The organism is Rhodopila sp. (genome assembly GCF_965277825.1).
GTDB lineage: Bacteria > Pseudomonadota > Alphaproteobacteria > Acetobacterales > Acetobacteraceae > Rhodopila.
Window position 1 is genome coordinate 1,522,963 of record NZ_OZ255846.1, and the last position, 54,832, is coordinate 1,577,794.

The following is a 54,832-nucleotide window of genomic DNA, read 5'->3' on the forward strand; positions in this document are numbered from 1 at the left end:
TCAGGCGGCGCAGCGATGCCCCCATCGGCGGGGTGTCGAGCACGCCGACCACCGACTTCAGCTTGTGCTCCGGAACCGCCTGGTCGGTGGTTGCGTCCCACACTACGCCGACCTCTTCGCGGTTGTTCAGCGGCACCAGCACGACGTCGCCCGGTCGAGGCCGCAGGCCGGGCGGAACCCGATAGTCGAACGGGCCGGGAAACGGATACGGCAGCAGCACCGGGACGCGGTGCGGCGATGCCGGGCCAGGAATTTGGCCAGGATCTGGGCTGGGCATTGGATGGGCGGAGGGCAACCTATATAACCAGCCTGATTCGCGACAAATCGACATCCTGGCTTAACCGCAAAACGGAGCGTTGGCATGAAATTCTTCATCGATACCGCCGATCTGACAGAGATCCGGTCGCTTGCCAGCAGTGGTCTGCTGGACGGCGTGACCACCAATCCGACCCTGATCTCGAAGAACGGCGGCAAGTTCGCCGAGGTGATCGCGCAGATCTGCGATGTCATCCCCGGGCCGGTCAGCGCCGAGGTGGCCGGCACCGAGTACGACCAGATCATGGCCGAAGCCCGCGTTTTGCGGAAGATCGCCGACAACGTGTGCGTCAAGGTGCCGCTGACCCCGGACGGCTTGCGCGCCTGCCGCCACCTGCGCAACGACGGCACGATGGTCAACGTCACGCTGTGCTTTTCGGCGGCGCAGGCGATCCTGGCGGCCAAGTGTGGCGCCAGCTTCATCAGCCCGTTCATCGGCCGGGTGGACGACATCGGCTGGGACGGCATGCAACTGATCTCCGACATCGTCGAGATCTACGACCACTACGATTTCGAGACCGAGGTGCTGGTGGCCTCGGTGCGCGGCCCGAACCACGTGATCGAGGCGGCGAAGATGGGCGCCCATGTCGCCACCCTGCCGCCGGCGGTGCTGCGGTCGCTGTTCAATCATCCGCTGACCGAGAAGGGGCTGGCGACGTTCCTGGCCGACTGGGCGAAGACTGGACAGAAGATCGTCTGATTTCGCCGGTCCACTCGGCGCGCTGATCGGGTGGCGTGCCGAGGCGACGCCGCCTCGGATCAGGTGACCAGCTTGCGATACAACGGGATGGACACCGTGTTGCCGCCGCGGACGATCGGCAGCAGGCGTCCGTTGCGGGTGAGTGCCGAGTTGATGCCTGATTGCCAGGTCAGGTTGGACGTGGGCACCCATTCCTGCGCCTGGGCCATGCCGGGCCCGCGGGCCCGATGGCTCAGCAACAGGTCGTTGTCGGGGACAAAGGGCGTCACCGCGTTCAGCAGGTCGCGGACCGAGTAGGGTTTCGCCAGCACGAGGTTGGCGCCGGCCTTGTCGGCCGCCGCCTTCATCCGAGCGGTGGGGTCGTTCGCGGTCATTACGATCGGGCGGCCGGCGTAGCCGGAACGGCGGCGAATACGCACGCAGGCATCGTAGGCCTGCAGGTGCAGCTTGGTGTCGAGCACGATCAGATGGGCGACGGCGTGGGCGGCATAGTCCTCGGCTTCCCGACCCGAGGCGGCGAGGAACACGGCGAAATCGAGGTGGGTGAACTCCACGCGCAGGGCGCTGCTGATCATCGGATCCGGTTCAGCGATGATGACGATCGGGGGCGTGGTCATGGCGGCGATCTTGGCCGCGAAAAGCTTGATGAAGGGTTAATCGTTACATTTGAGCCCAGTCGGTGCCGAGCTTGGCGGGGTCGCGGCAGGTGGGCCCGCTCTCGCGCCGCCGGCGCGGCCGGGTCTTATCGTGCCATCGGCGCGGGCGAGTCTTACCGCGTCGCCGGCGCGGGCGGGTCTTATCGCGCCGCCAGCGTGGCCCGGACTTATCGCGCCGCGCCCAGCACCCAGGCCAGGACGCCCTTTTGTGCGTGCAGGCGGTTCTCGGCCTCGTCGAACACCACGGATTGGGGACCGTCGATCACGTCGGCATCCACTTCCTCGCCGCGATGGGCCGGCAGGCAGTGCATGAACAGCGCGTCCGGGGCGGCCTTCGCCATCATCCGGCTGGTCACCCGGTATGGGGCCAGCAGGTTGTGGCGGCTCTCGTTCGGGTCGTCGGACATCGACACCCAGGTGTCGGCGGCCACGCAAGCGGCGCCAGCGACGGCGGCGTCGGGGTCGTCGGTCAGTTCGATTCTGCCGCCTTGGGCGCGGGCCCAGGCCAGCAGGTCGGCCGGCGGGCGCAGTCCGTCGGGGGTGGCGACGCGCAGGGTAAAGCCGAAGCGCACGGCGGCCTCGATCCAGCTTCGGGCGACGTTGTTGCCGTCGCCGCACCAGGCGACGACCTGACCGGCGATCGGGCCGCGATGCTCTTCAAAGGTGAGCACGTCGGCCATCAACTGGCAGGGGTGGGAGGCCTCGGTCAGGCCGTTGATCACCGGGACGGTGGCGTATTCGGCCATTTCGTGCAGTTTTGCGGCATTGTCGGTGCGCAGCATGATGGCATCGACATAGCGCGACAGCACGCGGGCGGTGTCGGCGACGGTCTCGCCGCGGCCGAGCTGGGTTTCCTTGCCGGTGAGGACGATGACCTCGCCGCCGAGTTGGCGCATGCCGACCTCGAACGACACGCGGGTGCGGGTCGAGGGTTTCTCGAAGATCAGCGCCAGGGTCTTGCCGGCGAGCGGTCGCGACGACACGCCGGCGGCGCGTTTGAAGCCGGATGCGACGTCGAGCATCTGGCGCAGCGTCGGGGTGTCGAAGTCGCGCAAATCGAGGAAATGCCGCGGCCCAGAGGTTTCCTCGGTGGACTGGCCGGGCGGGTTCTGACGGCGGCGTGCCGCGCCGCTCATTGTGCCGCGGCCTTGCCGATGGGTGCGGCGGCCTTGTCGATGGGTGCCGCGGCCTTGCCGATGGGTGCGGTGGCATTGCCGATGGTTGCCGCGACCTTGGTGGCGGCGGCTCGCAGCATGCCGATCGCCTGGTCGATGTCGGCGTCGGTCACCACCAAGGGTGGTGCCAGGCGCAGCACGTTGTCACCGGCGGTGATCGCCATCAGGCCCTGCTCGATGCAGGCGGCCTGGACCTGGGCGACGGGGATCGCCGCCTTCATGCCGAGCAGCAGGCCGAGACCGCGGGCGTCGACGAAGACGGTGGGGAATTCGGCGGCGATCTTGTTCAGTTCGGCTCGCAGCTTGCGGCCCTTGCGTTCGACGTCTTCGAGGAAGCCGGGCGCCAGCACCACGTCGAGCACGGCGTTGCCGGCGGCGCAGGCCAGCGGGTTGCCGCCGAAGGTGGTGCCGTGGGTGCCGGGTTTCAGCGCCTTGGCGTAGGCCTCCTTGGCGAGCACGGCGCCGAGCGGGAAGCCGCCGCCGATGCCCTTGGCGGAGGAGATGATGTCAGGCGTGATGCCGGACCATTCATGCGCGAACAGCTTGCCGGTGCGGCCGATGCCGGACTGGACTTCGTCCATGCCGAGGATGATGCCGTATTCGTCGCATACCGCGCGCAGGTCGCGCAGGAACTGCATGTCGGCGGGGCGGACGCCGCCTTCGCCCTGCACCGGTTCGACGATGATGCCGCAGGTGGCGGGGCCGATGGCGTTGCGCACCGCGTTCATGTTGTTGAATGGGACATGGTCGAACCCATCGACCGGTGGGCCGAAGCCTTGCATGTAGTGCGGGTTGCCGGTGGCGGCGAGGGTGGCCAGGGTGCGGCCGTGGAATGCGCCCTCGAAGCAGATGATGCGGAACTGTTCCGGCTTGCCGGCGTCGGACATGGCGCGGCGCATCATCTTGATCATGCCCTCGTTCGCCTCGGCGCCCGAGTTGCAGAAGAATGCGCTGTCGGCGAAGCTGGCATCGACCAGTCGCTGCGCCAGTCGCTCGGCTTGCGGGATGCGATAGAGGTTGGAGGTGTGGATCACCTTGGCGGCCTGCTCGGCGATCGCCTTGACCAGATGCGGGTGGCCGTGGCCCAGGCTGGCGGTGGCGATGCCGGAGCCGAAGTCGAGGAATCGTCGCCCGTCGACCGTCCACAGCCAGGCGCCCTCGCCCCGCTCGAAAGCGAGGTCGGCGCGTGCGTAGTTCGGCAGCAGGGCGGGGATCATCAGGAGGGCGAGCCTTCGTTCGTTTCTGCGACGGATTAGCCGCCCGCGACCGTTTCGGGGCAGGTCCGAGACAAGCGGCGATCATTGGCGATGGCGTGGGCGCTGTCAAACACCGGTTGTGCCAGCCCGGGCGGCGGCGCATCGCTGCCTTGGGGCGTGAAATCTCTTGCATCGAGGCGGGTGGCGGGCATGGTTGGCGGATGTCGAGCGACGCCGCCTCTCCGCCGCCTGACGCGGGCAGCCTGTATCAGGCGGCGCTGGCGCATCTGGCGCGCTATGCGACGACCGAGGCGGGGCTGCGGCGGGTGCTGCGACGGCGGCTGGATCGCTGGGGTCGGCAGCAGGCTGACCCGGAGGCCGCGGCGCCGGTGCTGGCCGCCGCGCGGGCGGCGATCGAGGCGGTTATCCAGCGTCTGGTGCAGGCTGGGGCGGTCAGCGATGCCGCGTTCGCCGCGAGCCGGGCGCGCGGCCTGCTGCGGGCTGGACAGTCGGGGCGTGCGATTGCGATGCGGCTGGTGGCCAAGGGGGTGGCGCCGGATGTGGCCAGGGCGGCGTCGGTAAGCGATGCGGAGAGCGAATTGGCGGCGGCCCTGGTGCTGACGCGCAAGCGCCGGATCGGTGCGTATCGGGCGAGCGAGGCGGTGGATGCGGCGGGCCGGCTCAAGGAGATGGGGCAATTGGCTCGGGCTGGATTTTCCCGCGAGGTGGCGGAGCGGGCGCTGGACATCGGGCGGGAGGACGCCGAGGGGCGGATTTTCGAACTGCGGCGATAGCTTGGGAGCCTCGGCGGGGTGGGCTGACATGGTCGTCGCCCAGGGGTTTCAGGGCGAGGGCTTTGGGGATGAACCGGGCGGCAGAGCGGGTGGTGTTGGGCAGATGGAAGGTCGCGACCGTGGAGGGCCGTTGCTGAAGCAGTTTTGGGGGTGGGAGTGCGTATGGGGCCGCTGCATTTCAACGCAGATGCACGCTTGGCCGCGGATTAGCGCAGGTGTTCAAACCATTCGCGATGTCGCCGATAGATCAGGGGTTGGTGGTGTCGATCGGTAGGGTAGGTGTTGGGGTCGTTACCTATGGATCTCGCGCTGGCGCTGTTGATGGGTGGGGCTTTAACACGAAGACACAATGACACTGAGGTTTTTGACACTGAGGTTTTTAGTGTTTTTGGCCGAAGGGGTCGGGCTTTGGTTACCGGTGACTAGCGTAGGTTCTGGCTAACGCTGAGCACTTGGCTTGGCACGGGATGCCTCGTGGCGCGGTGACGATTTGTTTGGCGCGTGATTGATGCGCTTGGTTGTTCGCCCGCGGTCATGCTTTGGGCCGATGGGCTAGACGGTGGGCCAGGATCATCGACCAGGTGGCTGAAGAACGACCCGCTGGTGCTTGGGTCATTGTGTTTTCGGGTGGAATCGAACGGGTCGGCCGCGCTGGTCACGGAGAACGCGCACATTGGCGACGTCACCGGGCGAAACCCTGCGGAACCACGGGTGTCGGGTCGCGGCGACGGCGTGGGGTGCACGCTTGGTGATGTCAGGCGGCCGGTGAGGCGCCTGGAGGGATCGCGGCGCTGGGCGGGATCGCGGCGCTGGGCGGGTGGGCGGCGCGGGCGGCGATGAGGGATTCGCGGACCCACGCCGGGGGTTCGTCGGCCGCCTGTTGCGAGGGATACAGGCGGCGGGCGGCCTCGGGGTCGGTTTCAGCCAGGCGCTGACGCGAGGCTTCGACCATCGCCTTGACCTGGCGCACCTGTTCGATGATCTCGGCGTCCTCGGCCGCGGCTTCGGCTGGGTCTTCCTCGATTGGCGTGGGGTAGGCGGGGAGGTGGTGGGTCTGGCGTTTGTCCAGGGTTTGCTGGGCCTGGTTGGCGTGGCGATTGACGTTGTTGGCGCAGGCGCGGAAGCGCAGCCGCATGGCGGGCGACAGATCGGCGCCCTCGGCTTCGGCCATCGCGCTGAGCGCGGTCATGGTGCAGGCGATGAGCTTGGCGGCGGCGAACAGTTCGGCGCGGTTGCGCGGGCCGTAGGAGGCCAGGGTTTCGAGGATTTCGTCGCGGGTGGCGGCGAAGTCGGGGCAGTCGATGGAGAAATACGGCATCAGGAAGCGGACCACGGTTTGCAACGTTCGGCTGGCCAGCAGGGCGGCGGGGAGCGCGATGAGGGAGGGAGCTGACGTGGACATGAGGGTGGCGGGTCCCGGGTTTGAATGGGGGATCTGGATGCGGGGTTTGGCTGGGTGTGTCGTTGCTGTGCGTTGTTTGCTTTTTGTTCTTATCGTTTTTTGAGAGATAAAGCAAGAACAAAGTGTGGTCGGTGGATCTGGCGGGAGGTTCCTCTTGTAATCGCTGCGCGGGGCATCGCTGCACGGGGGGCGTCGCTACGCTGGGCATCGCTAAGCCGGACACGCAGGACATTGCCGCGCGCAGCGCTTCACTGGGCAGCGCATCACTGGGCAGCGCATCACTGGGCAGCGCATCGGGCTTGAATGACGCGATATCATTGCGCAGCGCGGCATTAACTCGCTGTTGTGCTGGTTCGAAGCGTTTGGCGGGGGCCTTTTTCCAAGGCCACATCTGATGGTAACGGCGCTGGGCGAACCCGGACCATCAGCGTGCATCCGCGTTTTATTTGCGGTTAGTCAGTCATTGGGCTTCCCAGATCAAGGTGCGTTCGGGGCTATCCGGCTGCGCTTGCCGCGGCGGGTTGTCACGGGGTGTCGCGGCAGGCTTCGAGCGCCTGGTTGGCCTGATCCAGCGCGAAGGCGAGACGGTTGCAGGCTCGGGTCGCGGCGCCGGCCAGGAACCTCGCCTGGTCGGAGTTGGGCGGCGCGGCGGCTAGCTGGCGCACCACGTTGAGCACGGGATAGGGGGGCTGCGGGAGCGCCGGGTCGTGATCGAAGCGGTCGCCGGTGGTGTAGTCCATCGGGACCATGGCTCGGGAGACTGCGACGAGCGCCTGATTGAACCGGTGGGCCGCTGACGCGTCGGTAATTGCCGCGGCGGCGGCGCTGACGGCGGCGGCCTGTTGGCGCAGCCGGGCTACTCGCTTGGTCAATCCGGACAGCTCGAACCGGCCGTCGAGTTGCTGGCGCAGGGCGGACAGTTGGGCATCCAGCGCCGCGGCGCTTGCGGCATAGTCGAGCGGCAACACGGAATCAGTGAGCAGGCGCCAGATAGCGTGGACGTAGACTTTCGTGTCGCGCGCCAGCAGGTCGGGGTCCATCTTGTCCAACGTGTCGTCGGGGGTGTGCCACCACCAGCCGAAGCCGGCGCCCTTGCGGGCGCCGCCGCCGAACACTGCACCCATGACGTTGTCGGCTGACCCGGCCGGCTGCTCGCCCATGCCCATGAACAGCGAGGGTATGCCGATGCCCCAGAACGACTGGTCGCCGGCGCGGCTCATGCGGTGGCCGTCGAGTTGCTGGCCGCCCTGCATGCGCACCGCGTCGGCGGCGAGGTGGGAAAGTTCGGCGCAGGCGAGGGCGTCGGCCATCACCGTGTTGCCGCGGGCTCCGGTGCTGTCGACATTGACGTGGGCGATGCAGCGGCGGCCCAGCTCGTGCCAGTTGGTATCGGCATACCAGGTGGAGCCGGAGTAGCGGCCGTGCGAATGGCCGGACCAGAAGCACAGGCGAAGGCCGCGGCGCCAGGCGGCTTGTTCGGGGGCGAACAGGCGGGCGATTTCCAGCATGGTGGCGTTGGCGCCACCGTTGTCCATCACGCCGTAGTGCCAAGTGTCATGATGGCCGCTGAACAGCACGAATGGGTCGTCATCGTTCGGGCCGTCTGCTTTACCGCTGGCATCCTTGCGGCTGGCATCCTTGCGGCTGGCATCCTTGAGGCTGGCATCCTTGAGGCTGGCATCCTTGAGGCTGGGCAGTTCGGCGACCAGCAGAGGTGTCTTGCGCCAGCCGGTGTCGACCTCGGCGTGCAGCACGGCCTCGACCGGTTCGTTGCGTTGCACGCGCTGTTTCAGGGCGTCGCCATCGGCCTTGCGCAGGCTGAGCACGACGGTGGTGGGCAGATCGCCGATGGTGTTGCTGGTCGGGCTGCCCCAGACCGGGGAGACGCACATCTCATGCAGGTGTTGGTGTGGGCTGATGTGGATCTGGCCGATGGCGCCGGCCAGCGAGGCGCGGTGGGTAGCGCCAGGGTTGGCGATCGATTCCAGCAGCACGATCTTGCCGCTGGCGTCGAGCGCGGCGAAGTCCTCGGCTCGGCCGTGTCCGGCGTAGACCACGGTTCCGCGCAGGCCGCCGGGAGGCGACGGGCGGGAGAACGAGTGGGTGATGCAGTTGGGCGCGGCGCTGTCGGGCGCGGCGGAGTCGGGTGCGGTGATGTCGGGCGCGGCTGTGTCGGGCGCGGCGGTGTCGGGTGCGGCGGTGTCGATCTCGATCCGGGCGCGGCCGGGCAGGCTGATATAGGCGTCGTGGCGGATCAGTTCGGTGCGGTAGCCGTAGCTGTCGAGGGTGGTTTGCAGGTAGCGGAAGCTTTCCAGTTCAGGCGCGGTGCCGGACAGCTTGATGCGGCGGGCGAATTCCTCGAGGTGACGCATCATGATGGCGGGATCGACCGCGGCGGCGAGGCGGGCAACGTCTTGGTCCATCATCAGGCGGGTTTCTCCTGCAATGAGGGCTCGAGGGCGGCGATGTCGTCCGGCAGCGGCAGGCCGGCGCGCTCGCGGACGAAAATCGTGGCGACGAAGCTGAGGATTCCGGCCGCGACCAGATAATACGCCGGCGCCACCGGATCGCCAGTCAGCCGCACCAGCGCGGTCGCGATCAGCGGTGCGAAACCGCCGAAGATTGCCACCGCGAAGCCGTAGCTGATGGACAGCGCGGTGTAGCGTATGTTGGTTGGGAACTGTTCGGCCAGCACGGCGCAGATCGGGCCGGCGTAGAGGCTCAGGATCACGCCGGCGACCGATTGGGCCAGTAACAGGCCGGACAGCGAGTGCATCGTCACCATGACGTGGAACAGCGGATAGGCGAGCAGAGAAGAGGCGGCCGAGGCGGCGAAGAACAGCGGCCGGCGGCCGATCCGGTCGGATAGCCGGCCGATGAGCGGGGTCAGCAATAGACAGATCACGCCGGCTATCAGCGTGGACAGGAAGGTGGAGGCGGCCGGGATGTGCAGTTGCGATTGGGCGAAGCTGGGGACGTAGATGACGAAGACGTAGTTCACCACGCAGCCGATGATGCTGAGGCCGAAGGCGGCCAGCATGGTGGCGGGATAGAGCGTCAGCGACTGGCGCAGCGGTGAGCGGCTGACGTCGTGGTGCTGGCGGGTGCGCTCGAACGCCGGGGTTTCCTCCACCTTGGTGCGCAGATAGTAGCCGACCGGGCCGAGGATGAAGCCGATCAGGAATGGCAGGCGCCAGCCCCAGGCGAGGAAGGCGGTGTTGTCGATCGCGGCGCTCAGGATGAACGCAAACAGGGTGGCGGCGATCAGCCCGAGCGAGGTGGCGGCCTGCTGATAGCTGCTGATGGCGCCGCGCCGGTTTGGCGGTGCGTATTCCACCAAGAACGCGGCCGCGCCGCCCCATTCGCCGCCGGTGGAGAAGCCCTGGGCCATGCGGCATAGCACCAGGATGATGGGTGCGAAGACCCCGAGCGTGGCGTAGGATGGGATCAGCCCGATCAGGCCGGTGGCCATCGCCATCAGACCGATGGTGACGACCAGTGCCGCGCGGCGGCCGTGCCGGTCGCCATAGGCGCCGATGACCACGGCGCCGATCGGGCGGATGACGAAGCCGACGGCGAAGGTCGCGAATGTGCCGAGCAGTCCGGCGATCGGGTCGGTTGATGGGAAGAAGGCGCGGGCCAGTGCGCCGGCCATCAGTCCGTAGATGACGAAGTCGTAGATCTCGAAGATCTGGCCGATGCCGCAGGCGACGATGGCCCGGTTGATGGCGGCTTCGTCGGGTGGATTAATGGCGGCTTCGCCGAGTAGATGGATGGCGGCTTTGCCGGGTGGATGGACGGCGGCTTCGCCGGTTGGGGCATGGACCGGGGTTGGCGTGCTGACGGCCATGATGGGCGTCCTTTAAATTGGCGGTGGCGTGCGGGTTGGCAGCCTGCTGCACCCCGTTCAGACCCGCTTGACGCCCCAGAACAGCATGACGCCTGCCTTGACGAACCCGGTCAGGTTGTCGCGGTGCCCGGTCGGGGTGAACCATTGTCCGGTGGGAAAGAACGGCAGGTCCTGAAACGCCAAACGCTGCATGTCTCGACACACCGCCTGCTGGCCTGGAATGTCGGGGGCATCGAACCATTTGTCGCGCAGGGCTTCCATCTTGGCGTCGGTCGGCCAGCCGAACCAGCCGCCGTTACCGTTGCCTCGGAGCGGGAAGTTGCTGCCGGGATTGGATACGGCGAGGCCGCCCCAGGTAGTGCAGAAGCTATTCCAGCCGCCCTTGTCCGATGGCGCGTGGCTGGCTCGGCGCGACACCAGCGTGCCCCAGTCCATACTGGTGTATTTCGAGTTGAGGCCGATCGATTTGTAGAACGCGTCGGTGACCTGGGCCATGGCGCTGAGTTGCGGCTGGTCGGACGGCGACATCAGCACGATCGGCTCGCCCTTGTAGCCGCTTTCAGCGACCATCTTCTTGGCCAGCGGAAGGTTACGTTTGCCGGTGATCTTGTCCATGTCGACATTGCTCGCCATCGGCGAACCGTCGATGAAGAAGCCGGCGGTTTGGCCGAGGCTCTGCTGGTCGCCGAGCACCGCATCCATGTAGTCTTGCTGATTGACGGCGACCAGGATGGCCTGCAGCAACTTGGGATTGTCGAACGGCGGCTGGGTATGGTTGACCCCGATCACGCCGAGTGCGCCGAGCGGGTCGAGCACCTCGAGCGTGACCCCGGGGGCGGTCTTCAGCATCGGCAGCAGATCGAACAGCGGGTTTTCCCACCAGTCCACTTCGCCGCTCTGCAGGGCCTCGGCGGCGGTGGCGGGGTCGGGCATGATTTTCCACTCGACGCGATCGAAATTGACCACCTTGCCGCCGGACCAGTAGCTGGGCGGTTCTTGGCGGGGCTGGTATTTTTCGTTCTTGGCATAGGCGGCGGAGGCGCCGGAGACCCATTCGTCCTTGAGGAACTTGAACGGTCCGCTGCCGACATATTCCGAGATCTGGGTGAAGGCGTCGGTCTTGGCGAGGCGTTCGGGCATGATGAAGCAGCCGTTGGCGCCGAGCGCGTAGGCCATCTGCGGGAAGGGGCGGGTCAGGCGGATCTGGAAGCTCTTGTCGTCGATGACCTTCATCTCGGCGGTGAGGCTCATGAGGCGCTGGCCGAAGCCGTCGCGCTTGCCCCAGCGCTGGATCGAGGGGATGCAATCCTTTGCCAGCACGGGTTCGTTGTCGTGCCACAGCAGGCCGTCGCGCAGGGTCATTTTCCAGGTCAGGCCGTCGGCGGAGGTTTCGCTGCCGGCCAGCATCTGCGGGCGGGCGACGAGGCCTTGGTCGATGCCGAACAGGGTATCCCAGACCATGTATCCGTGCAGGGTGGCGATGGTGGCGGTGGTCCAGATCGGATCGGGGTTGGCGAGGTTGGCCTGCGGCACGTAGCGCAGCACCCTGGGATTGGCCGCCAAAGCGGGGCTGGCGAGGCTGGCCGCGGCAGCCGCGCCGCCGGTCAGGACGCTGCGTCGGTTGATCATCGGGGACTCCGTTGCTTGGGTCGCGTGGCTGGTCGGTGCGGGCGGATGACTGGCCGGGTTCACGGCGATGGACGACTTGTTGGAGGTTGCCCGATTTTGATCGTGCATGCTTCGTGCCAGATCCGCCTGATGCGGGTTTGCGTGCCGGCGGTCAGTGCCAGGGCGCGTGCTTGACGATGTCGCCGCCCTTGACGATGAGCGGCATGTGCGCGCCTTGCCTAGTCAGCAGGGACAGATCGCGCAACGGGTCGCCATCGACGACGATCAGGTCGGCAAACGCGCCTGGCGCGACGGTCCCGATCGCTTGCTCCATGCGGCACAGTTTTGCCGCGATCCGGGTGGCGGATTCGATCACCATCTGTGCCGGCAGCACTTGGCCGCGGATCACGAATTCCTCGGATTGATGGCGGTGCATTGGCCCGAGCAGGTCGGTGCCGAAGGCCATCGGCAGGCCGGCTGCCTGCATTATCTCGAGCGAGCCGATGCCGGCCAGGCGCACGCTGTCGATCTTGGCGACCGATTCGGCGCCGAGGCCGAGTGCCTCGCCCTCTTCGGCGAGCTTGTCGTAGGTGACCAGGGTGGGGATCGCGAAGGCGCCTCGTCTGGCGGCGAATTGGGCGGTGGCGGGCTCGATCAGGTTGCAGTGTTCCAGGGAGTGGACACCGCATTCCACGGCGCGGCGAATCGCTGGGTCGGTGTAGAGATGGGCGGCGACGTAGGTGCCGGCGGCCTCGGCCTCTTGCACCGCGGCGGTGATTTCTTCTTGCGAGAAGCCGCGGAAGTGGATCGGGTCGGTGGGCGAGGCGACGCCGCCGTTGGCCATGATCTTGATGAACTGGGCGCCGGCCTTGATTTCCTCGCGGGCGGCGCGGCGGATTTCGGGCACGCCGTCGCACAGCCGGCCGAGCGAGCCGAGGCGGGTTTCGAAGTGGTTGGGGCCGGCGTTGAAGCGGCCGCGGAAGTCGCAGTGGCCGCCGGATTGGCTGAGCGCCTTGCCGGCGATGATCAGGCGGGGTCCGAGCACGGAGCCTTCGTTGGAGGCCACAACCTGGCCGTGGTCGGCGCCGCCGACGTCGCGCACGGTGGTGAACCCGCGCATCAGCATGTCGTGCTGTAAGCGGATCGAGCGGGCCATGACCAGGGAGTCGGGCAGGGTGGCGTTCTGTCCGAGGCTGGCGAGGACGGCGACGATGTGGACGTGGCAGTCGATCAGGCCGGGCATCAGCACGCGGTTTTTCAGGTCGATGATTTGGGCGGAGCCGGGCGGTCCGCACGTTGGGGAGACCTGCCTGATGCGATCGCCTTCGATGATGACCGTCATCGGGAGGGTTGGTTCGGGGGCGGTGCCGTCGACGATGCGGGCGTTGGTCAGATGGGTGAGTTGCATGGTGGGTATCCTTTGGTCGGGCCGGGTTGCGACGGTATGGCATGATCGGGCGGGGCGGGAGGCGTTGGAGCGGTTGCCGGATTGTCGGGGCGACAGTCAAATGCTTGGGCCAATTTCGCTTTGTCGCAAGATTTCGCGCAGCCGGGCCGTTTCGCTCAGCGCGATCGTGTTTAGGAGATCAACATGCCCCGCCCTGCCCGTGCCGTTGCCGCCTGCTCCGCGATGATCGTTGCGCCGCAACCGGAGGCGGTGGAGGCTGGGCAAAGCATCCTGGCGGCGGGTGGCAGCGCGGTGGACGCGGTGCTGGGCTGTGCCTTTGCTCAAGGCGTGGTCGATCCGTTGATGTGCGGCATCGGCGGCCTGGGCAGCATGCAGGTGTTCGATCCATTGAGCGGCCAGCACGTCGTGCTCGACGGCCTATCGACCTGTCCGGCGGCCTGCACGCCTTCGATGTGGCGGGCGGTGTTCGAGCGGGAGTGTACTGACGGTTACGGCTATGTGCTGGCCGGTGCGGTCAATGAGCTGGGCCATTCGGCGGTGACGACTCCGGGGATCCTGCGCCTGTTCGAGGCGGCGCATGACCGGTTCGGCCGGCTGCGCTGGGCCAAGCTGCTGGGGCCGGCGATCGAATACGCTCGGTCCGGGTGGGCGGTGCGCCCGCACGTTGCCGGCGTGTTCGCAACCAACGAGGCCGCGTATGGACGTCTGCCATACAGTGCCAAGCTGGCGGCCACGGCTGACGGTCGGGCGCTGTACTTGCGTCCCGACGGCAGTCCCAAACGGGTCGGCGACCTGGTGCGAAACGCGGATCTGGCCGCGACCTTGAGCGCTATCGCCGAGGCCGGGGTGGAGGACTTTTACGGCGGCCGGATCGCCGAACGAATAGTTGCCGATATGGCGGCCCATGGCGGTCTGCTATCGGCGGAAGACCTGGCAGGATTCCGTGCCCGCGTGCATGCTCCGCTGGAGGTCAATTACCGCGGGCGGCGGGTTAGCACGCCGCCGCCGCCGGCCGGCGGTATCGTGGTGGCCGAGATGCTGCGCATCCTGGAACGCTTCGACCTGACGGCGCTGGGCCACAACACGGCGGCGTATATTCGCGTCGTCGCCGAGGCGATGAAGATTGCCGGCGGCGACAAGGAAACCCATATCGGCGATCCCGATTTCGTGGCCCCGCCATTGGCTATGCTGTTGTCGGACGATTATGCCGAGGCGTGCGCGGCGCGGATCCGGAGTGGGCGGAAAACCGCGCTGTCGCGCGTCGGCGGTGACAGCCGCCATACCACCACGGTGTCCTGTGTCGATGCCTCGGGCATGGTGGTTTCGCTGACCCATACGCTGGGTGTGCCGTCCGGGGTTATCCCGCCCGGCACCGGGTTCATGTTGAATGGGGCGATGAACTGGTACGACCCGCGGCCCGGTCGTGCGGGGTCGATTGCGGGCGGCAAGCGCCGGTTTTCCTCGATGTGTCCGACGCTGGTGTTCGAGGGCGATACGCCGGTCATGACACTGGGGGCGCCGGGCGGGGCGTGGATCGGGGTGGCGATCCTGCAGGCGCTGTTGAATGTGCTGGATTGGGGGATGACGATGCAGGAGGCGGTCTCGGCGCCTCGGTTCTCGGCGACCACCGACGTCATTGATATATCGAATCGGATTCCGCGGAGCGTGCAGGTTGGGCTGGAGGCGTTGGGCTACGAGGTACGGCGATCGGCGCTGTCCTATCCGTTTGCCGCGCCGCACGGGATCACGCTGTGGGATCGACTTCTGGAGGGCGGCGCGGATCCGCAGCGCGACGGCTACGCGGCCGGTGTAAGCGGCTGATCGGGATGGTGCGCGACCCGATCGGGTCGGTGTCCGATCGGGATGGTGGGCGACCCGATCGGGTCGGTGCCCGGTCAGGAACGGCGTGCCTCGTGACTCAGGCGCCAGAGGCCGACATCGATGGCGCCGCAGCGGAAGCCGGCCTCACAGTAGCTCAGGTAGTATTCCCACATCAGCTTGAAGCGGGCGGAAAAGCCGGTCGCGGCGATTTCCGGCCAGGCGGCCTGGAAGCGGTCCTGCCAGAGTTTCAGGGTCTGCGCATAGCTTGCGCCGAACATTTCGACGCTGTGGACGGCGAGGCCGGCGCGGGCGATCTGTGCGCGCAGCGCGGCGGGTGACGGCAGCATGCCGCCGGGGAAGATATAGCGCTGGATGAAATCGCTACTTCGCCGATATGAAACAAACCGTTCGTCGGCGATGGTGATGGTCTGCAGCACGATTACGCCACCGGCGCGCAGCCGGTCGCGCAGCATGCAGAAGAAGATCGGCCACCAGCTTTCGCCGACCGCCTCGAGCATTTCGATCGAAACGATACGATCGAACTGGCCCTCGACCTGGCGGTAATCCTGCAGCCGCAGATCGACCCGATCGGCCAGTCCGGCGGCGCTGAGGCGGCGCTGGGCGTAGCCGAGCTGGGCGGGGGAAAGTGTCAGGCCGGTGAGGGTGGCACCGCTGGATGCGAGGCGTTCGGCGAGGCCGCCCCAGCCGAAGCCGACCTCTAGAATGTGGTGGCCGGGACGCGGATCGAGCAGCGACATGATGCGATCCTGCTTGGCGGTCTGCGCGGCTTCCAGCGTTGCCTCGGGATCGCGGAACAATGCCGACGAGTAGTTCATGCCGGAGTCGAACCAACTGGCGTAGAAGTCGTTGCCGAGGTCGTAGTGCTGCACGATGTTGCGCCGGCTGCCGGACAGGGTATTGGGCCGCGCCAGATGACGCAGCCGCTGGATCAGCCGCGCGATTGGTGTTCCGCCGTTGGCGCCGGGGATCGAAGCCTGATGGCGGGCCGCCAGTTCGATCAGCGCGGTGAGGTCGGGGCTGGACCAGTCGCGATCCATGTAGGCCTCGGCGAAACCGATGTCGCCGGCCAGCAGCAGCCTGCGCAGCACGCGCCAGCGATGGATATGCAACACGGCGTCGGGACCGGCGGCGCGGGTGTCGTGGGTGAAGCGCCGCCCGTCGGGCAGGATCACGGTCAGCGAGCCGCAGCGCAGGCGGGTGAACAATCGGTGCAGCAGACCGGCGGCGAGATCGCGACGCGGCGGGCGGGTGATATCGACCGTCGGGTTGACCGTGGTGCCCATCACGCCTGCCTTAGTGACATCACGACACTGACCGGGTCGGCTGGGGGTGCCGGGCGCGGGCGGAACCGCATGCCCTTGCGCCAGAGCTTCAGCGCCTCCCAATGGATGCCGCCGAGCACCCCTGCAGCGAGCAGCGGATGGCGCAACAGGGTGCGCAGCAGGTTGGCGTCGGTCAGTTCGCAGCGCTGGCCGGCGAAGCAGGCGGACAGCATCGGGCCGGCGGGGTCGTGCGCCTCGATCGCGATTGCCACGCGGTGGCGCGGCGGGGTGAGCCGGAAATGATAGTGCAGTGCCATGTCCATGAATGGTGACACATAGAATTGCTTGGCACAGCTTTGGCGATGAATCGCGGCCCGCGGGTCGGCCACCGGAATGAGATAGCTGTGGCGCTGGCCGAACGTGTTGTTGACCTCATACAGTACGGCGCGCAGAGCGCCATCGGCGGCGTGGCAGAAGAACACGCTGAGTGGATTGAACACGCCGCCGAGCACGCGGGGCATGCACAGCAGACGGATGGGTCCGCCGTCGGGAGGCAGGCCGGCGCGTTCGAGTTGCTGCTCGACCTGGGTGCGCAGCGGGATGGCGTTTGGCGCCAGATGATCGCGGGCGCGGAAGCCAAACAGGTTGAATCGTTCAGCCGAGAACACCGACAGCGCGCGCGACAGGCGGGGCAGTTCGTCAAGATCGAGCAGCAGCATCGGCATGCGGTAGCGCAACCGGTGGTGCACTGGGCGCAGGCGGGTATGGACGACGCTGCCTTGGTAGATCGCCGAGTTGAACGGGGCCGGGATGGTCACAGCGCCATGGTCCGGGTCTGGGGGGCGGGCGCCGGCAGATGGATGCGGCTGGATTGATCAGGCAGATCCCAGGGCCGGCGGACGCCGCCGAGCGCCTCGGCCACGGCCAGGCCGGCCTGCAGGCCGTCTTCATGGAAGCCGGCGCCGAAATAGGCGCCGCAATACCAGGTGCGCCGCTGGCCCTGCAGCGACCAGAGGTTGCGTTGCGCCTTGAGCGCGGCGGCGTCGAACTGCGGATGGTCGAAGGTTTCCTGATGGATCACCGACCGCGGGTCTGGGGCGCGATGCGGGTTCAGGGTGACGAAGACCGGGTCGATAGCTGGGAGAGACTGCAACTGATTCATCCAATAGGACGCGCACATCGCGTCCTGTCCCTGGGCATTTACCCCGATATAGTTCCAACTGCACCAGGCCCGGCGCCGGCGCGGCATCAGCGTGGCATCGCGATGCATCACCGCATCATTCGGGCGATAATTGATGGCGCCGAGCAGATCTGTTTCCGCGTCGGTGGGGTCGGCCAGTATGTGGAGCGCCTGATCGGCATGGGCGGCGACGACCACATGGTCGTACCAAGCCTCCAGCCCCTGGGTATCGATCAGTCGAACCCGGTTTGGCTGGCGCCAGATCTGGCGGATGCCGCGGCCTAGGCGGATGCGGGCGGCGAACGGCGAGGTGAGGCGTTGCACGTAGGCTCGGCTTCCGCCGGTGACGGTGCGCCATTGCGGCCGGCGGCGGATGCGCAGCAGGCCGTGATTGTCGCAGAATTGAAGGAAAGCGGAGGCCGGGTAGTCGGTCATGCGGTCCGGAGGTGTCGACCAGATGGCGGCCGCCATGGGCAGCAGGTGATCACGAATGAAAGCTTTGTTGTAGCCGTGGGCGGCGAGATAGTCACCGAGCGACTGATGGTCGGTGGCGCAGCGGTGGACGTCGCGCGGTGCCTGGCGATAGAACCGCAGCAGGTCGCGCAACATCGACCAGAAGCGCGGATTGAACAGATTGCGCCGTTGCGCGAACAAGCCATTGAGGTCGGTTCCGGCGTATTCCAAGGCGCCCCCGCGTATTGAGACCGCGAACGACATGTCGGAGGCGTGGGTGGGCACATCGAGATGGCGGAACAGTGCCACCAGATTTGGATAGGTTGCCGGATTATAGACGATGAAGCCCATATCGACCGGGGTGGTGCCGTTTGCGTTTGCGACATCGATGGTATTGCTGTGGCCGCCGGGCCGTGCGGCTTGTTCGTACACGGTAACGTGGTGTGCCTGGTTCAACAGCCAGGCGGCCGACATGCCGGCGATGCCGGTACCGATGACGGCGATGTTGAGTCGGCCATTGCTGAGTTGGCCGTTGCTGAGTTGGCCATTGCTAGGTCGGGCATTGCTAGGTCGGGCATTCTGGCGGTGCATGATATCTGAGCTCTGCCGTTTCGGCTATTCAGCCATTTTACGGGCGAACCGCGGGTCTGGATCACGATCACAAGTTGTGATCCGTTATCTAATGCGTTTCGTATTGGGGGTATGGATGTTTTGTATCAGGTGCAGCGAGCAGACGCCAAGACCGGGCTGCCGCCGTGGCTTTTTGTGCGTGGTGGGATGAGTCCTGACCCGGAAACCGACAACCATGCCGCGCTGATTCTGGCGGTTGCGCGGTGCAAGGATGCCGGGGCGTTCGCTGGGCTATTCGATTATTTCGCGCCTCGGGTCAAAGCCTATCTGCGTCGTCTTGGCGCGGACCCGGCGGTCGCTGAAGAAATGGCACAGGATGTATTGCTGACTGTGTGGCGCAAGGCTGAGCTCTATGACCCTGAGCGGGCCTCGGCGGGGGCGTGGATTTTTGCCATTGCCCGCAACCTGCGGATCGACTCGCTGCGCCGCACCCGCCCGGTGGTGCAGACTTCGGATCCGTCGGACGAACCGGCGCCGACCCCGCTGGCCGATGCGGTCATAGCGGCGGATGAGCGCGCGACGCAGGTGCGCGCCGCGCTGGAGGGGCTGCCGGTGGAACAATTGACCATGCTGCAAATGGCGTTCTTCGACGAACGCACGCACAGCCAGATCGAAGTTGAACTCGGGGTGCCGCTTGGAACGGTGAAATCACGGTTGCGGCTTGCCATGTCGAAGTTGCGCGCCGTGCTGAAAGACGAAGAATGATCGGGCACCATCCCTCCGAGCCGACCCTGCTGGCCTATGCGGCGGGCACGCTGGCCGAGCCGCATCCGCGGGTCGTGGCGGTGCATGTGGCGCGTTGCGCGGCGTGCAGGGCGGTGCTGCGCCGGGCCGAGGAGGCCGGCGGGGCGGTGCTCGATTCGCTGGCGCCGGCTGCATTGGCGCCCGACGCGCTGGCGCGGACGCTGGCCAGGCTGGATGAGCCGGTGACGATCGCCGAACCCGAACCGGTGGCGGTGACGCTGAATGGGCTGGCAACGGGGCGATGGCGCTGGCTGGGGCCGAATATCGCGATGATGCCGCTGATTCCGCGCCGCCTGAATGACAGCCGGCTGGACCTGATCCGGGCGGCGCCGGGGACCGGGTTGCTGGAGCATAGCCATAGCGGGTTCGAAACAACTTGCGTATTGCAAGGCGCTTTCGACGATGTAACGGGTGAGTATCATGTGGGTGATTTCGCCGAGGCCGACGGCGGTGTGGCGCATCGGCCGACGGCGCTGCCGGGGGAAGAATGCATTTGCCTGATCGCCACCGGCGGCCGGTTGCGCGCGCTTGGGCTGATGGGTCGGTTGGTACGGCCGTTGATCGGCATGTGATCGGATGCCTCGCGTCGCGGTGCAGTTGGTGGCGCTGATGCTGCTGAGCGCCTGCTCGCCGGCCTTGCTGCTTAATCTGACGGCGCCGCGGGCCGGGGTGACCTGGTCGAGCGATATCGCCTACGCGCCCGGCCCCGATCACACGCTGGATATCTATGCGCCATCACACCGATGCGCCAACGCACCGGTGGTGGTGTTCTTCTATGGCGGCGGCTGGGAGAGCGGCAGTCGTAGCAGCTACCGTTTCGTCGGCGCCAGTTTGGCCGCGCGCGGCGTGGTCACGGTGATTCCGGACTACCGGCTGTATCCCACGGTGCGGTTTCCGGCGTTCATGCAGGATGCGGCCGAGGCGGTGGCGTGGACCCGCGCGCATGTTGAGGAGTATGGCGGCGATCCGAACCGGCTGTTCCTGATGGGTCATTCGGCGGGCGGCCAGATTGCCACGCTGTTGGCGTTGGACGGGAGCTACCTGCGGGCCGACGGGGTCGATCCGCGCCAGATCCGGGGGGTGATCGGCCTTGCCGGGCCGTATGACTTCCTGCCGCTGCGCAGTCGCACGCTGAAGGCGATTTTTGGTCCGGAAACCGAGTGGCCACGCTCGCAACCGATCAACTACGTGACGTCGGGGGCGCCGCCGATGATGCTGGCGGCGGGTACTGCCGATGATACCGTGGACCCTGGGAACACCACGCGGCTGGCGGTTCGGCTGCGGCAGGATGGGGTGGCGGTGGACGAGCATCTGTATCCCGGCCTGGGGCACAAGCTGCTGATCGGGGCGTTCGCCTCGGGGTTGACGTCGTTTGCCCCGGTTCGGCGCGATACGCTGCGGTTTATCGCCGCGCATGGCGATGCGGGCGCCGGTTGTGGCGAGGCAACGCGATGACGATCGTGCTGATCCTGGGCGTCAGCCTGATGCTATCGATGCTGATGATGCTGGCCTGGGCGGTGCAGCGGCGATTGGGCAACGCCGGCTGGGTGGATGTGGTCTGGAGCTTTGCGCTTGGTCTGGCCGGGGTGATCTATGCCCTGGTGCCGGCGCCGGCCATTGCCTGGCCGGGGCCGCGGCAGATCCTGGTCGCCGCGCTGGTTGCGATCTGGTCAATGCGGCTGGGTTTTCACCTGCTGGCGCGCACGCGCAACGGGCCGGAGGATGTGCGCTACGCCGCGTTCCGCCAGCAATGGGGTGCGGGTTTCGAGCGCCGGCTGTTCTGGTTCCTGCAGATCCAGGCTGCCGCGGCGGCGTTGCTGGCGATCTCCATGCTGCTGGCGGTGCGCAATCCGCGCCCACTTGGGGTGATGGACGCGGTCGCCCTGGCGGTGCTTGGTGTGGCGATCGTGGGCGAGGCGGTGGCCGACAGGCAGATGCGCCGGTTCCGCGCCGAGGCGGCCAATCATGGCAAGGTGTGCGACACCGGGTTGTGGCGGCTGTCACGTCATCCGAACTACTTCTTCGAATGGTTGGGCTGGGTTTCCTATCCGCTGTTCGCGATCGGGTCCGGCGGTGCGGTCGGCTGGCTGGCGTTTTCCGGGCCTGCCTTCATGTACTGGCTGTTGGTCCATGTGTCCGGCATTCCGCCGCTGGAAGAGCGGATGCTGCATTCCCGTGGCGAGGCCTATCGCGCCTATCAGGCGCGCACGCGGGCGTTTCTGCCATTGCCTGTTTCGTCTTTGCCCGATTCGCGATCGCCTGATTCGCCACCGCCTGATTCGAGAGAGCCATGAACCTGGTTGCAGCCGCTGCCGGTGCAGTGGAACGCCTGCCGTTGCCAGACTCGGTGACGCGGGCCGGAATTGCCCTGCTGGTGGACCGCACCGGTCGCCGGCTCGGTCTGGCCGATCCGAGTACGGAACGGAATTTCGCGGCGGGCATGGCGTCCTATCCGATCGCGGAACGTCCGGACGCGGCCAATGCACAGCACTATGAGCTGCCGCCGGACTTCTTCGCGCTGATCCTTGGGCCGGCGCGGAAATACTCGTGCTGTCTGTATGATGATGGGACGGAGACGCTGGCGGCCGCCGAGCAGCGTGCGCTGGCGGAAACCGCGGTGCATGCCGCCCTGGCCGATGGACAGCGGATCCTGGAACTCGGTTGCGGCTGGGGGTCGTTGTCGCTGTGGATGGCGGAGCGTTATCCGAGCAGCGATATCGTTGCCGTTTCGAATTCGGCAGCGCAGCGCGGCTTCATCGAGGCCGAGGCGGCGCGGCGCGGGCTGTCGCGTCTGCGGGTGGTTACGGCGGATATGAACGACTTCGATCCGGGCCGGCGGTTCGATCGGATCGTTTCGGTGGAGATGTGGGAGCACATGTCGAACTGGCAGGCGCTGCTGCGGCGGGTGCGCGGCTGGGTGGAGGCCGATGGCCGGCTGTTCCTGCATGTGTTCAGCCATCGCAGCATGCCCTATCGTTTCGATCATGCCGATGCATCGGACTGGATCGCGCAGCACTTCTTCACCGGTGGGATCATGCCGAGCCACGGGCTGATCCGTCATTTGGACAGTGAGTTCAGGGTGGAGGCGGAATGGCGCTGGAGCGGGGTCAACTACCGGCGTACCGCCGATGACTGGCTGGCCAACTACGACGCCAATACGGTAGCGATCGAGCGGATCCTGCGCGACGTTTATGGCCGCGAAGCGATGCTGTGGAAGCGGCGCTGGCGGCTGTTCTTCTTGGCGACGGCTGGGTTGTTCGGGGCGAGGGATGGCGCCGAGTGGGGCGTCAGCCATTATCGGCTTAGGCCTCATCCTGCGCTCGGGTCCAATCCTCCGCTCGGGCCCAATCCTCCGCTCGGGCCCCATCCTCCGCTCGGGCCCCATTCTCCGCTCGGGCCAGGGTGAACGCCCCCGGATCGGTTTGGGCATAATGGGCGCGCGAAGATCCAGCGGCGGAAGCGTGCGATTTCGTCGCCCTGGTGGTCGGCTGGAACGGTCGGTTCTATCCGTTATACCTGGTCGCGCCGGCCGGGCGCGTGGGATGGCGCGGCGGTGCTGCCGACGATGCAATTCGATGGTTTGCTGCGTGGGCTGGCGGTGAGAGAGGGATCAGCGCGGAACGGAATGACTTTGAAGCTGCGCCTGGGATTCCTGATTCATCGGCAGGCTGTTCCAACTAACGATGGCCTTGATTGCAAAAATCGTCAGCAGCACGAGTGCCACCAAAAACGCCTTGGAATAACCGGAAAGATGCAACATCCGATTATCCTGTTCGGCGCACCAGCGTTGGCAAAATTCCCTGGTCGGGTAAGGCGCCTCGTAAACCACGTCGAGAACGACGTCGTCCGGGGCACCGGCTCGGGTTTTGAGTTCGGCCATGATGCGGTCGCGGCCCTTGGCCTGCAGGGCTTGTCGCCACGCTGTCTCTGGACCCATCGTCAGTTCCCGTGATCTGATCTCGGCGTGATAGCGGGTGTCGCGCGGAAATTCCAGGATTCAACGTGGCATGGCGTTTCAAGACGGCCCGTGACGTGGCGGCGCAAGCCTGTCAACCTGTTCCCGATCAACCACGCGAGGCAATCATGTCGCTTAAGAATACACCCGATCCGGCCGTGCGCGAGGCCGTTGTCAGGCAAGACCTTGGCAACGTGCTGCATCCGATCGTTCAGCATAAGGTGCTGGAATCGAAGCAGATGGTGGTGACCGGGGGGCAGAGCGCGACGGTGTTCGACGCCGACGGCACGCCCTATCTGGATGCGATGGCGGGACTATGGTGCGTGAACATCGGCTATGGCCGCACCGAACTGGCCGAGGTGGCGGCCGAACAGATGCGGCAACTGTCGTATTTTCCGCATACCGCGATGAACCTGCCGGCGGCGGCCCTGGCCGAGAAGATCAATGGATTGGCGGGTGGCGGGTATCGCAGCTACTTCGTCAACTCCGGTTCGGAAGCAAACGAGGCCGGCTTCAAGATCGCTCGGCAGTATATGAAGCACGAACATCCTGGGGAAAACCGGTTCAAGACCATCAGCCGATATTTCGCCTATCACGGCACCACGCTGGCCACTCTGGATGCCGGCGGGATGGGTGAACGGAAAGCCAAGTTCGAGCCGTTTTCGGGCGATTTCGTGCATGTCGCGCAGCCGTACTGCTATCGCTGTCCGTTCGGCCTGAGCTATCCAAGCTGCGGCCTGGCGTGCGTCAAGAACATGGAGAACACCATCCTTGGCGAGGGGCCGGAATCGGTCGCCGAAGTGATCGTGGAGCCGGTGATGAGCGGAGTGGGGGTCGCGGTGCCTCCGGACGAGTATTTGCCGGAGGTGGAAAGCCTGTGCCGCAAGTACGGAATCCTGCTGCACGTCGATGAGGTGATCAACGGCTTCGGCCGCACCGGCAAGATGTTCGGCTATCAGCATTACGGCGTGTCACCCGACATCGTCGCCATCGCCAAGGGCATATCGAGTGCCTATTTGCCGATCGCGGCGACGATGGTGAAGAACAGCGTGTTCGACAGTTTCTATGGCGATGCGGCGGAGAACCGCCAGGTCGGGCAGGTCAACACCTATGGCGGCCATCCGGTCGCCGCGGCCGTGGCGCTGCGCAACATTGAAATCCTGCAGCAAGAGCAACTGGTGGATCGGTCCGCGGAGGTCGGGGACTATCTGCTCGACGGGCTACGGACGTTGCTGCGGCATCGGATCGTCGGCGACGTCCGCGGCAAGGGGCTGCTGTTGGGTGTGGAACTGGTTAGGGATCGCACCAGCAAGGAGCCGCTGGGCCCGGCGCAGATCAGCGCCATCGTCGATTTCTGCCGTGACGATGGGCTGCTGGTTGGCCGCGGCGGCGGTGGCAGGCGCTATGGCAACACCATTACGATGTCGCCTCCGCTGGTGATCACCCGCGCCGAATGCGACCGGATCGTGGATACGCTGGATCGGGCGCTGGGGACGCTTGATCTCGGTGGATAACGTGGGCGGGCTGGTGGACAGCGTGGGGCGGGCTACAGGTTGTCGGTGAGTTTGAGCTGCGCCGGCTTTTTGGAGCGGGCGCGTGCCGGCTTTGCCGCGGGTTTGGCGGCGCTGCGCACCTCGCCGATCAGCGGGATCTCCAGTTGCGGGTCGGGCGGCGCGGCGGTGGGCTTGCGCTGGGCCTCGGCCTGCTGCTGATGTTCGATGATCCGGCGGCGGTGATCCCGCGCCGCTTGCGAGATTGCGGCCACTGCGACCTCCTGCAGCATTGCTCTACCGAGGGACGATACTCAGGAAGCGCGCTTGCGTGAAGGTCTCTGCGGCGCGGCGGCGGGCTTTTCGGGCTTGGCCTTGGCGGTGGTTTTCGCGGCCGGTTTGGCTGCGGCCTTTGCTGCCGCGGCATCGTCGCCCAGACTGCGTTTCAGCGCGGCCATCAGATCGATGACGTTGGTTTCCGCCGGTTCCGGCGTTGCCTCATCCTCGATGCCTTCGCCCTTCAGTTTGGCGTCGATCATTTCACGCAGGCGGGTTTCGTAGCGATCCTCGAGATCGGCGGGGTCGTAGCGACCGGTCTGACGATCGATCAGTTGGGTTGCCAGCTTCACCATCTCGGGGTCGGTCTTGGTCGCCGCGGCATCGTCGAACATGGTTTTCGCATCGTTGATGTCGCGTTGCTCGAACAGCGTATGGGCGACCAGGCCGCCCTGCATCGGCCGCAGTGCGACGGTTCGCTCGCGTTGGCCGATGACCAGCCTGGACAAGGCGACGCGGCCGGTTTTCTCGATCGCTTCCAGCAGGACGGCGTAAACGTCGCGGCCGGTCTGGCCGTCCGGGACGACATAGTAGCTGGCGTCGTAATAGATCGCGTCGATCGACTCGGCTTCGACGAATTTTTCCACCGTCATGGTGTCGGAACTGTCGACCTTGACGCTGTTGAAATCGTCGTCGTTCAGCAACAGGTAGGTGTTCTTCTTGAATTCGTAACCCTTCACCAGGTCGCGGCGCGACAGCGGTTTCTCGGTTTCGGAATCCTGGGTGACCATCTGGATGCGGTTGCCGGTATCCGGGTTGATCAGATGGAAGCGGATCGCGGCACGATCGTGCTTGGCGTTATACAGCGCAACCGGACAAGAGACCAAGGCGAGGCGGAGTTGACCACGCCAGATCGGGCGCTGTGCCATCAGACCAGCCCACCCGGTGGCAGCCAGGCCTGCCGCCTGGTCTTGGCTTCACCGCTGAACTCGGCGTCGGCAGCATTGTCGTCCACCGCATTCTCGATCCGGCTGAGGTCGACACCGAGGTCATCCTCGATATCGGCGAGCGCGCCTTCCAGCCGCCAGTTGTTGGTGGCGCGCTGGGCTAGCCGCACCTGACGCCGAGCGAGCTTCAGGGCATCGACTGCGCGTGCGACCGGGTCGCCGGTGCGGGTGGATGTCTCCATGACAGAAGAATTCATGCAGAGTCTGGGCGGTGGCAAGGCGGCGTTTGAACCGGATCGGCGATTCGGCTTGGATGATTGATCCGGCAATCAAGATATCGATTTAACTTCAGCGGCCAAGTAACTCGGCGCGCGTGCAATTCCGGTAACGAGGAGGCGTTTCAGAGACATACACAAGTTGGCGAGCCGATGGGCTGACCGCGCGCTTGGACACGTCTTGTTCTTGCCTACCGTGCCGCTGATGGAAGCTGGTGCCAGATGTTGGCCGGGTCAGATGTTGGCTGGGTCAGATGTTGACCGTGTAGAATGTTGGGCCGTGTCAGATGTTGGGCCGGGTCAGATGTTGGCTGGGTCAGATGTTGGCTGGGTCAGATGTTGGCTGGGTCAGATGTTGGCCTTGTCAGATGTTGGCTGGTGTCAACGGGCGGGACTTGGGTGGGCCGGATTGGGTGATGGGTCCGGCGCTGGCTGCGCCAGGCGCCTGGCGGCGTAATCCTCGGGGAATAGCCGGTCGCCGAAGCGCTTGGATGCCGGAGCGGTTTGCCGCAGCAACGTGTCGATGGCCTGATAGTCGGCGGTGTGCACCCAGGGACGCCGCGGTTGTTCGCGGTCGTTGAGCCAGAACAGGCTCCAATCGGTTGTCGTCCGGATGATTTCCTTGGCGAAGTCGGAGCCGTAGATCAGGCTGCCGCGCAGCACGAGGTCGATATAGGTCTGCAACATCGGAAACTGGGCCGAGGCTTGTGGCAGGTCGACGCCGGGTTCGGCGCCGGGGCCGATCGGCACGTAGACCCAGATCTGGCCGTCGCGGGGAAGTTCCTGCCAAGAAACGGCCTCTATCATGCGGCGCGGCAGCGGGACGCGGCGGTAATCGCCCTCTCGCCGATCGAACGCCGGCAGATTCGATGCGTTTACCGCGTAGAGCACGCCGTTGATGGTCATGGCTGGTTCGCCGGGATGGGGCTTGCGCAAACCAAGCGCGGTGAAGCCGCAGGAACAGCGGTCGACCCAGGCTCGCAGGTAGCCGAACTCGGCCGAGACCCGCACAGGGATGGCGGGAACCTGGGCGCCGGCGGTGCGGTCGCGCGAGTCGGCGTCGATCAGGGTGCCGTAGCCGAACACGAAGTCTGTCGGCAGGCCGGGCAATTTGTGACCCCAGTCGCCGGCGGCGGCGGCACGCGGGGTGAGCAGCAGCCCGACGATCAGCAGGAGCCGGAAGCAGCGCGGGCCTGGGCGGGTGCCGGGGTGGCGGCGCACGGGGCCGCCGATGAGTTGGGTCAACGCATTGCCGGTCGGCCGGGGGGTGGGCGCGAAAGCATGGTGCGGCGAGAGTGCCATCTTGCCGGAGGCGGTGGAACGGGTCGCGCGCGTTTTACAGCCTGACCGGGGAAAATCGCACGGCGGCGTCGAGGACCGCATCGGCGCGCCGAATAGGATTGCCCCAAATGGCCGGCCGGAAGCCGATCCGGCGGAGACGGCACCTTGCGGCCGTACCGGGCGGAGGGTTCGATCGTAAAGAGCGCCAGCATAGCGGTCAAAACGGTCTCGATATGATGAACTGGCCGGTGGATCAACTGGCTCCTTGTCCGACCTGTCGTCGTCTTACGCGGTACGCCACAAAAGCGTGAGCCTTGTTACCGGTTGCGCCAGTGGGATGGTCGATTTGTCGGCCGAGCGGGACACCGTCGAGCTGATCCATGAAGGGCGGTGCTTTCGTCGAACAGCAGAACGTCGCGCCGCGAACGACGTGGACCATGTTTCTGTCGCATTCAGCCGCTATCGGGGCCGTGCTGGTGACCTCGAGCCGGTCGAGTCACAGCCTCGGCGGCCAGGCTTGGTCCTCAGGCTTGGTCCGCGATGGCCAGGCTTGGTTCGCGCTGGGCAGAAGAAGTCGTTGTTCAGCGTGGCCGCCCCGATTATGGAAGCAGATGTCCGGGCGGCTGCCCCCAACCGAGAAAATTGCCGCCAACGCAAGGAGTGTCCATGCTCGATGTCCCTGCCTTGATGCCGCTGGACCGCCCGCAGCAGGATCTGCGGCGCGTAGGCATTCACCCGGCCCACTGGTATCCGGTTGCCTGGTCTACAGAGCTCAAGCCGGGCAAGACCTATGCCACGCAGTTCGCCGGGCAGCCGATCGTGCTGGCGCGTCCGAAGGCGGCGGCGGTGTTCGCGCTGGAGGATCGCTGCGCGCATCGTCAGGTGCCGCTATCCAAGGGTGTGGTGGACGGCTGCGCGCTGCGTTGCTGCTATCACGGTTGGACCTATGACGGCGCCGGGCGGTGCATCGACGTGCCCTATCTGGGCAAGGGCCGGCTGCCGAATGGCGTGCGGTCCTATCCGTGCCGGGAGCAGGACGGGATGATCTTCATCTGGCCGGGTGATCCGGCGGCGGCGGGGCCGCTGCCGCCGTTGGGTTCGGCGGCCGACCGGGCGTTCAAGACGCGGCGATTTGGCCGCCGGGTCGCCTGTCACTACACGTTCATGCACGAGAACCTGATGGACATGAACCATCAGTTCCTGCATCGGCGACAAATGGGGCAGATTGCGCCGCGATACCTGGATCGGCGCAAAGGTCCGGGATGGCTGGAGTGCGACTACAGCTTTGCTCGGACCAGCGGCCGGCAGCCATTGGGCGAGGCCGCGATCGTCGGCATGCGGCGCGGCGGTTCCAAGGAGCAGCGCGACCTGATGACGATCCGCACGCAGTATCCGTATCAGACGCTGAAGATCTGGACCAGCGGCGATGATCCGGTGATGGATCTGTGGATCGTCTATGTTCCGATCGACGAAGCCCAGCGCAGCAACCGCACGTTCGGATTGCTGTCGGTGCGGCGCCCGAAGATCCCCGGCTTGCTGGACATGGCTTGGCCGCTGCTGATCTGGTTCACCGAACGGATCTTTGCCGAGGACCGCGCCATCGTCGAGATGGAGCAGGCCGCGCACGACCGGCAGGGCGCGGACTGGAACCAGGAGGTGTTTCCGCTGATCCGCGACTTGCGGGAGACGCTGGCCGAGAATGGCCGAGCATTGCCGTAGCGCCGCGGCGGGATGCCTGCGCCGTGAACGTCCCGCTCGAACCGCGATCATGCGTTAGCTGGAGCTTGCGAGACACCATGATGCTGGTTCTGTGAGCGCCGGTTGGTCATTGGCGAGCGATGCGACGCTGCTTGCCACCGCCCGCGCCACGGCGGCCGAAGTGCCAAGCGGCACCGTTTTCATCACTGGCGGGTCCTCGGGCATCGGCCGCTGCACCGCGGTGCTGTTCGCGCGCCACGGGTGGCGGGTGGGCTTGATCGCGCGCGGCGAGGCCGGTTTGGCCGCCGCCGCCGCCGACGTTCGGGGCGCCGGGGCGCGCGCCGCCGTGGCGGTGGCCGACGTGACGGTCAGCGCGGCGCTGCGGGCGGCGGCCGAGGCGATCGTGGTCGAACTGGGGCCGCCGGATGTCTGGATCAACTGTGCCGGGAATGGCGTGTATGGCCGGTTCACCAGCGTGCCTGAGGCGCAGTTCGACCAGGTGACCGCGGTGACCTATGGCGGTTCGGTGAATGGCTGCCGCGTGGCGTTGGCGCTGATGACACCGCTGGGCCGCGGCACGATCGTCAACGTCTGCTCGGCGGTGGCTTTTCATGGTCTGCCGCTGATGACGTCCTATGCCGGAGCGAAGGCGGCGGTGCGCGGGTTCGCTCAGGCGCTGCGGGCCGAGCTGCGGATCGAGCGCAGCCCGATCCGGGTCTGCACGATCTTTCCCCCGGCGGTGAACACGCCGTTCTTTTCCCATGCGGTGTCCTACATGGGCTGGCCGGCTCGTCCGGTGCCGCCGGTGTATCAACCCGAGATCGTGGCCGCCGGCATCCATCTGGCGATCAGCCTCGGGCGCGCCGAGATGGTGATCAGCGGCACCGCGGCGGCGTTCTGCCTGGCGGCCAGGGTTTCGCCGCCGCTGGTGGCGTATCTGATGACCCGGCTGGGGCTGGACGGCCACGTCACTCGCGATCCAGAGGCGTCGCGGCTGCAGCAACCGACGCTGTTCGCTGCGTCGGAGCAGGCGTCGCCGATACACGGGCCGTTCGGTCGTCATGCCCGGCGGCGCAGCGTTCAGCTTTGGCTGTGGCGGGTGGGAGCGACGGCAGCGAAGTTGGGGCGGGCGGCGAGGCGGCGGGTCAGGTTTCGGTCAGCGCCTCGGTAGCACGCCAGACCTGGTCCATCAGCGCGCCGTTGAGCACCCGTCGGTTGGGCGGCACGACCCGGCGTTGTTTGACGTAGGCGCCGGTGATGGCGCGGAACTCGGGCGACAAGGCGACGTGCAGCGGGGTGTCGGCGCCCTGCTGTTCGGTGAGCAGGAACGGCGCCATGGCGCGCCATGCCAGCCCGATCGGTCCGCCGGCGCGTATCAGGCCGGTCGCCACCATGCCGGGGTGGACCACGTTGGCGGTCACACCAGTGTCTTGCAGCCGGCGCGCCCAGCCGATGGTGGCCATGGTCAGGGCGAGCTTGGACTGGCTGTAGGTGTGCACCATGCCCCAACGCCGGATGCCCTCGAGGTCGGTGGGATCGATGCGCGCGCGGTCGGCGGTGGAGGAGCCGACGTTGACGATGCGCGCCCCGGTGGAGGTGTTTGGGGCGGCGATTGGAGCTTTTTCGGCGGCGGCGCGCAGCGCGGGGATCAGCGCGCGGGTGAGCACGAAGGGCGAGAGGTGATTGACGGCGATGACGTGTTCGTGGTGTTCGGCGGTCTGCTGGCGGCTCGTGCGGAACACGCCGGCGTTGTTCACCAGCACATCGATCGCCGGGAAGCGTTCGGTGATCTGGGCGGCGGCCTGGCGGGTGGCGGCAAGCGATGACAGATCGGCAGTCAGCAGTTCGGCCTGGGCGGCGGGGACCTGGGTGGTGATCCATTGCAGGGCGGCGTGGCCGCGCTGGGGGTCTCGGGCGATGATCACCAGGTGGTGGCCGGCGCCGGCCAGGCCGGACGCGATCCAGCGGCCGATGCCGCTGGTGGCCCCGGTTATGACGCTGATCGGCATGGTGGGGAGGTGTTGGTGGGGTTGGTCATTCGGGTGTTGGTTGGGTTGGGGGTGTGGTTGGCGGGGGAGGCGGCTGCGGGGGAGGCGCTGTTCGGTTCAGGCTTTTGGGCCGCTGTCGATCTGGGTGATCGGCCGGCCTTCTAGCGATGAATGGTTTGTTCCTGTTACCCGGGAAAGTGGAAAGCTGATGGAGTCGCGTCGCCTGATGAGCGGGCGATCGCATCTTCGCGCAGTCACGCGGGTCGGCGACACGGCTGCAGAACCGTATGCGCCCGTCCCGCTTGGCGCAGGGGACGGCGCAATACCGCCCTGCACTGCGCCAAGGAAACATAGGGCCGATTGCGCACCACTTGCTCGGTGGAATAGCGCGTGGTCTTGATGCCGCTTTGCGTATCCTGAGGGAAGCCATAAGCGCCTTGAACCGCGCATCATTCTGATGCAACGCGTTTAAGTCAACGAAAGTCCAGCGCCGGTCGCAATAGCGCTACCAGATGCAAGAATATTAACCGCCGGAGACGTTTAGAACAACGCCGGGCAGCCGATTGAAAATGGTGCCGGCGCACAGAATCGAACTGTGGACCTACTGATTACGAATCAGTTGCTCTACCCCTGAGCTACGCCGGCAGCGCGCGAAGCTGGCTATACAATTCCCCCATCGCGCAAGCAACCGACTATGATCGCGAAGATGACGCCGGACCCGATGCTGCAAGCCCTGGATCAAGCCCGCAGCGCCGCCGAACGCGGAGAGGTCCCGGTGGGCGCCGTGGTGGTCGGGGCGGACGGCGGCGTCCTCGCCATGGCCGGCAACCGCACCGAGGCCGATAGGGACCCGACCGCGCACGCCGAAATACTCGCCCTGCGCGCCGCGGCGGCTCGGCGCGGCAGCCCTCGCCTGCCGGACTGCACGTTGTTCGTCACCTTGGAACCCTGCCCGATGTGCGCCCATGCCATCAGTCTGTTCCGGGTGCGCCGGCTGGTGTTCGGTGCCTATGACCCGAAGGGCGGCGGGGTCGATCATGGCGTCCGGGTGTTCGACGCGGCGTCGTGCCAGCACCGCCCGGACGTCGTCGGCGGTGTCCGCGAGACCGAGGCGGCGGCGTTGTTGCGGGAGTTTTTCCAGACCAGGCGGCGATAGTCGGCGATGCGGTCCGCGTCTCGGTTCGCCGCACCCGACCTCGCGCGGTTGCCGATCGTGGTCAATCCGCGCGCGATCAGCTTGTCCGAAGCGACACGCGCCGGGCTTTCGGTCGCTGTCATCATTGCACTCAGCCAATACCTGGCGTTGCCGGCGCTGCGCGAGGCGGCGCTGGCGGCGTTGCTGACCTGCCTGTGCGATCCCGGCGGTCCGATCCGCCGGCGGGTTCCGGTGCTGGTCAGCTTCGCGCTGATCGGCGCGGCGGTGACCGCCGGTTTTGGGCTGTTGCGCGAGCTTGGGCCGGTGGTGGCGTTGCCGCTGGGCGTGTTCGGACTGTTCTGTTCGTCGTTCGTGCGGATCTACGGCCAAGCCCCGTTGCAGGTCGGCGCGTTGCTCAGCACGGTGCAGATCCTGTCGCTCGATCGCGGCGATCCCAGCTTGCGGCAGGCCGGCATTTTGGCCGGAGCGTTCGTCGGCGGGGCGGCGTGGGCGATCCTGCTGACCATGGTGATCTGGCGGGTCTATCCGTTCCTGCCGGCCAGGCGGGCGGTGGCCGAGATCTATCGGCGATTGTCGCAACTGGTCGGCGATCTGCAGGCACTGATGCGCGCGCCGGCGGCCAGCGACGCCGACTGGACAGCCCACGCCCGCATCCACCGCCGCGCCGCCCGCGATGCGATCGAGGCGGCGCAGACCATGGTCATGGACACGCTGCGCTCGCGCGGCGGCACCAGCAACCGCAGCGCCCAGGCGGTGATCCGGATCGAGACGGCGGAACAGATCTTCGGCGGCCTGATCGCGTTGAGCGACCTGCTGGAGCAGGGGTTGCCTGCCGAACGGCGGATCGCCGAACGGGTGCTGCGCCGGATGCGCCCCGTATTGCTGATCCTGGCCCGCGGCATGATCACCGACGACCCGGACGTGGCCGGCCGCGCCAACCGGGCGATCGACGCGGTGGAGGCCGATCTGCGGGACCTTCCAGCGGGCACGCCGTTGCGGGCTGTCACTGAGCGGATCACCGACCGGCTGCGCATCGCTCACACCCTGGCGGTGCCGGCCAACCTGGCGCCCGGCATCGACGCCGCCGGGCGGTCGATTCCGTTGCGGCAGCGGGTGATCCGCCCGCTGGCCGCCAATCTGGACTGGAAGTCCGCTGCCCTGCGCCACGCGCTGCGCACCGCGGTCACCGCGGCGGGGCCGCTGGCGTTCACCATGGTGTGGTTCAATCCGTACGATCACTGGCTGACCATCACCCTGGTCGCGACGATGCAGCCGTTCTTCTCGCTGACCTACACGCGGGCGATCGAACGGGTTTTGGGCACCGCTGCCGGCGGGCTGGTCGCCGCCGGCGTCGGCCTGGTCTGCACGACTCCGCTGTCGATCGCGGCGGCGATGTTTCCGCTGGCGATGCTGGCTTTCGCGGTTCGGACGGTGAGTTTCGGACTGTTCATGATGGCGCTGACGCCGCTGGTGGTGCTGCTGGTGGAAACCGGCGCGCCGGGCGCGGGCGAGTGGACGATCGCCGGCTTCCGCGCCGCGTTCACCACCATCGGCGGTATGCTCGCGGTCGCCGCGAATTTTCTGCTATGGCCGAGCCGGGAGCCGGATTTGCTGGCGCCGGAGGTGAAAAAGGCGATCCTGGCCCATGCCGGCTACGCCGAGGCCGGCTTCTCCCTGCTGCTGGGCGAAACCAGCCAGACCGCGCTGGACCAGGCTCGGCGCGCCGCCGGTGTCAGCACCAATTCGCTGGAGGCGCTGATCACCCGCGCACTGCTGGAGCCGGGCAAGAAGCGGCGGGATGCGTTGGAGGCGGCGATGGTGGTCGATGCGGCGCTGCGCCGGTGTGCCGGGCGGCTGGCGACGCTGCAGCACGACCCGGTGCTGGCCACCGCCGGCGCCGCGCGGATGTTGCGGACCTGGCGGGATTGGACCGGCGCGGCGATGCGGACGCTGGCGTCCGGGGGCACCGACCTGCCGGGCCGCCCGGACGGCGAGGCGCATGACGCGCTGACGCGGATTGCCCGCCAGGTCGACCTGCTGGCCGGGGCCATGGGCCGGCTGAATTAGCGCGGATCCCGTTCAGCTTGTCTCAACGGGAGAAGCGCGAAGACGAAGACCTCTCGGACGCTTCGCCCAAGCCGCGATCGTCGGTTAACGAGCCACGATCGTCGGTTAAAACGCCAACCCCGTTGCCTGCACCACCAGTGGCAGGGTGCGGACCATCGCCAGCACGTCTTCGGGCACGCTTTCGTCGAGTGAAACCAGGCAGATCGCGTCGCCGCCCTGGTTGGCCCTGCCTAGGTGGAAGGTGGCAATGTTCAGCCCGGCGCCGGCCAGGGTGGCGCCGAAGCGGCCGATGAAACCGGGTTTGTCCTGGTTGGTGACATACAGCATGTGCGAGGCGAAGTCGGCCTCGACCTTGATGCCCTTGATTTCGACGATGCGCGGACGCGACCCGGCGAACAGGGTGCCCGAGACCGAACGCGACAGGTTGTCGGTTTCCACGCTGACCCGAACCAGGGTCAGATACTCGGTCGGGCGGTCATGCGCGGTCTCGGCGACGTCGATGCCGTGGTCGCGCGCGGCGACCGAGGCATTGACCATGTTGACGCCCTCCATCAGCGGCGACATCAGCCCAGACAGCATCGCCGCGGTCAGTGGCCGGTGGTTCAGGGCGGCGGCCTGGCCTTCGTATTCGATGCTGACCTTGTGGATGGCGCCCTCGCGGGCCTGGGTCAGTTGACCGGCGAAGGCGCCCAGCAGGCGGCAGAGTTCCAGGTATGGCTTCAGCCGCGGTGCGTCCTCGGCGGAGACCGAGGCCATGTTGATGGCGTTGGTCACCGCGCCGGTCAGCAGGAAGTCGCTGATTTGTTCGGCGACCTGAAGTGCCACGTTTTCCTGCGCCTCGGCGGTGGCGGCGCCGAGATGCGGGGTGCAGACGACGTTCTCCAGGCCGAACAACGGCGACCCGGTTGCCGGTTCGGTCTCGAAGACGTCGAGCGCGGCGCCGGCGACGTGGCCGGATCGGATGGCCTCGGCCAGGGCGGCTTCGTCCAGCAGGCCGCCGCGGGCGCAGTTGATGATGCGGACGCTGGGCTTGGTGGCAGCCAGCGCCTGTCGCGACAGGATGTTGCGGGTGGCGTCGGTCAGCGGCGTGTGCAGGGTAATGAAATCGGCTCGGGCCAGCAGTGCGTCGAGGTCGGCCTTCTCGACGCCGAGGTCAAGGGCCTTCTTGTCCGACAGGTACGGATCGTAGGCCAGAACGCGCATTTTCAAGCCGACGGCGCGGTCGGCGACGATCGAGCCGATATTGCCGCAGCCGATCAGGCCCAGCGTCTTGGCGGTCAGTTCGACGCCCATGAAGCGGTTCTTTTCCCAGTTGCCGGCCTTGGTCGAGACCGAGGCTTCGGGGATCTGCCGCGCCAGGGCGAACATCATGGCGATCGCGTGTTCGGCGGTGGTAATGGTGTTGCCGTGCGGCGTGTTCATCACCACGACGCCGCGCGCGGTCGCGGAGCGAATATCGACGTTGTCCACGCCGATGCCGGCGCGGCCGACCACTTTCAGGCGAGTGGCGACGTCGAGCAGTTCCCTCGTCACCTTGGTGGCGGAGCGGATCGCCAAGCCGTCGTACTCGCCGATCAGGGCGCGCAGTTCGGCGGGCGACAGACCGGGCTTGAGATCGACCTCGATGCCGCGGTTGCGGAAAATCTCGACAGCGGCCGGCGACAGCTTGTCGCTGATCAATACCTTGGGCATTGGCTTTGTCCTGTGGTTATTGCGCGGCTTGTTTCTGCGCGGGGGCGAACGCGCCGGCGACCTCGGCTGCGGCCCAGTCGAGCCAGGGCAATAAGGCCTCGATGTCGGCGGTTTCGACGGTGGCGCCGGCCCAGATGCGCAGGCCAGGCGGGGCGTCGCGGTAGGCGCCGATATCGTAGGCCACCTCGTGCTGTTCCAGCAGCGAGGCGAGTTGCTTGGCCGCCTTGGCCTGACCGTCGGGTGGAAGGGCGGCGAACCAGGGGGGGGTGATTTTCAGGCAGATCGAGGTGCAGGACCGCGTGGCGGGGTCCTCGGCCAGGAAGCCGGCCCAGTCGCTGCGGCTGACCCAGGCGGCGACGGCGGCCAGATTGGCCTCGGATCGCGCGATCAGCGCCGGCAGGCCGCCGATGCGTTCGGCCCAGCGCAGGCCATCGAGGGCGTCCTCGACGCAGAGCATCGACGGGGTGTTGATGGTCTCGGCCTTGAACACACCTTCGGCGAGTTTGCCGTTCGCGGTCAGGCGGAACAGTTTGGGCAGCGGCCAGGCGGGGATGTAGCTTTCCAGCCGTTGCACGGCGTGCGGGGATAGCGCCAGCATGCCGTGCGCGGCCTCGCCGCCCAGCACTTTCTGCCAGGACCAGGTGACCACATCCAGCCGGTCCCAGGGCAGTGCCATGGCGAATGCGGCCGAGGTGGCATCGCAAATCGCCAAGCCTTGGCGGTCGGGGGCGATCCAGCCGGCGTCCGGTAGCCGCACGCCCGAGGTGGTGCCGTTCCACGGAAACACCACGTCATGGGCCGGATCGACCGGGCTCAGGTCGGGCAGCTTGCCGTACGGCGCCGAGAGGACGCGCGCGTCCTTCAGCTTCAGGTGCTTGACGATGTCGGTGGCCCAGGTTTCGCCGAAACTCTCGAACGTGACGATATCGACGCCGCGGGCACCGAGCAGCGACCACAGCGCCATCTCGACCGCACCGGTGTCGGAGCCGGGGACGATGCCCAGGCGCCAGTCTGGCGGCATGCCGAGGATCGCACGCGACCGGGCGACGACCTCGGCGAGGCGGGCTTTCGGTTGCGCGGCGCGGTGGCTGCGACCCACCAAGGCGCCGGCGAGGGCGTCTACGGTGAAGCCGGGACGTTTGGCGCATGGGCCGGAGGAAAAATTGGGATTGTTCGGACGCACGTGCGGAGTCGCGGCGCTTGCCATTGCGGTTCTCCCTTGCAGAAGAAAAGCGTCCCGGTGGGGGGACGTGACCCGCGGCGGCGTTTAGGCTGCTGGCCGCGGTGCGTCAACAATGTTTCGCTGCAGTGCGGCGGAGGCGGGCCGCGCGACAGACTCCGGCGGCTTGCTCACGATGGCGTCAGAACCGGCCCCGAACCGGCGGCGCCGTTTCGGACTTTCCGGAACGCGCGGTCACTTCGCGCGTTAGGATTTTACGGCAGGTTCCGGCGCTGGTCGTGGGATCGGTCAGCCGTGTTGCGCCGGATCAGATCGGCTGACAGCGCTTGAACCGCGATGTTAAGCCCCAGCCCTAGGGCAATACAGCGCCGGCTGACGAAATCCGCAGCGGTGTTGCTTGGACCAACGCCCTTCTCAACAAAAACAGAGGAACGTCTTCCAACGGAGACGGAACCACCATCATGATGCGAACGGTTTCCTTGAGCGCCTCGCTTCTGATTGCCACTCCGGCGCTGGCACAGAACCCTCAGCAGTCGTCCCCGGCCAACCCGACCGTGCCCATGGCGCCGCCGAGCGCGCCGTCGCCGCCACCGGAGAAGATCGCCCCGGCCGACCCAAATCCGTCTGGTGGCAATCTGAGCAATCGGCTGTCGCGGCAGAAGGGCACAATCACGCCGCCGAATGTGGATCCCGGGTTGGCGGTGAAGCCGCCGCAAACTGGGGCAGGTTCGACGACACCGGTGATTCGGCCGCCGGGATCACCGGGGGGCAATCCGTCGGTGATTCCGAAGTAGGTCCGCGGGCGGTTCTTGCCACCGGCGTTTGGCGGAACAATCCGGCGGCGGTTGGTTCTACTCCATCTGTTCGTTCCAGGTCCGGCCGTCGCGCTCGATCAGCGCGATCGCCGCGGTCGGGCCCCAGCTTCCGGCCGGATAGGGGCGCGGATGATCGGGCCGCGCGGCCCAGGCTTCCAGGATCGGCTCGACCCAGGCCCAGGCGGCTTCGACCTCATCATGGCGCATGAACAAGGTCGGGTTGCCGCGCACGGTGTCCATCAGCAGCCGCTCGTAGGCGTCGGGGAAGCGTTTGCCGAAGGTCTTTTCGAAACTGATGTCGAGGCCGGTGGGGGATAGCCGCAGGCCGCCTGGGCCGGGGTCCTTGGTCATCATCTCGAGCCGCATGCCTTCCTCGGGCTGCAGGCGGATGATCAGGGTGTTGGGGCGCCATTCGGCTGCCTCGCGCGGGAAGATGGAGAACGGCGGCTTGCGGAACTGGATGACGATTTCGGACACTTTCGAGGGCAGCCGCTTGCCGGTTCGCAGGTAGAACGGTACCCCGGCCCAGCGCCAGGTGTGCACCTCGGCCTTCAGGGCGACGAAGCTTTCGGTGGCGGAGGCTTCGTCGGAGCCCAGATCGGCGAGATAGCTGGGCACCGGCTTGCCGTCGATCGCTCCGTGGGCGTACTGGCCGCGCACCGTAAGGCTGGCGACCTCGTGCGGTTCCATCGGCTTCAATGCGCGCAGTACTTTCAGCTTTTCATCGCGCACCCGGTCGGCGTCGAGCGACACCGGAGGGTCCATCGCGATCAGGCACAACAGTTGCAGCATGTGGTTCTGCACCATGTCACGCAGCGCGCCGGATTTGTCGTAGTAGCCGCCGCGGCCTTCCAGCCCGACGGTCTCGGCGACGGTGATCTGCACGTGGTCGATGACATCGGCGGTCCACAGCCGCTCGAATATTGTATTGGCGAAACGAAGCGCCATCAGGTTCTGCACCGTCTCCTTGCCCAGGTAGTGGTCGATGCGGAAGGTCTGCGCCTCGGTGAACACCCGCCCGACGCTTTCGATGATGCCGTGGGCCGAGGCGGCATCATGGCCGATCGGCTTTTCCAGCACGACGCGGGATTTGTCGGTCACCATGCCGTTGGTGCCGAGCGCCTTGCAGGTCGGGCCGTAGAGGTCGGGCGAGGTGGCCAGGTAGAACACCCGGATTCGGTCGGGGTCCAGCAGGTCCTTGAAACGCGACCAGTCGGCGTCAGGCGCGGTGGCGTCGATCGAGACGTAGTGCAGTTGCGCGAGGAAGCGCTGCACCGTATCGGCCTCGCGATCCGCCACGGGCACATGTTTTTCCAGCGCCTTGGTGGCTCGGCCGCGGAAATCTTCGTCCGACAGTTTTGACCGGGCGGCGCCGATGACGCGCGATTTTGCCGGCATCTGGCCGTCGCGAAAGCGGTAGTACAGCGCCGGCAGCAGTTTTCGCAGCGTCAGGTCGCCGGTGGCGCCGAACACGACGCAGTCGAAAGTCGCGACGGGTATGATCTGCGGCATCCATCAGACTCCTGTGGCTTCGCGGGTGCACAATCATTGCTACACCATGCGGACGGCGTCTGACCACGGAAAGCTGTGCGCGCCCGATACGGCCTTGAGCGGCGATAGGATACGTTGCGGCGTCGATATTATGTCCGGGTTTCAGCGCTGCTCCCCGGAGAAGCCCGCGGTCAGCGCGGCGAGCCGGTCCAGAGCGGCTTGCGGCAGCGGGCCTTTTTGCACCGCGGCCAGGCTGCCCTGGAACTCCTCCACTGTCGCCATGCCGACCAGGATGGTGCCCATCGCCTTGTGGGTGATGGCGAAACGAATTGCCGCTTCGGCAAGGCTGGTGGCGAAGCCCTCGGTGACCAGAGGCATCAGCCGGCGGGCCCGTTCCAGGTCGATCTGGTAGCTGTGGGCGGACCCGATCGGTTCGGGCGGCGGGCTGGCGGTCGGGTGGCGTTCGGCGGTGCCGGTCAGCGCACCCGCGGCGAGCACGCGGATGCCGACCACGCCGACGCCGGCCTTCTGGGTGTGGTCGAACAGCCGGCCGTAGTCCTGCGCGGGATAGTTCGGCGGCAGTGCGGTGGCCGCCGAAGCGTTCAGCATGTTGTAGCTGACCTGGGCGCTGTCGATCAGTTCGGCATCGATGACCTGGTGCAGTGCCTCGGTGTCGCCGATCGCGGTGATGCCGAGGAAGCGGGTTTTGCCGGCTTTGCGCAATGCTTCGAAGGCGGGAACGACTTCGTTTCGCACCTGCGAAACGCTGAGGGTTTCGCCGCCGCCTTGCAGGGTTATGGGATTGTGCAGGTGGAAGATATCGACGTGGTCCATGCGCAGGCGCTGCAGGCTGCCGTCCATCGATTCGGCGATGGTCTTGCCGATGGCGGCGAAATTCTCCGACGGGACGCGAACCTTGGTGCCGACCGCGATGCCGGCGGGCTTGCGGGCGGCCATGACGCGGCCGAGATTCGTTTCGGATGCGCCATTGCCGTACTGAACCGCGGTGTCGAAGTAGTTGATGCCGGCGTCCAGCGAGAGGCCGATTGCTCGGTCTTGGTCAGCGGGCGAGCCGCGCACCATCAGGCCGCCGACGGCGCCGCAGCCAAAGCCGAGGATCGAAAGTCGCAGGCCGGAGCGGCCGTAGATGCGGGTTTCCATCGGTATGATGTCCTTGGTTGGTAGTGCAGCGGGGGTTGGTAGCAGCGGGGCTGTTAGCGGCGGGTCAGGCGTAAAGGCCCGCGGTTCGGGCGCGCAGTTTGCTCAGCGCAACCAGTAATTCCAGTGTCGGGGCGGCAACGCCGGCCATGTGCGCCAGCACCAGCGGGGCGTCGAACATGCCGTCGATTTCCATCGGCCGGCCAAGCTCCAAGTCCTGCAGGATGCTGGGCTTGTGGTCCATTGAGCGCTGGCCGGCGATGCGGCGCGCGTGATCGGTGGCGGGATCGGCGCCGAGTGCCTGGGCGATGGCGGCGGCTTCCTGCATCATGCGCAGTGCCGCTTGTTGCACTGCCGGCTCGATGTAGGCACCCTTGGGGGCGCCCCCGGTCAGCACCGCGAGCGTGCCGCCGGCGAGATTGCTGATCAGCTTGTTCCAGATCTCGGTGCGGATCGCTGGCGTCGCCTCGCCGCTGATGCCGCCTTTGGTGATCAGATCGGACAGCGTGCGCACTCGATCCGACATCGTTCCGTCCGGTTCGCCGAGGATGACGCGGCTTTTCGGCTGCTCGACTTCGATGACGCCGGGCGCGGTCACAGCGCTGGCGGAATAGACCACGCCGCCGAGCGTGCGGCCGGGACCCAACGCCTGGCGCAGCGCGTCACCGGGGTCGATGCGAGGCAGCGATTTGCCCTGATGGGGACCAGGGAGGTGGTCGAAATACCACCACGGGATGCCGTTCATTACGAACGCAACCGGGGTGTCCGGACCCAGCAAGGGTGCGATCCGGGCGGCGACGGCGGGAAGTGCGGGTGCCTTAACCGTAACGAAAACCGCGTCCTGTGGTCCGAGTTCGGCCGGATCGGCCGCGGCGGCGACCGCGGCGCTGTGTTGCCCGTCGATCGCGTGGACGGTCAGTCCGTTGGCCTGGATGGCGGCGAGGTGCGCGCCGCGGGCGATGACCGAGACGCGCGCTCCGGCGCGATGCAGGCGGGCGGCGAGATGTCCGCCGATGGCGCCGGCGCCGAAGATGCAGATTTTCATGCTGGTCATCGGACGCCAGGACCGCCGGGATGGTCAAGTTGGCGTGCCCTGGTCGGGCTCGGTTTGATGGCTTAGAAGGCTGCGATCGGTTTCAATCTGGAGCAGTCGCATGACCAAGATCACCCGTACCGAACCCGGCCCGATCCTGTCGAAGGCGGTGGAGTATCACGGTTTCGTCTATCTGCCGGGGATCACCGCGCGCGACACCAAGCAGGACATCAAGGGGCAGACCACCGACGTGCTGGCGCAGATCGACGCCATGCTGGAGCATCACGGCACCGACAAGACACGCCTGCTGCAGGCGCAGATCTGGGTGAAGCACATCAAGGACCGGGTGCTGATGAACGAGGTCTGGACGCCGTGGCTGCCGAAGGAAGGCGCCCCGGCGCGGGCTTGCGTGCAGGCCGAGATGGCGGCCCCCGATGTGCTGGTGGAGATCATGATCACCGCCTGCAAGTAGCGCCCGGCCTGGATGGGTTCAGGCGGTCGCGCCGCCATCGACCGGGAGCGCCACGCCGTTCACGTACGAGGCTTCATCCGAGAGCAGGAACAGCGCGGCGTTGGCGATTTCCTCGGGCTGGGCAACGCGGCGCATCGGGTTTAGCCCGCCGCGCTTGCCGATCAGGGTTTCCGGCGTTTCCCCGGCCGGCATCTGGCTGTCCGGGCGGGCGACGAAGACGCGCAGCATCGGGGTGTCGGTGGTGCCGGGGCACACCGCGTTGACCCGGATGTTCTCGGGTCCGTAGCGTTTGGCCAGACCCTTGACCAGGCCGACGACGCCGAATTTCGCGGCGTTGTAGATCGGACTGTAGGGCGAGCCTTGCAGGCCCGAGGTCGAGGCGGTGAACAGCAGCGATCCGCCGCCTCGGGCGCGCAGGTGCGGCAGCGCCGCCTCGGTGCTGACCAGCACGCTGCGGACGTTGAGATTCATCGCGAAGTCGAAATCTTTCCAGTCGAGGCCTTCGATCGAGGCCGGCCCTGGGGTGCCGACGTGGTTCCAGACGAAATCGAGGGCGCCAAACTGGCTTACCGTCTGGCGCACGATGTCGCGGGCGAAGTCGTCGCGGGTCAGGTCGCCGGATAGGCCGATTGCCTTGCCGCCGGCGGCGGTGATCTGGCGGACCACCGCGTCGGTTGCCTCCTTGTCGAGGTCGACGACGGCGACCGAGGCGCCCTCGGCCGCGAAACGAACGGCGCCGGCGCGGCCCATGCCGGAGGCGGCGGCGGTGACGATGCCGATTTTGTTATTTAACCGCATTGTTGTTTCCTCTTGTTTTCAGCCGGTCTGCATCGGCAGGCTGGCGTCCTTGGTCCACTCCGATAGTGACGCGTCGTAGATACGAACGTCGGTATGTCCGAGCATCACCAGGATCAACGCGTCGGCACTGGCGGCGATGCCGCCGCCGCAATAGGTGATGACCGGGCGGTCCAGCGCGCCGACCGTTGCCATGCGGCGGCGCAGTTCGTCGGCCGGCAGAAAGGTATTGGTTGCGGGGTCGAGCAGATGCGCCGCTGGCAGGTTGACGCTGCCGGCGATGTGGCCGGGGCGGCCATAGCTGTTGCCGCCGCTACCGTCGTGCTGCGCCGGCAGCAGCGCGTTCAGGGTGCAGATGCCGGCGTCGCCGATGGCGGCTTTGACCGCGTCCTTGCCGACCATCAGGTTGCGCACTTCGCGGACCTGGAAATCGCCCGGGCCGGGGGGCGTTGCGGCGCCGGTTTCGATCGCGCGGTGTTCGGCGGTCCATTTCTGCCAGCCGCCGTTCAGCACCGCGGCGTTGTCGTGGCCGAACTCCCGCAGCAGCCACCAGACCCGGGTCGCCCACCATGGGTTCGCGGTGCTGTAGGTCACCACCCTTGTGCTGTTGCTGATGCCGAAACGACGCATCGTGGCGGCGAAATCGTCTGGCAACGGGAGCATGAAGTTGAGTTTTTGTCTCGTATCCGATACGTCTCGCGCGACATCGCAAAACCTTGCGCCGGGGATGTGGCCTGTTTCGTAGTCCTCGCGGCCGGGTTTAACGACATAGGTGGTCTTCGGGTCGGGGATCAGATGCGTGGTGCAGTCGAGCACCACCACCTGGTCAAGATGCTGGGCGAGCCAATCGGTCTCGACCAGGAATTCCGGATGGACGAAATCCGCCATTTCTCAGTGCCCCGCCGCGAGTTCGGCCAGTTCGATAACCACGTTGCCGGTCGCCGATGGGTCGAGAAAGATGATCTTCGACCCGGCATGGCCGATGCGCCAGGTATCGCTTTGCAGTTTGACGTTCTTGGCCTTGAGTTCGGCGATGGCGGCTTCGATGTCGTCGACCTCAAAGCAGATATGGAACAGGCCGGCGCCTTTCTCGGCGATCCATTTGCTGACCCCGGACTCCGGCCCGCGGCCTTCCAGCAGTTCGATGTAGGACTGGCCGACCGGCAGCATCGCCAGCCGGGTCTCGCCGATCTGTTCCTGGTATTCCAGTTCGAGGCCGAAGGTATCGCGCATCAGGTCGAGCGATGCCTGCATCGAGTCGACGGCGATGGCGATGTGTTCGACGCGCTTGATCTTCATCGTTGCGGTTCCGTTGTTCAGGAGATGATCACGCCGCTATCGACCGGGTAGACGTGTCCGGTCACCTTGGCGGCTTCGTCGGAGGCCAGGAACAGCGCCATGGATGCGACGTCCTCGGGTTCGATCAGCCCCACGAGATGGGACTTCGCCAACTTGTCCAGGGCGGCGTTGCGGGCGACGAGTGTCTTTACCCGGTCGGTCATGGTGGCGGACGGGGCGATGGAGTTGACGCGGACTTTCGGGGCGAATTCGACTGCCATCGAGCGGGTGATCGCCGCGACGCCGCCCTTGGCCGCAGTGTAGCAGTCGCGCCCGGGGATGCCCATCAGCGCGACGTTCGACGACATGTTGATGACCGATCCACCACCGGATTTGATGATCGCCGGTATGCCGAACCGGCAGCCGAGGAAAGTGCCGAACAGGTCAAGCTTGATCACCCGCCAGAACTCGTCCAGCGGCGCGGCGGTCACGTCGGCATCGCGCGCCGTCGAGCCGCCGGCATTGTTGTGCAGCACGTGCAGGGCGCCCCAGTGCCGCAGGGTCGTTTCGATGGTGGCCTGGATGCTGTCGGGTTCGGTGACGTCGGTGGTGACGGCGATCACGTGGCCGCCGGACTGGGTGATGAGTTGCGCGGTCTGTTCGCCCGCGGCGGCGTTCAGTTCGGCGACGACGACCCTGGCGCCTTCGCGGGCGAACAGCCTGGCGCTGGCTCTGCCGATGCCGGTTCCGGCCCCGGTGACGAGGGCGACTTTTCCGTCAAGGCGTGGCATCCGCGTTCCCCCCATTGGTCTGGGAGTCATCGTCACCCGATGGGGGCGGCGGATCAAGGGGCGGTCCGGGTCAGAGTCGGAGCCGCGTGATGTCGTCTTTCAGGGTTGGTCGGTTGAAGTTCAGCAGCAGGTCGATCTTGTGGCTACCGAGCCGAAGGTAGGTCAGCAAGTGCGCCTGGTGGATTTGGTTGGGTGGGTCGATTGCCTTCACCTCGACGACCAGGCTGTCGCCGACGACGATATCCATGGTGTAACGGGCGTTGAGTTGCGGGCCTTAGCGGATTGGAAGTTTCTTTTGGCGAACGAACGGGACGCCGGCCTGTTGGAGTTCATAGCACAAGCATTCTTCGTAGGCGCTTTCCAGCAGCCCGGGGCCTAGGTGGCGATGCACCTCGATGGCAAGGCCTATGACCGTTCTGGTTGCGTCGAGCTCTGGGGGGTCGGTCACGTGCCAGGGATGTTCATTGTGTCTTCGGGTGGATTGTGGATCTGCGAGATTAATGGGTGGTGTCGATTTCGGATACGTCGTCGGTCGTGCGCTCCGTTTCAGTGTTCGTGCGGTTTTGTTGATTTGGATTCAACACGAAGAGCATTGGGCTCGTGGTGGTTTAGCGGGGCTGTTAAGGCTTCTGTCTGTTAGGCTGAGGGTTCGGGCGAAACGCGGCTTCGAATGTTTTGCCAACGGCGGATGGTGTCACGAGGGGATTTCGGCGATCGAATGCGCTGGGCGTATCGGTTCAAAATATCGACCCCCAGAGACCCGACACGGCTCGATGCTGGATTATGTTTTCTTCGTGTCATTGTGTTTTCGTGTTGATTCGTCGCTGCGAAGATCATGAGCGGTGGAGCAATGGCACTCAGTTAAAATCGCTTGTCAGCACGCCCTGTCGAACCTGTCTGTTTGGAAGACACTAAAGCAACAGAGTTCATCACTCGCGGCACGGCCAGTCGGGGCGGTCGGTTGCTGGCTGCCGGTTACGCCGGCAGGTCGTAGCCCAGCGCGGACTCGGCTTCGAATGTCTTGCGCACCGCGGGTCTCTGCATCATGCGGTCGTGGTGCGCGCTCAAGTTAGGGAACGTCGCCGGATCGGCACCCAAGGAGCCGCGGAAGCGCCAGAATAGGCGGAACAGGTGGATGTCCGCGATCGAATATGTCCCGCCCACCGCCCAGCCGCGATCGCCCGATGCTGGATCGGCCAGTCGTTGATCGGCCAGTCGTTGATCGGCCAGTCGTTGATCAGCCAGTCGTTGATCGCCCAGGCGTTCATCGGCCAGGCGATACATCGCCCGCGCATGATCGATGCCTTGCCGGCGGGCCGGGTGCAGGCTGGATGCGATGAACGACATCCAGGATATCACCTGCGCCTCGGCCTCGATGTCGCCTGATGGAAGCAATTTTGCCTCCGTGTATCGCCGGGCCAGGTAGTACAGGATCGCGGCGACTTCGGTCAGCGCGCGGCCATCCATTACCAGTGTCGGCACCTTGCCCTCGGGGTGGAGCGCTCGGAACTCGGGCGGGTCCTGGTCGCGTTGGGTGAAGCGGATTGCGCGGCTCTCGAACGCGGCGCCGACTTCGTGCAGGGCGATGTGGACGGCCATCGAACTGGAGCCTGGAGCGTGATAGAGGATGTACATCGGCTGAGCCTATTTCTGCCGCCAGGGCAGGCCCTCGGCCTTCCAGCCGCCGGTGGCGCCACGATGGCCGAGCGCGTCGGGCGCCCCTTCGAACCCATCGGCGACGTTGAACACGTGCGGGAAGCCAGCCGCCTGGGCAGCCTGCGCCGCCGCCATGCTGCGCCCGCCGGTGCGGCAGATGAAATAGACCTTGTGATCCGAGGTCAGCCCGGCCTGTTTCAAATTGTCCTCGAAGCTGTCGTTGCGCTGCATCGTCGGATAGATCTGCCAGGGGATCAGGATGGCCTGCTTGCCCGAGGCGGTCAGTTCCGGCACACCGACGAAATTCCACTCCACGTCGGTGCGCACGTCGACCAGTTGCGCGTTGTCGTCCGATTGCAGGGCTTCCCAGGTCTGGGTTGGCGCGACATTCTCGACCATGTTGATGACTCCGCTCAGGAAAGAGGAACCGATGACCGCCTTGTATCACGGCAGCAGTTGGCAAGACGACCTGGCGCAGGCTATCGGCAATACCCCGCTGATCAAACTGCGCGGGGCTTCCGAAGCGACCGGCTGCACCATCCTCGGCAAGGCCGAGTTCATGAATCCCGGCGGGTCGGTCAAGGACCGCGCCGCCCTGGCGATCGTCACCGACGCCGAACAGCGCGGCACGCTGCGTTCGGGAGGGACCATCGTCGAGGGCACTGCCGGCAATACCGGCATCGGCCTGACCCTGGTCGGCAATGCTCGCGGCTATCGCAGCGTGATCGTGATGCCGGAAACCCAGTCGCGGGAAAAGATCGAATTCCTGCGGATGATCGGTGCCGACCTGCGGCTGGTGCCGGCCAAGCCGTATCGTGATCCGGGCAATTATGTGCATGCCTCGCGCCGCCTGGCCGAGGAGATCGCGGCCGAGACCGGCAACGCGATCTGGGCCAACCAGTTCGACAACGTTGCCAACCGGGCGGGACATCAGGCCACCACCGGGGTCGAGATATGGGAGCAGACCGGTGGCAAGGTCGACGCGTTCACTTGCTCATGCGGCACCGGCGGCACGCTGGGCGGGGTTTCGTTGGCGCTCAAGCAACGCAACCCGGCGGTCCGCATCGTGCTGGCGGACCCGTTGGGCAGCGGTCTTTATGGCTGGGTGAAGAATGGCGATCTGGCGATCGAGGGGTCGTCGATCACCGAGGGCATCGGCAATTCGCGGGTTACCGAAAACCTTGCGGGGATCGAGATCGACGACGCGGAACGCATCCCGGACGGCGAAGCGCTGGAGCAAATTTTCGATGTTCTGCTTCACGAGGGGCTGTCGGTGGGCACCTCGGCCGGAATCAACATTGCGGCGGCGATACGGGTGGCCAAGGCGATGGGGCCCGGTCATACCGTGGTGACCATCCTGTGCGACGGCGGGTCGCGCTATCAGTCGAAGTTATTCAATCCGGCGTTCCTGCGAGAGAAGGCACTGCCGGTGCCGCACTGGTTGGCATAGGCGGGGAGCCTATTCGGCCGCGCGCGGCGTGGCGCCCGGCTTGACATCGCTGTTCGCTGGGGTGAGCACGATGGCGTCGCGCAGAACCGCGTCGTCGATGCAGGCCCCGGTCAGATCGGCGGTGCGGATATCGGCCCGCCGCAGATCGGCGCCGGTCAGCCTGGCGCCGATCAGCTTGGCGCCGTAGAGGATCGCATCACTCAGATCCGCCCAGGCCAGGTCGGCGCCGCTGAGATCCGCCCAACTGAGATCGGCGCGTCGCAGATTGGCCGCCTGGAGATCCGCCGCGGTCAGATCGGCGCCATACAGGAAGGTCTGGGACAGGTTGGACCGGCCAAGCACGGCGCCGCGCAGGCTGACCCGTTCAAGCCGAGCACCGCTGAGATCGGCGCCGCCGAGTTGCGCTGCATTGAGGTCGCAATCACCAAGTCGCGCGCCGCGCAGGTCGGCTCGATGCAGGTTGGCGCCGCTGAAACGGGCTTCGAGGATCGTGGCGCCGCTGAGGTTCGCCGCATAGAGGATCGCCCCGCTAAGGTCGGCCCAACTGATCGTGGCTCCGGTCAAGTCAGCGGCTCGGACGTTGGCCTGGGTCAGGTTGGATCCGGTCAGGTTGGCGCCGGAGAGGTTCGCCCCGACCAGGTTGGCGCGACGCAGGCAGGCACGCCGCAGATCGGCCTGCGACAGATCCGCGGCGGCAAGATCGGCCTCGGTCAGGTTGGCGGCGAACAGGTCGGCGCCATGCAGCGGTGCCTGCCTCAGCGATGCCCCGGCCAGATTGGTCCGCGTCAGGTTGAGGCGTGCATCCGCGGCGATGCCGTCGGCGGCGCGTCGCCGGATGATGACGTCCAGTGCGGCGACAACGTCGGCCGATCGTTGCCAACGATACGAGCTTGGCGCCGCGGCGGCATCATGGATTGACGCTGTGGCCGCGGCGGTCGGATCCGGCCACGGCGCGCGTTGTCTGATCAACGCGGCGAGGATTTCCGTCACCGCACCGTGGTCGGGCCGGCTTTGGCGAGCGATCCGGTCCAGGGTATGGATACCGCCGAGGCAGACCGCCAGTTTGGCGCTACCGATCTGTTCGATTGCCTGGCTGAACATTTCGGTGCTGGTCGGTGCGGGGTCGGATCGGCGCGGCCGGTTGCGCCGGGGTAACCTGAGTGGCTGCTGCCGCAGTGCGCCCCAGGTCAGCAGGCCGCCGCCCAGCAGGGCGTCCACCGCCGTTAAAGTTTCGCGGTTCCGCGCATACCAATCGCACGCGAGCGCGACAAGCGACATTCAGTCACGCTTATTCCTTGCCTGGGTAGCGATCCGATGGCGCCAGGCGGCCTGGTGACGCGGCCGGCGTTCATCATTACGACTATAGCATGACGCGATGCGGCTGCAAAACAACTTCCGCGCTGGTGCTGGAATTTTGCTGGAATGGTGCGGCAGCGGATCGCGGCGCCCTTGGGCGGCAACAGGCGCCAAGTCGGCGCGGCTCGGCACTGTTCCGCTGCTTTGCCAAGCTGAGTGTCTGGCCTGGCGACGCTGACGCGCTTTTTATCGTCACCTGCTTCGAGCGTTCAAACATGCCGCCGCGCGATCATGCGGTATCCGGCGCAGCATGGTCTGTGCCGGCCGCTCGACCCAGCGGAACACGATGAACGCCGCGGCGAACACGCCGCCGAGATAGGCCAGCATGAACCAGTCGTGATAGATCAGCGGCGGCGCCGGGATGGCGAACTGGTTCAACAGCAGCATGGTGGCGAGCTGCATCGGGAAATGCAGCATGTAGCTGGCGTAGGTCAGGTTTCCCAGCGCGGTCAGCAACGTCCTGATCCGCTGCCGCCGCGGCCGGACGACGAGTTGCGCCAGCAGGATCGCGGCCGGGAACATCGCCAGGCTAGCGCCGGCGATCGCCAGCCCGTGGATTGCCACCAGGGCGGCGCAGACCGCGATCAGGCCGGCACAGCCGAGGGCGCAACGCCGACGCCAGGCCAGATCCAGCGTGCTGATCCAATCATGCAGATGACAGGTCAGCGCGCCCAGGAAGAAGAACGTTCCGGCGCCGGTGAAGGCCGGCTCGATCCCGAATATCGTCTTGGCGATCGGTGCCGCGATGGCGAAGCCGAACATCGCCATCGTGTCGGTCCGCCACCCGGCCCCGGCACGCCGGGTGATCCAGAAAAACGCCACATAGATCAGGAGTTCGGCGGAAACGCTCCAGGACGGGCCGTTGAACGATTCGCCTGACTGCCAGCCCCACCAGTTGGCGAAAGACAGGTTCATCACGAAATGCGAGGCATCGTTGAATAGATAGACGAATGTCTCGCCGAAGCGCGCGGCGTAAAGCGTCTGCAACGCGGCCACGATCAGCAGCGTCGCCAGTTGCAATGGGTAAAGCCGCGATAGGCGCAGCACCAGGAACCGGCCGAACGACAGGCGGGTTCGGCTGATCGAGGCGCGGTATTTCCAGGTCAGGATGAAGCCGGAAATGCACCAGAACAGTTGCACGCCGCTGTAGCCGTAGCTGTAGAACGGCGCCAACAGGGCGCGGAACGGCAGCCGGGTCACATCGTAGGCGGCTTCGTGGTGGCCGACGAACATGAAGTGCTGGTAGTGCCAGACCAGCACACCAACCGCGGCGAGAAAGCGCAGCAGTTCCAGGCCGATCAGGCGTCCGTCGGCCTGTGTCCGCGGATCGCCGCCCATGGGTCAGACCGGCAGCCGGATGCGCGCACGCAGGCCGCCCATCGGGCTGTCCTCCAGCACGATTTCGCCGCCATGGGCGCGCACGATATCGCGCGCGATGGTCAGGCCAAGGCCGGTGCCGCCGGACGACCCGCTCTCGAACGGGCGGAACACGCTCTCTCGTTTGTCGGCCGGGATACCGGGCCCGTCGTCATCGACCGTGACCTGGACGGACCGCCCTTGCGCCGCGGCGGCCAGCACCACGTGGCGGGCGTGGCGGCGGGCATTGTCGACCAGGTTGGTGATGGCTCGCCGCACCGCGTCGGCGCGCAGCTTCAGGGTCAACTCGGGCGGCACTTCGACCTCGAGTTCGGTCCCGGCGCGTCGCGCGCCGGCGGCAACCTCGTCGAGGATCAGCGCTAGATTGACCGATTCCGCCTGCTCGATGCCCTCGCCGCGGGCGAACGCCAGGTAGCCGCCGATCATGCGTTCCATTTCCTCCACGTCGGCGGTCATTTCGGTGATGTCGTCGCGCAGGTCCTCGGTGCGCGGCAGCATGGCCAGCGCCAGCCGCAGCCGGGTCAGCGGCGTGCGCAGGTCGTGCGAAACCCCGGCCAGCATCTCGGTCCGTTGCGCCAGGAAGCGGCGGATGCGGTCCTGCATGCGATTGAATGCGGTGGCGGCCTGGCGCACCTCCGAGGCGCCCTCGGGGCGGATCGGCGGCACGTCGCGGCCCATGCCGAATGCCTCGGCCGACCGCGCCAGGCGGCGGATGGCGCGCACCTGGTTGCGCATGAACATGGCGGCGATGGCGAACAGCAGAAGCGCCGAACCGACCAGCCAGCCGACAAACAGAAAGATGGTGCCAGTGGCTAGCCGCTTGCGCGGCGCCTTCACGTCCAGCACGCCGTCGGCCAGTTGCAGCTGGATCAGCACGGATTGCGGATCGGAGGTCCAGTCCATGGTGAACGGCACGCGAAACCGCTCGGTCAGCGCCGCGGCGAGATCATCATCTTCGGGACCCAGGATGTTGACCCGTTTCTGCGGCTGCAGTTTCGCGCCGGGCTCCAGCTTGATGTCGAGCACGAACTCGTTGCGTGCCAGTTGCAACGCCCATTCGCGTTCCGCCGGGTCCTTGAGCCGCTGCACGATATCGACGGTGTAGGAGATTTCCCCGGCGATGGCGCCGGACAGCCGGCGCGAGACCAGATTGAGATGGCTGCCGTAGAAAATCTGCAGCGCGATCGCCTGCACCACCACCAGCGGCACCAGCATGATCAGCAGGGTCCGCCCGAGCAGGCTGCGCGGCATCAGGTGCTTCAATTGCGCGGCGAACGGCAGCGGCAGCCGGGCGCGCATGTCAGCTACCGGGCTTCAGGATGTAGCCGCGGCCGCGCACGGTGTGCAGAAAGCGCGGCTCACGCGGGTCGGCCTCGATCTTGCGGCGCAGCCGGACGACCTGGACGTCGATCGCGCGTTCACCTGAGTCGTCCATGCCGAGCGCCTCGGCGATCTCTTCGCGCGACAGCACCTCGTTGGCCTTGCGCGCCAGCGCGGTCAGCAGCGCGGCTTCGCCGCCGGTCAGGCGGATCGGCCCGGTAGCGTCGCGCAGTTCGCCGCGCGCGACATCGAATTCCGCCTCACCGATGCGCACCGGCCCGGCGGACGCCTCGGCGGCTGGCGGCGGCGGCGCGCGGCGCAACAGGGCGCGGATGCGCAGCACCAGTTCACGCGGCTCGAACGGTTTGCCGAGGTAGTCGTCGGCGCCGGCCTCGAAACCGGCGATGCGATCCTCCGGTGCGCCGCGCGCGGTCAACAGCAGGATCGGCAGATCGTGCGGCTGTTCGCGGCGCAGCGACTGGGTCAGATCGAGGCCGCTTTCGCCGGGCATCATCACGTCCAGCACCATCAGGTCGGGATTGATCGCGCGTAACTGGGTGCGCGCCTCGGCGGCGTCGGCGGCGGCGGTGACCCGGAAGCCTTCATTGGTGAGGTAGCGTGCCAGGCGTTCGCGCAGCCGCGGATCATCTTCCACCACCAGGATATGGCAGTCCTCGGACATGACGTCAGGCATCCTCGGCCGGACCGGTGCCGTCCACATAGGCCCGCGCGCCCTGGTCCATCATGGCGCGCATCAGGGTGCGAAAGCCTTGCACAGCCGGCGGCCCGGCAGCGCGATAGGCCTGGGCGATGCGCTGGCGCTGGGCCTCGAACAGGCGTTGCTCCAGCGCCTGGCCTGTTTCTGTCAGGGTCAAAAGGCGCAGCCGGCGATCCTCGAACCCTGGCGCCTGGCCGACATAGCCCTGGTCGACCAGGGCGTTCAGCACGCGGGCGAGCGATTGTTTGGTGATGCGCAGGATCGCCAGCAGGTCGGAAACGGTGATCCCGGGATTGCGGCCGATGAAGTGCAGCGCGCGGTGGTGCGCCCGACCGAAACCCAGTTCCTCCAGCACCTTGTCGGCGACATTGGTGAAATCGCGGTAGGCGAAGAACAGCAGATCCTGCGCCAGACGCATTTCGGCGTCGCCGACATCGACAAGCTGGGTCGGCGGCGGCAACTTGGGTGGGGTGACGAACCGGGACTCGCGAGATTTGGCTTTGAGCATGGCTGACATCCGATTGCGAATAGGTCAGTGATGTTGACTTAATTTCGCTCTTCGTTATAAAACGCGGGCACTGCAAGCAACAAAGTTACGGAGACGGCGGCCATGACGTTGCTTCCTTTCGACGATCGCGACGGCTGGATCTGGTTGGACGGTTCATTGGTGCCCTGGCGGGACGCCCGGCTGCATGTTTTATCGCATGGCCTGCACTATGCCAGCGCGGTGTTCGAAGGCGAGCGGGCCTATGCCGGGAATATTTTTCGGCTGCGTGACCACACCGAACGCCTGATCAACTCGGGCCGTATCCTGAGCTTCGAGATTCCCTGGTCGACCGAGGCGATCGATGCCGCCTGTGCCGCGGTGCTGCAGGCCAACAACCTGACCGACGGCTATGTGCGCCCGATCGCCTGGCGCGGGTCGGAGCAGTTGGCGGTGTCGGCGACCGGCACGTCGGTGCATCTGGCGATCGGCGCCTGGCCTTGGCCGAGCTATTTCGGTGCCGAACGCATGCAGGGCATTCGCGTCGCCGAGGCGGAGTGGCGGCGGCCTCCGCTGGAGACCGCGCCGGTGCACGCCAAGGCGTCGGGGCTCTACATGATCGCATCGCTGGCCAAGGTGAAGGCGGAGCAGCAGGGGTTTGCCGATGCCCTGATGCTGGACTGGCGTGGCCTGGTGGCGGAGACGACCGGGGCGAACATTTTTTTCGTCATCGATGGCGAGCTGCACACGCCCGACCCCGACTGTTTCCTGAACGGGATCACCCGGCGCACGGTGATCAGCCTGGCGCGGCATAAGCAGATCAAGGTGGTGGAGCGGCAGATCGCGGCGGACGAACTGGGTCGGGCGACGGAAGTGTTCCTGGCGGGCACCGCGGCCGAGGTCACGGCGGTGCGTGAGATTGGTGCGCATCGGTTCACGCCGGGAGCGATCACCGAGACGTTGATGAAGGATTACGACGCCCTGGTGCTGAAATCGCCGCGGGAGGTGGCGCGGGTGGTTGCCTGATGGCCGCGGTCGTGGTTTGCCGGCCCATCGGTTTCAACCGCCAGTCCTCGTTTCGGAGCCGGTTCGCGACCGTCAAGTAGCGGTTCATCACCCGCACCGACTCTGCCAGTCCGGCCGCTGAACGCGGATGCAGACGCGTCCCCAACCTGCTGGTGGCGGCTGAAAGCGACGCAGCCAGGTCGAGTATTTCGATGCTTGCGTCGTCTAGCTGGCAAGGTTCGATCTGGGCTGGGGTTTCATCGAAGTGGCTCATGCCAATCCTTGAACTTTCGAAGTATATGAAATTTAACATAAAATTAGCCAAACTGGTCAAATTTTGCCGATCTTCGACCCGATCCATGGTCACCTGCTAACGTGTTGACAGCAAAGCTGATTTGGCCGTGACCGTGGTG

General features: G+C 66.4%; 51 protein-coding genes, 1 tRNA gene and 1 pseudogene (1 of these 53 cut by a window edge). 17 read left to right on the forward strand and 36 right to left on the reverse strand.

Going from position 1 to position 54,832, the window contains the following annotated elements; translation table 11 throughout:
- On the reverse strand, positions 1-277 hold the beginning of the coding sequence (locus ACQY4T_RS07710; protein ID WP_428539681.1) for a primosomal protein N'. It extends 1,928 nt beyond the left edge of the window; only the first 277 of its 2,205 coding nucleotides appear in the window; the start codon lies at positions 275-277; the stop codon falls past the left edge of the window.
- Between the two features lie 84 nt (positions 278-361).
- Here ACQY4T_RS07710 and fsa point away from each other — a divergent pair, with 84 nt between their 5' ends.
- Positions 362-1,015 (forward strand): fructose-6-phosphate aldolase, encoded by a 654-nt coding sequence (gene fsa, locus ACQY4T_RS07715; protein ID WP_428539684.1) that lies wholly within the window; start codon positions 362-364, stop codon positions 1,013-1,015.
- A gap of 59 nt (positions 1,016-1,074) precedes the next feature.
- Here the strand turns inward: fsa and ACQY4T_RS07720 are convergent, their stop codons facing one another.
- From ACQY4T_RS07720 to ACQY4T_RS07730, 3 genes are all read right to left on the reverse strand, one after another.
- Positions 1,075-1,632, reverse strand: a complete 558-nt coding sequence (locus tag ACQY4T_RS07720; RefSeq protein WP_428539687.1) for a response regulator — start codon at positions 1,630-1,632, stop codon at positions 1,075-1,077.
- A gap of 206 nt (positions 1,633-1,838) precedes the next feature.
- On the reverse strand, positions 1,839-2,807 hold the full coding sequence (gene argF / locus ACQY4T_RS07725; protein WP_428539690.1) for an ornithine carbamoyltransferase: 969 nt from the start codon (positions 2,805-2,807) through the stop codon (positions 1,839-1,841).
- Complete coding sequence (locus tag ACQY4T_RS07730; RefSeq protein WP_428539693.1) at positions 2,804-4,063, reverse strand: aspartate aminotransferase family protein; 1,260 nt, start codon at positions 4,061-4,063, stop codon at positions 2,804-2,806. The genes argF and ACQY4T_RS07730 overlap by 4 nt, the downstream gene beginning before the upstream one ends.
- Positions 4,064-4,263: 200 nt before the next feature.
- Here ACQY4T_RS07730 and ACQY4T_RS07735 point away from each other — a divergent pair, with 200 nt between their 5' ends.
- On the forward strand, positions 4,264-4,836 hold the full coding sequence (locus ACQY4T_RS07735) for a regulatory protein RecX (RefSeq protein ID WP_428539696.1): 573 nt from the start codon (positions 4,264-4,266) through the stop codon (positions 4,834-4,836).
- 754 nt (positions 4,837-5,590) lie between these two features.
- Here ACQY4T_RS07735 and ACQY4T_RS07740 read toward each other — a convergent pair.
- From ACQY4T_RS07740 to ACQY4T_RS07760, 5 genes are all read right to left on the reverse strand, one after another.
- Positions 5,591-6,238 carry a hypothetical protein gene (locus tag ACQY4T_RS07740; protein WP_428539699.1) on the reverse strand — a complete coding sequence of 216 codons (648 nt, stop codon included), beginning with the start codon at positions 6,236-6,238 and terminating at the stop codon, positions 5,591-5,593.
- A 524-nt stretch (positions 6,239-6,762) separates the two neighbouring features.
- Positions 6,763-8,664 carry a M28 family peptidase gene (locus tag ACQY4T_RS07745; RefSeq protein ID WP_428539702.1) on the reverse strand — a complete coding sequence of 634 codons (1,902 nt, stop codon included), beginning with the start codon at positions 8,662-8,664 and terminating at the stop codon, positions 6,763-6,765.
- Positions 8,664-10,088 carry an MFS transporter gene (locus tag ACQY4T_RS07750; protein ID WP_428539705.1) on the reverse strand — a complete coding sequence of 475 codons (1,425 nt, stop codon included), beginning with the start codon at positions 10,086-10,088 and terminating at the stop codon, positions 8,664-8,666. The genes ACQY4T_RS07745 and ACQY4T_RS07750 overlap by 1 nt, the downstream gene beginning before the upstream one ends.
- Before the next feature lie 57 nt (positions 10,089-10,145).
- Positions 10,146-11,717: an ABC transporter substrate-binding protein gene (locus tag ACQY4T_RS07755; RefSeq protein WP_428539708.1), complete on the reverse strand. Its 1,572-nt coding sequence runs from the start codon at positions 11,715-11,717 to the stop codon at positions 10,146-10,148.
- 151 nt (positions 11,718-11,868) lie between these two features.
- Positions 11,869-13,104 (reverse strand): amidohydrolase family protein, encoded by a 1,236-nt coding sequence (locus ACQY4T_RS07760; protein WP_428539711.1) that lies wholly within the window; start codon positions 13,102-13,104, stop codon positions 11,869-11,871.
- A 183-nt stretch (positions 13,105-13,287) separates the two neighbouring features.
- Between ACQY4T_RS07760 and ACQY4T_RS07765 the strand changes: the two genes are divergently transcribed.
- Positions 13,288-14,925, forward strand: a complete 1,638-nt coding sequence (locus tag ACQY4T_RS07765; protein ID WP_428539714.1) for a gamma-glutamyltransferase family protein — start codon at positions 13,288-13,290, stop codon at positions 14,923-14,925.
- Between the two features lie 74 nt (positions 14,926-14,999).
- Here ACQY4T_RS07765 and ACQY4T_RS07770 read toward each other — a convergent pair whose 3' ends face one another.
- From ACQY4T_RS07770 to ACQY4T_RS07780, 3 genes are read right to left on the reverse strand one after another with little or no spacing between them, the layout of a single operon-like run.
- Positions 15,000-16,229 carry a class I SAM-dependent methyltransferase gene (locus ACQY4T_RS07770; RefSeq protein ID WP_428539717.1) on the reverse strand — a complete coding sequence of 410 codons (1,230 nt, stop codon included), beginning with the start codon at positions 16,227-16,229 and terminating at the stop codon, positions 15,000-15,002.
- A complete protein-coding gene (locus tag ACQY4T_RS07775) occupies positions 16,229-17,026 on the reverse strand; it encodes a DUF1365 domain-containing protein (RefSeq protein ID WP_428539720.1) in 798 nt (265 codons plus the stop codon). Before ACQY4T_RS07775 ends, ACQY4T_RS07770 begins: the two co-directional genes overlap by 1 nt.
- Complete coding sequence (locus tag ACQY4T_RS07780; RefSeq protein ID WP_428539723.1) at positions 17,023-18,432, reverse strand: NAD(P)/FAD-dependent oxidoreductase; 1,410 nt, start codon at positions 18,430-18,432, stop codon at positions 17,023-17,025. Before ACQY4T_RS07780 ends, ACQY4T_RS07775 begins: the two co-directional genes overlap by 4 nt.
- A 186-nt stretch (positions 18,433-18,618) precedes the next feature.
- On the opposite strand from ACQY4T_RS07780, the gene ACQY4T_RS07785 reads away from it, so the two are divergent.
- Genes ACQY4T_RS07785 through ACQY4T_RS07805 form a run of 5 tightly spaced genes read left to right on the forward strand, consistent with a single transcriptional unit; the run spans position 18,619 to position 22,621 of the window.
- On the forward strand, positions 18,619-19,176 hold the full coding sequence (locus ACQY4T_RS07785) for a sigma-70 family RNA polymerase sigma factor (RefSeq protein ID WP_428539726.1): 558 nt from the start codon (positions 18,619-18,621) through the stop codon (positions 19,174-19,176).
- Positions 19,173-19,787 carry a ChrR family anti-sigma-E factor gene (locus tag ACQY4T_RS07790; protein WP_428539729.1) on the forward strand — a complete coding sequence of 205 codons (615 nt, stop codon included), beginning with the start codon at positions 19,173-19,175 and terminating at the stop codon, positions 19,785-19,787. The genes ACQY4T_RS07785 and ACQY4T_RS07790 overlap by 4 nt, the downstream gene beginning before the upstream one ends.
- Positions 19,788-19,791: 4 nt before the next feature.
- On the forward strand, positions 19,792-20,670 hold the full coding sequence (locus ACQY4T_RS07795) for an alpha/beta hydrolase (RefSeq protein ID WP_428539732.1): 879 nt from the start codon (positions 19,792-19,794) through the stop codon (positions 20,668-20,670).
- Positions 20,667-21,509, forward strand: coding sequence for a DUF1295 domain-containing protein (locus tag ACQY4T_RS07800; protein WP_428539735.1), 843 nt, complete (start codon positions 20,667-20,669; stop codon positions 21,507-21,509). Before ACQY4T_RS07795 ends, ACQY4T_RS07800 begins: the two co-directional genes overlap by 4 nt.
- Complete coding sequence (locus ACQY4T_RS07805; RefSeq protein WP_428539738.1) at positions 21,506-22,621, forward strand: SAM-dependent methyltransferase; 1,116 nt, start codon at positions 21,506-21,508, stop codon at positions 22,619-22,621. The genes ACQY4T_RS07800 and ACQY4T_RS07805 overlap by 4 nt, the downstream gene beginning before the upstream one ends.
- Positions 22,622-22,825: 204 nt before the next feature.
- Here ACQY4T_RS07805 and ACQY4T_RS07810 read toward each other — a convergent pair whose 3' ends face one another.
- On the reverse strand, positions 22,826-23,095 hold the full coding sequence (locus tag ACQY4T_RS07810) for a hypothetical protein (protein WP_428539740.1): 270 nt from the start codon (positions 23,093-23,095) through the stop codon (positions 22,826-22,828).
- A gap of 203 nt (positions 23,096-23,298) precedes the next feature.
- Here ACQY4T_RS07810 and ACQY4T_RS07815 point away from each other — a divergent pair, with 203 nt between their 5' ends.
- Positions 23,299-24,684, forward strand: a complete 1,386-nt coding sequence (locus tag ACQY4T_RS07815) for an aminotransferase (RefSeq protein WP_428539743.1) — start codon at positions 23,299-23,301, stop codon at positions 24,682-24,684.
- Positions 24,685-24,716: 32 nt separating this feature from the next.
- Here ACQY4T_RS07815 and ACQY4T_RS07820 read toward each other — a convergent pair whose 3' ends face one another.
- The 4 genes from ACQY4T_RS07820 to ACQY4T_RS07835 form a co-directional block, all read right to left on the reverse strand.
- Positions 24,717-24,953, reverse strand: a complete 237-nt coding sequence (locus tag ACQY4T_RS07820) for a hypothetical protein (RefSeq protein WP_428539746.1) — start codon at positions 24,951-24,953, stop codon at positions 24,717-24,719.
- A 21-nt stretch (positions 24,954-24,974) separates the two neighbouring features.
- Positions 24,975-25,865, reverse strand: a complete 891-nt coding sequence (locus ACQY4T_RS07825; RefSeq protein ID WP_428539749.1) for a Ku protein — start codon at positions 25,863-25,865, stop codon at positions 24,975-24,977.
- On the reverse strand, positions 25,865-26,125 hold the full coding sequence (locus ACQY4T_RS07830) for a hypothetical protein (RefSeq protein ID WP_428539752.1): 261 nt from the start codon (positions 26,123-26,125) through the stop codon (positions 25,865-25,867). Before ACQY4T_RS07830 ends, ACQY4T_RS07825 begins: the two co-directional genes overlap by 1 nt.
- 414 nt (positions 26,126-26,539) lie before the next feature.
- Positions 26,540-27,403, reverse strand: a complete 864-nt coding sequence (locus tag ACQY4T_RS07835; protein ID WP_428539755.1) for a gamma-glutamylcyclotransferase family protein — start codon at positions 27,401-27,403, stop codon at positions 26,540-26,542.
- A gap of 702 nt (positions 27,404-28,105) precedes the next feature.
- On the opposite strand from ACQY4T_RS07835, the gene ACQY4T_RS07840 reads away from it, so the two are divergent.
- Together ACQY4T_RS07840 and ACQY4T_RS07845 are read left to right on the forward strand one after the other, a co-directional pair.
- Positions 28,106-29,158 carry a Rieske 2Fe-2S domain-containing protein gene (locus ACQY4T_RS07840; protein ID WP_428539758.1) on the forward strand — a complete coding sequence of 351 codons (1,053 nt, stop codon included), beginning with the start codon at positions 28,106-28,108 and terminating at the stop codon, positions 29,156-29,158.
- A 91-nt stretch (positions 29,159-29,249) separates the two neighbouring features.
- A complete protein-coding gene (locus ACQY4T_RS07845) occupies positions 29,250-30,308 on the forward strand; it encodes an SDR family oxidoreductase (RefSeq protein WP_428539761.1) in 1,059 nt (352 codons plus the stop codon).
- Here ACQY4T_RS07845 and ACQY4T_RS07850 read toward each other — a convergent pair.
- A complete protein-coding gene (locus ACQY4T_RS07850; protein ID WP_428539764.1) occupies positions 30,283-31,146 on the reverse strand; it encodes an SDR family NAD(P)-dependent oxidoreductase in 864 nt (287 codons plus the stop codon). The two genes, ACQY4T_RS07845 and ACQY4T_RS07850, sit on opposite strands and share 26 nt — an antisense overlap.
- Before the next feature lie 549 nt (positions 31,147-31,695).
- Positions 31,696-31,770 (reverse strand) — tRNA-Thr (locus tag ACQY4T_RS07855).
- A gap of 49 nt (positions 31,771-31,819) precedes the next feature.
- Here ACQY4T_RS07855 and ACQY4T_RS07860 point away from each other — a divergent pair.
- Both ACQY4T_RS07860 and ACQY4T_RS07865 read left to right on the forward strand, forming a co-directional pair.
- Entirely contained in the window at positions 31,820-32,281 is a 462-nt protein-coding gene (locus ACQY4T_RS07860) for a nucleoside deaminase (RefSeq protein ID WP_428539767.1), read from the forward strand.
- 6 nt (positions 32,282-32,287) lie between these two features.
- The gene (locus ACQY4T_RS07865; protein WP_428539770.1) at positions 32,288-34,348 is read left to right on the forward strand and encodes an FUSC family protein; all 2,061 of its coding nucleotides are present in this window, start codon (positions 32,288-32,290) and stop codon (positions 34,346-34,348) included.
- A 105-nt stretch (positions 34,349-34,453) separates the two neighbouring features.
- Here ACQY4T_RS07865 and serA read toward each other — a convergent pair whose 3' ends face one another.
- Positions 34,454-36,040 (reverse strand): phosphoglycerate dehydrogenase, encoded by a 1,587-nt coding sequence (serA, locus tag ACQY4T_RS07870; RefSeq protein WP_428539773.1) that lies wholly within the window; start codon positions 36,038-36,040, stop codon positions 34,454-34,456.
- Positions 36,041-36,056: 16 nt separating this feature from the next.
- Positions 36,057-37,247 carry a phosphoserine transaminase gene (locus tag ACQY4T_RS07875; protein WP_428539776.1) on the reverse strand — a complete coding sequence of 397 codons (1,191 nt, stop codon included), beginning with the start codon at positions 37,245-37,247 and terminating at the stop codon, positions 36,057-36,059.
- Between the two features lie 434 nt (positions 37,248-37,681).
- Between ACQY4T_RS07875 and ACQY4T_RS07880 the strand changes: the two genes are divergently transcribed.
- Positions 37,682-38,014 carry a hypothetical protein gene (locus ACQY4T_RS07880; protein WP_428539779.1) on the forward strand — a complete coding sequence of 111 codons (333 nt, stop codon included), beginning with the start codon at positions 37,682-37,684 and terminating at the stop codon, positions 38,012-38,014.
- A gap of 57 nt (positions 38,015-38,071) precedes the next feature.
- On the opposite strand, the gene zwf is transcribed toward ACQY4T_RS07880, so the two are convergent.
- The 3 genes from zwf to ACQY4T_RS07895 all read right to left on the reverse strand — a co-directional run bounded on the left by zwf (position 38,072) and on the right by ACQY4T_RS07895 (position 41,729).
- On the reverse strand, positions 38,072-39,547 hold the full coding sequence (zwf, locus tag ACQY4T_RS07885; RefSeq protein ID WP_428539782.1) for a glucose-6-phosphate dehydrogenase: 1,476 nt from the start codon (positions 39,545-39,547) through the stop codon (positions 38,072-38,074).
- A 141-nt stretch (positions 39,548-39,688) separates the two neighbouring features.
- Entirely contained in the window at positions 39,689-40,687 is a 999-nt protein-coding gene (locus ACQY4T_RS07890; RefSeq protein WP_428539785.1) for an aldo/keto reductase, read from the reverse strand.
- A 64-nt stretch (positions 40,688-40,751) separates the two neighbouring features.
- Positions 40,752-41,729 carry a ketopantoate reductase family protein gene (locus tag ACQY4T_RS07895; RefSeq protein WP_428539788.1) on the reverse strand — a complete coding sequence of 326 codons (978 nt, stop codon included), beginning with the start codon at positions 41,727-41,729 and terminating at the stop codon, positions 40,752-40,754.
- A 109-nt stretch (positions 41,730-41,838) separates the two neighbouring features.
- Here ACQY4T_RS07895 and ACQY4T_RS07900 point away from each other — a divergent pair, with 109 nt between their 5' ends.
- Positions 41,839-42,189: a RidA family protein gene (locus ACQY4T_RS07900; RefSeq protein WP_428539791.1), complete on the forward strand. Its 351-nt coding sequence runs from the start codon at positions 41,839-41,841 to the stop codon at positions 42,187-42,189.
- Positions 42,190-42,207: 18 nt separating this feature from the next.
- Here ACQY4T_RS07900 and ACQY4T_RS07905 read toward each other — a convergent pair whose 3' ends face one another.
- The 7 genes and pseudogenes from ACQY4T_RS07905 to ACQY4T_RS07935 all read right to left on the reverse strand — a co-directional run bounded on the left by ACQY4T_RS07905 (position 42,208) and on the right by ACQY4T_RS07935 (position 47,108).
- Entirely contained in the window at positions 42,208-42,987 is a 780-nt protein-coding gene (locus ACQY4T_RS07905; RefSeq protein WP_428539794.1) for an SDR family NAD(P)-dependent oxidoreductase, read from the reverse strand.
- A gap of 18 nt (positions 42,988-43,005) precedes the next feature.
- Positions 43,006-43,872: a sulfurtransferase gene (locus tag ACQY4T_RS07910; RefSeq protein WP_428539797.1), complete on the reverse strand. Its 867-nt coding sequence runs from the start codon at positions 43,870-43,872 to the stop codon at positions 43,006-43,008.
- 3 nt (positions 43,873-43,875) lie between these two features.
- A complete protein-coding gene (locus tag ACQY4T_RS07915) occupies positions 43,876-44,283 on the reverse strand; it encodes a VOC family protein (protein WP_428539800.1) in 408 nt (135 codons plus the stop codon).
- Positions 44,284-44,300: 17 nt separating this feature from the next.
- The gene (locus ACQY4T_RS07920) at positions 44,301-45,053 is read right to left on the reverse strand and encodes an SDR family NAD(P)-dependent oxidoreductase (RefSeq protein ID WP_428539803.1); all 753 of its coding nucleotides are present in this window, start codon (positions 45,051-45,053) and stop codon (positions 44,301-44,303) included.
- Between the two features lie 70 nt (positions 45,054-45,123).
- Positions 45,124-45,501: pseudogene (locus ACQY4T_RS07925) on the reverse strand (GxxExxY protein).
- 527 nt (positions 45,502-46,028) lie between these two features.
- On the reverse strand, positions 46,029-46,688 hold the full coding sequence (locus ACQY4T_RS07930; protein WP_428539806.1) for a glutathione S-transferase family protein: 660 nt from the start codon (positions 46,686-46,688) through the stop codon (positions 46,029-46,031).
- Between the two features lie 9 nt (positions 46,689-46,697).
- Entirely contained in the window at positions 46,698-47,108 is a 411-nt protein-coding gene (locus ACQY4T_RS07935; protein ID WP_428539809.1) for a rhodanese-like domain-containing protein, read from the reverse strand.
- Between the two features lie 31 nt (positions 47,109-47,139).
- On the opposite strand from ACQY4T_RS07935, the gene ACQY4T_RS07940 reads away from it, so the two are divergent.
- Positions 47,140-48,159, forward strand: coding sequence for a cysteine synthase A (locus tag ACQY4T_RS07940; protein ID WP_428539812.1), 1,020 nt, complete (start codon positions 47,140-47,142; stop codon positions 48,157-48,159).
- A gap of 9 nt (positions 48,160-48,168) precedes the next feature.
- Here the strand turns inward: ACQY4T_RS07940 and ACQY4T_RS07945 are convergent, their stop codons facing one another.
- The 5 genes from ACQY4T_RS07945 to ACQY4T_RS07965 all read right to left on the reverse strand — a co-directional run bounded on the left by ACQY4T_RS07945 (position 48,169) and on the right by ACQY4T_RS07965 (position 53,438).
- Positions 48,169-49,437, reverse strand: a complete 1,269-nt coding sequence (locus tag ACQY4T_RS07945) for a pentapeptide repeat-containing protein (RefSeq protein WP_428539815.1) — start codon at positions 49,435-49,437, stop codon at positions 48,169-48,171.
- A gap of 270 nt (positions 49,438-49,707) precedes the next feature.
- Positions 49,708-50,853: an acyltransferase family protein gene (locus tag ACQY4T_RS07950; RefSeq protein WP_428539818.1), complete on the reverse strand. Its 1,146-nt coding sequence runs from the start codon at positions 50,851-50,853 to the stop codon at positions 49,708-49,710.
- Between the two features lie 3 nt (positions 50,854-50,856).
- Positions 50,857-52,191 carry an ATP-binding protein gene (locus tag ACQY4T_RS07955; protein ID WP_428539821.1) on the reverse strand — a complete coding sequence of 445 codons (1,335 nt, stop codon included), beginning with the start codon at positions 52,189-52,191 and terminating at the stop codon, positions 50,857-50,859.
- 1 nt (position 52,192) lies between these two features.
- Positions 52,193-52,894, reverse strand: coding sequence for a response regulator (locus ACQY4T_RS07960; protein WP_428539824.1), 702 nt, complete (start codon positions 52,892-52,894; stop codon positions 52,193-52,195).
- Positions 52,895-52,898: 4 nt separating this feature from the next.
- Complete coding sequence (locus tag ACQY4T_RS07965; protein ID WP_428539827.1) at positions 52,899-53,438, reverse strand: MarR family winged helix-turn-helix transcriptional regulator; 540 nt, start codon at positions 53,436-53,438, stop codon at positions 52,899-52,901.
- Positions 53,439-53,540: 102 nt separating this feature from the next.
- Between ACQY4T_RS07965 and ACQY4T_RS07970 the strand changes: the two genes are divergently transcribed.
- Entirely contained in the window at positions 53,541-54,440 is a 900-nt protein-coding gene (locus ACQY4T_RS07970; RefSeq protein ID WP_428539830.1) for a branched-chain amino acid aminotransferase, read from the forward strand.
- The last annotated feature ends 392 nt before the right edge of the window (positions 54,441-54,832 follow it).

What these genes read in the sequence shown, in the direction of transcription:
- ACQY4T_RS07915 (WP_428539800.1), bottom strand. Translation starts at nt 44,283, where the DNA reads ATGAAGATCAAGCGCGTCGAACACATCGCCATCGCCGTCGACTCGATG.
- ACQY4T_RS07890 (WP_428539785.1), bottom strand. Translation starts at nt 40,687, where the DNA reads ATGGAAACCCGCATCTACGGCCGCTCCGGCCTGCGACTTTCGATCCTC.
- ACQY4T_RS07800 (WP_428539735.1), top strand. Translation starts at nt 20,667, where the DNA reads ATGACGATCGTGCTGATCCTGGGCGTCAGCCTGATGCTATCGATGCTG.
- ACQY4T_RS07910 (WP_428539797.1), bottom strand. Translation starts at nt 43,872, where the DNA reads ATGGCGGATTTCGTCCATCCGGAATTCCTGGTCGAGACCGATTGGCTC.
- ACQY4T_RS07900 (WP_428539791.1), top strand. Translation starts at nt 41,839, where the DNA reads ATGACCAAGATCACCCGTACCGAACCCGGCCCGATCCTGTCGAAGGCG.
- ACQY4T_RS07740 (WP_428539699.1), bottom strand. Translation starts at nt 6,238, where the DNA reads ATGTCCACGTCAGCTCCCTCCCTCATCGCGCTCCCCGCCGCCCTGCTG.
- ACQY4T_RS07920 (WP_428539803.1), bottom strand. Translation starts at nt 45,053, where the DNA reads ATGCCACGCCTTGACGGAAAAGTCGCCCTCGTCACCGGGGCCGGAACC.
- ACQY4T_RS07945 (WP_428539815.1), bottom strand. Translation starts at nt 49,437, where the DNA reads ATGTCGCTTGTCGCGCTCGCGTGCGATTGGTATGCGCGGAACCGCGAA.
- ACQY4T_RS07825 (WP_428539749.1), bottom strand. Translation starts at nt 25,865, where the DNA reads ATGGCACAGCGCCCGATCTGGCGTGGTCAACTCCGCCTCGCCTTGGTC.
- ACQY4T_RS07875 (WP_428539776.1), bottom strand. Translation starts at nt 37,247, where the DNA reads ATGGCAAGCGCCGCGACTCCGCACGTGCGTCCGAACAATCCCAATTTT.
- ACQY4T_RS07720 (WP_428539687.1), bottom strand. Translation starts at nt 1,632, where the DNA reads ATGACCACGCCCCCGATCGTCATCATCGCTGAACCGGATCCGATGATC.
- ACQY4T_RS07790 (WP_428539729.1), top strand. Translation starts at nt 19,173, where the DNA reads ATGATCGGGCACCATCCCTCCGAGCCGACCCTGCTGGCCTATGCGGCG.
- ACQY4T_RS07935 (WP_428539809.1), bottom strand. Translation starts at nt 47,108, where the DNA reads ATGGTCGAGAATGTCGCGCCAACCCAGACCTGGGAAGCCCTGCAATCG.
- ACQY4T_RS07955 (WP_428539821.1), bottom strand. Translation starts at nt 52,191, where the DNA reads ATGCGCGCCCGGCTGCCGCTGCCGTTCGCCGCGCAATTGAAGCACCTG.
- ACQY4T_RS07820 (WP_428539746.1), bottom strand. Translation starts at nt 24,953, where the DNA reads ATGCTGCAGGAGGTCGCAGTGGCCGCAATCTCGCAAGCGGCGCGGGAT.
- ACQY4T_RS07960 (WP_428539824.1), bottom strand. Translation starts at nt 52,894, where the DNA reads ATGTCCGAGGACTGCCATATCCTGGTGGTGGAAGATGATCCGCGGCTG.
- ACQY4T_RS07750 (WP_428539705.1), bottom strand. Translation starts at nt 10,088, where the DNA reads ATGGCCGTCAGCACGCCAACCCCGGTCCATGCCCCAACCGGCGAAGCC.
- ACQY4T_RS07830 (WP_428539752.1), bottom strand. Translation starts at nt 26,125, where the DNA reads ATGGAGACATCCACCCGCACCGGCGACCCGGTCGCACGCGCAGTCGAT.
- ACQY4T_RS07895 (WP_428539788.1), bottom strand. Translation starts at nt 41,729, where the DNA reads ATGAAAATCTGCATCTTCGGCGCCGGCGCCATCGGCGGACATCTCGCC.
- ACQY4T_RS07810 (WP_428539740.1), bottom strand. Translation starts at nt 23,095, where the DNA reads ATGGCCGAACTCAAAACCCGAGCCGGTGCCCCGGACGACGTCGTTCTC.
- ACQY4T_RS07730 (WP_428539693.1), bottom strand. Translation starts at nt 4,063, where the DNA reads ATGATCCCCGCCCTGCTGCCGAACTACGCACGCGCCGACCTCGCTTTC.
- ACQY4T_RS07930 (WP_428539806.1), bottom strand. Translation starts at nt 46,688, where the DNA reads ATGTACATCCTCTATCACGCTCCAGGCTCCAGTTCGATGGCCGTCCAC.
- ACQY4T_RS07815 (WP_428539743.1), top strand. Translation starts at nt 23,299, where the DNA reads ATGTCGCTTAAGAATACACCCGATCCGGCCGTGCGCGAGGCCGTTGTC.
- ACQY4T_RS07880 (WP_428539779.1), top strand. Translation starts at nt 37,682, where the DNA reads ATGATGCGAACGGTTTCCTTGAGCGCCTCGCTTCTGATTGCCACTCCG.
- ACQY4T_RS07765 (WP_428539714.1), top strand. Translation starts at nt 13,288, where the DNA reads ATGCCCCGCCCTGCCCGTGCCGTTGCCGCCTGCTCCGCGATGATCGTT.
- ACQY4T_RS07735 (WP_428539696.1), top strand. Translation starts at nt 4,264, where the DNA reads ATGTCGAGCGACGCCGCCTCTCCGCCGCCTGACGCGGGCAGCCTGTAT.
- serA (WP_428539773.1), bottom strand. Translation starts at nt 36,040, where the DNA reads ATGCCCAAGGTATTGATCAGCGACAAGCTGTCGCCGGCCGCTGTCGAG.
- ACQY4T_RS07950 (WP_428539818.1), bottom strand. Translation starts at nt 50,853, where the DNA reads ATGGGCGGCGATCCGCGGACACAGGCCGACGGACGCCTGATCGGCCTG.
- ACQY4T_RS07755 (WP_428539708.1), bottom strand. Translation starts at nt 11,717, where the DNA reads ATGATCAACCGACGCAGCGTCCTGACCGGCGGCGCGGCTGCCGCGGCC.
- ACQY4T_RS07760 (WP_428539711.1), bottom strand. Translation starts at nt 13,104, where the DNA reads ATGCAACTCACCCATCTGACCAACGCCCGCATCGTCGACGGCACCGCC.
- ACQY4T_RS07840 (WP_428539758.1), top strand. Translation starts at nt 28,106, where the DNA reads ATGCTCGATGTCCCTGCCTTGATGCCGCTGGACCGCCCGCAGCAGGAT.
- ACQY4T_RS07780 (WP_428539723.1), bottom strand. Translation starts at nt 18,432, where the DNA reads ATGCACCGCCAGAATGCCCGACCTAGCAATGCCCGACCTAGCAATGGC.
- ACQY4T_RS07905 (WP_428539794.1), bottom strand. Translation starts at nt 42,987, where the DNA reads ATGCGGTTAAATAACAAAATCGGCATCGTCACCGCCGCCGCCTCCGGC.
- ACQY4T_RS07850 (WP_428539764.1), bottom strand. Translation starts at nt 31,146, where the DNA reads ATGCCGATCAGCGTCATAACCGGGGCCACCAGCGGCATCGGCCGCTGG.
- zwf (WP_428539782.1), bottom strand. Translation starts at nt 39,547, where the DNA reads ATGCCGCAGATCATACCCGTCGCGACTTTCGACTGCGTCGTGTTCGGC.
- ACQY4T_RS07940 (WP_428539812.1), top strand. Translation starts at nt 47,140, where the DNA reads ATGACCGCCTTGTATCACGGCAGCAGTTGGCAAGACGACCTGGCGCAG.
- argF (WP_428539690.1), bottom strand. Translation starts at nt 2,807, where the DNA reads ATGAGCGGCGCGGCACGCCGCCGTCAGAACCCGCCCGGCCAGTCCACC.
- ACQY4T_RS07785 (WP_428539726.1), top strand. Translation starts at nt 18,619, where the DNA reads ATGAGTCCTGACCCGGAAACCGACAACCATGCCGCGCTGATTCTGGCG.
- fsa (WP_428539684.1), top strand. Translation starts at nt 362, where the DNA reads ATGAAATTCTTCATCGATACCGCCGATCTGACAGAGATCCGGTCGCTT.
- ACQY4T_RS07965 (WP_428539827.1), bottom strand. Translation starts at nt 53,438, where the DNA reads ATGCTCAAAGCCAAATCTCGCGAGTCCCGGTTCGTCACCCCACCCAAG.
- ACQY4T_RS07795 (WP_428539732.1), top strand. Translation starts at nt 19,792, where the DNA reads ATGCCTCGCGTCGCGGTGCAGTTGGTGGCGCTGATGCTGCTGAGCGCC.
- ACQY4T_RS07805 (WP_428539738.1), top strand. Translation starts at nt 21,506, where the DNA reads ATGAACCTGGTTGCAGCCGCTGCCGGTGCAGTGGAACGCCTGCCGTTG.
- ACQY4T_RS07745 (WP_428539702.1), bottom strand. Translation starts at nt 8,664, where the DNA reads ATGATGGACCAAGACGTTGCCCGCCTCGCCGCCGCGGTCGATCCCGCC.
- ACQY4T_RS07865 (WP_428539770.1), top strand. Translation starts at nt 32,288, where the DNA reads ATGCGGTCCGCGTCTCGGTTCGCCGCACCCGACCTCGCGCGGTTGCCG.
- ACQY4T_RS07970 (WP_428539830.1), top strand. Translation starts at nt 53,541, where the DNA reads ATGACGTTGCTTCCTTTCGACGATCGCGACGGCTGGATCTGGTTGGAC.
- ACQY4T_RS07770 (WP_428539717.1), bottom strand. Translation starts at nt 16,229, where the DNA reads ATGGGCACCACGGTCAACCCGACGGTCGATATCACCCGCCCGCCGCGT.
- ACQY4T_RS07860 (WP_428539767.1), top strand. Translation starts at nt 31,820, where the DNA reads ATGATCGCGAAGATGACGCCGGACCCGATGCTGCAAGCCCTGGATCAA.